The sequence below is a fragment of the Bradyrhizobium manausense genome (assembly GCF_018130615.1).
GTDB lineage: Bacteria > Pseudomonadota > Alphaproteobacteria > Rhizobiales > Xanthobacteraceae > Bradyrhizobium > Bradyrhizobium manausense_A.
This window is the reverse complement of the sequence record NZ_JAFCKB010000016.1, coordinates 57,405-115,075: the sequence shown is the minus strand read 5'-3', so window position 1 is coordinate 115,075 and position 57,671 is coordinate 57,405. Positions and strand designations below refer to the sequence as shown.

Below are 57,671 nucleotides of genomic sequence, written 5' to 3'. Positions count from 1 at the left end.
TTCGCCTTCAGGCTGTGGGCGCCCCGCGCCCCCTCTTTACGCAAGAGGCCTGCGCGCTGATCGGGGCCGCCAGCGGCGGCATCCCCCGGATGATCAACGTCCTCTGCGACACCGCACTGGTGTACGGATTTGCCAACAACCAGAGGGTCATCGGCGACCAATTGGTCCGGGACGTTATTGCAGACAAGCAACAGTACAGCATTTTTCCCGTCAAGCAGCTCTCCCGGGTTCCTTAAGTACCTCAAACCCAGTAATTTCCGAGTGTTGCCCGCTTCAGCGGGCATGTCTTGGCTCGAGTTGATCAGCAAAGATTAGGATTAAAACTTTACTTCGCGCATCTGCGCCCTTCGCGAAGAGGAAACAAGCATGCGGACGGTTTTGCTGGCAGTGTTGATGGCCATTTTCGCCACCTCTGCCTTTTCACAGACGCTCAAGCCTGGCGATACCCTGTCAATCACCGTGTTGCAGGATCCAAAGCTCGACCGGACTGTGGTGGTTGATCCGCTGGGCGAGATTGCCTTTCCGCTCGCCGGACATATCCGGGCTCGCGGGCTGACCCCCCTCGCACTCGAGAACGTCCTCAGAGCGAAGTTGAAGCCCAATTACAAGGACGACGCCCTGGACGTAACGGTCGCACTCGCCAATGCGCCGAAGGATGTTCCGGAAGAAGACTTGAAGCCGAAGGTCTTCGTCACGGGCGAAGTTTTGAGGCCTGGGCCTTACGTCGTCCGGCAGCCGACCACCCTGATGCAGGCGATATCGCTTGCCGGTGGCCTTGGTCCCTTCGCCGCGAAGAAGCGGATTCAGGTGCGTCGACGGGCCCCCGGCGGCGACGAAACGATCTATGTGTTCAACTATAGGGCTTATGAGGCCGGCGCGGATCTCGAAGGCAATATCGTCCTGCGAGCGGGCGACGTGATCATGGTCCCGGAACGAGGATTCTTCGACTAAGACGCAAGTTTAAGTGCACCCGGGGGCGGGACCAACTGTGAAGAGGATTGCGATTGCGGTCTCGATGTCGCTCGGGCTTGCTCCGGCGGCCGCATTCGCGTGGGATTGGTCGCTCAAGACCTCCGAGAGCGAGACGGTCGAGCTCAACAGCAACCAATTTCTGAGGTCGTCCCCGGCGGGATCGGTCGGTTCCTACTCGACGATCACCGGGACGGCCGAGGCTCTCACACCGACGTCCAAGCTCACTTTCGATGGTGATGGCACTTACAGGAAATATTGGGGTCCTGGCGTCGAAGGAGCCTCGACCGAATCTCTTTCCTACGGCGCGAAAGCGCACTACGAGCAGCACGAGAAGAACAAGTTCGACCGCGAATTCGTCGAAGCCGCATGGAGACAGCAGAGTACGGCACTGGCGCTGTTGAACGACCTCGGCGTCATCTCCCCGGCCACAGGCTTTATCGATCGGGTCACTGCAACCGGCGGAATTGATCGTGCTCTGAGCGCGCGTGATACCGTCAGCCTCTTTGCGACCTCGACACGAACCTATTATGAGCCATCGAGTGGCGGCACCGCCTTTACCGACACGCTGGCACGCGGATCGTGGCGACACGGCGTCTCTTCCACGACTGGCGTCAGCCTGTCGTCGGAGGCCGAGCTGCTCGCCTACGACAATGCATTCAGCACGCAAGTCGACATCTATCGCAATCAAGTCGGTATCGACACCGCCCTGTCGTCCGTACTGTCCTTTAGGGGCAATATCGGCGCTGCGTATCTCGTGACGGACCGCGGCGTTTCGACATCCGCGATCGGCGGCGTCACCTCGGCCGTCCCGATTGGGAGCACCGCGCTGGATTGGATCGGCGATGCTGTTCTCACCTACAAATTCATGAAGACAGCGACGCTGTCGGTCATTGCCAGTCAGTCTGTTGGACCGAGCATCGTAGGTTCGCTGATCAAGCGAGACACCGTCAGTGCCAGTGTGAATTATCTCATCAACAGCCGCGAGAACCTGACTATCTCGGCAAGCGGCAACCGGCAGATCACCACGACCACGACCGACTACGCTTCGATTTCCGCAACCTACGGATACAATCCGATCCGCGACGTATCTTTGCAGTTCACCTATCGCTATCAGCACCGCTTTGCGAGCACAGGGACGACGATCTTCGATCCTCTCACCGGCACGCCGACCGTTTCTGGCACCGGCCCCGCAGACTCACACAGCCTGATGTTCGTTGCTACCCACAATTTCCTCGTGCTCCCGCACGGCAACTAGTCAGGCGCAGAACGAGCACCGCAGTCGGGCGAAAGCCTCACAAAGCGCGACGATGATGGATCATCATTGCGCGCTGAGCGGAGCATGTTCCTTGCAAAATGCGGCCTCGCACTTTCCGGACTGTGCTTTGAACTAGGGCTGCTGCTTGAGCGCGTCCTGGATGCTCTTCTTGAGTTCGGTCCCGTCGGGCTCGGCCTTCGCGGCTGCCGCCAACTCCTCTTTCGCCTTTTGCGCCTGACCGTCTGCTGCGTAGGCAAGACCAAGATGATAATGGACGGCCGCAAAATTAGGCGACTTGGCCGCGGCCGTCTCCAGGATCGCAATCGCGGATTTGATGTCGCCGTGCTTGAAACGTGCCCAGCCTATCGTGTCCTGAAATTGCGGCACGTTCGCCGCCTTGAGGCTCTCAGCCAATGCCGCAGCGCGATCAAGGCTCTCCTTGTCAGTGCGCGTGTCGAGCAGCAGACTTGCCAGATTGTTGATAGCGATGAGAGACTGAGCCTGCGGCTGGTCCTTCAAGATCGCCTCATACTGAGCGATGGCACCCGCGCTGTTGTTCTTCAGAATTTGTAAGCTCGCCGAAGACATCTTCAGATTCAGATTCTGCGGATTTTCCTTCATGGCGCTCTGCAAGACACGCTCGGCAGCGTCATAATTCTTGCCGCGAATGTAGAAGTCAGCCAGCGCGCCATATCCGGACGGATCCTTCGGCTGCTGCTTGATCGCTTCCTCAAAGTTGGCAACCGCCTCAGCATCCTTCTTCTGCGCCAGTTTCGTCTGCCCAAGGACGACCAGGAGTTCCGCATTACCCGGATAGCGCTTGTTCATGTCCTGCAGAAGGTTCACCGCGTCGTCGCTGCGTTCGGACCGAATGTAGGCGGACGCCAATGCAACAGCCGGCTGGATCGCTTCCGGAAGCGCCTTGTGCGCATCTTCCAGCGCCACGATGCTCTCCGCAAACCGCTGCTGGCCCGCATAGGCCGCGGCTTTGATCTGGTCCGCAACTACGCGACCGTCCTTGATCGTCGTGATGGTGTCCGCAAGCGTCAGCGCTCCAGGCCAGTTCTGACGGGTGAGCTTGATCTGCGCCAGCGACGAGAGAACTTGCAAATTGCCGGGATTACGACCTGCTACTTCCGTCAGCACGTCATCGGCACGCCCGGCATCGTTCCTGCGCTGCAGAAACGCAACGTATCTCAGCGCCACTTCAATATTGAGATTGGAGTTCTTTAGGGCGTCCGCGTATTGGCGATCTGCGAGTTCGGGCTTACCGCCCTGCTCGTATGCAAGGGCGAGCGCGAGCAGCAATTCCGGCGATTTCGGTTGGTCGTTGAGCGCCTCGCGCAGGTCGGCGATCGCACTATCCGTCTGCCCCTTGTCCAGGCTGAGCGCAGCGCGAAGACGAAGGCCGCCGGAATTTCTACGGTCTTTTGCGAGCACTTCAGAGATCAGCGGCTCTGCCGCCGCCTTGTCGCCCTTGGCGACCAGCATCTCAGCAAGCCTGACCTGGGTCTTCAGCTTGCGATCGGCGTTGTCCAACTCTGAAACCAGCTTCTGGAGCGATGAGATAGCCTCGCTCTGGTGATTGCTCACAAAATCCAGCTCTGCGAGCGCGAACTTGTAGTCGAACGTGTCCCCGCCGGCCTTGATCCGCGACTCGAGTTCGGCGTGTGCAGCCGCCGGGCTCTTGAAGGTATTGAGGAATCGAACAAGGTCGAGACCGACTTTGGTGTCGGTGGGACTGGCGGCGACCCGCGCGCGCAACTCCTGCTCCGCCTCGTCATATTTGCGCTCGGCCGTGAGAAGCTGGATCAGCCCCAGACGATACGAGGCTTCCTGCGGAAAGTCGGTCACCAATTGCCGGGCCAGTTTTTCCGCGCCAGCCAAGTCGCCCTTCAGCCTGAGGATCTCGATCCGCAACTGCGCGGTGCTGGCACGGTCTGTCGCCCGCGACAGCGGCGGCAACGCATCGAGCATTCGCAGTGCGCCGTCGATGTCTCTGTCGGCAACTTTCTTCGACACCAGCAGGTTCACGGCCTCGATGTTCGCGGGATCGATCTCGTAGGCCCGCTGCGCCTCTCGAAGGGCGGCCGCTGGATCGCCTGTTCTGATGAGAGCCAGGGCTCGAACGGCATGAAGCATCGCGTTCGGCTTGTCGCCTTCATTAGCGGCATCCAGGATCTTGATGGCAGGTTCGGCCGCCCCGCCAGCCACCATGATCCTGGCGAGCTTCACTCTGGCATCGAGGTCCTTGGGGTCGAGCTCGACGATGCGCCGCAGATCGAGAAACAGGGAATTGGCTTTGGTGCGCTCATCGATGCCAGCCAGCGCTTTCCAGACTTCGACCTTGTCGCTCTTGTATTTGACGGCCTTGAGAAGCTCGAGCCGCGCGCCGAGATCATCATTCTTGGCGATCAGCGCCATCCCGCTTTCGTAATATTGCTGGGAACGCTGCTCAGGCGAGCCGCAACCGCCGAGCAACGCGGCGGTCAGCGCAAAGCCGAATGTCTTCACAACCACCTGGCGGGCAAAGCGAGGTTCCAAATCGAGCCTGGTCTTCATTTTGGGTATCCAAACTTTGCGTGCTCGCATCGCACGGAGGTCGTCTTTTGCCGACGCAGGATTACCGATCGGACAGAAGAAATTCAAACCTGTTCAGCCGGAAAATTCGCCGCAGACGCGGAGAAAGACCAACGATGGTCAACGACAGATTTTGTCGCGCAAGCTGCCGCTTCACGCCGATTAATACACCGAAGAACCGGCCGTCCATATAATCGACGCCGGCAAGATTAATTTCGATCGACTTGTGGTCCCTCACGGCCTGCGTCGCGAATGGGAGCAGGGAATTGGCTTTATCGGCCGCGGCTGCGCCTGTGAGGCTGATCGTCATGCTCTCGTCGCGTTGGATGGAGCGGATCGCAAATTCGGCCTGTTGCCGGGAGACCCTGGCGGCGATCGCGAGCGGAAGGACGCAGGTGCAGAGGACCTGTAGCAGCGCTTTGCCATCGGCCCAGTAGCGCCGCCACAGATAAGGCTCCTCCTTGATCCTCCACAGCCATTCGAACCCCGTGCTCCGCATCAAGGGCGGGGCGCGGCGAATTGTGCCCGCCTCGAAATTGATGGTCGCGCCGAACTGCGCGCGGATTGGAACCGACAGGCGATGATGGTTGCGCAAGAGCCAGGCCTGCGCCTTTTCGGCATTCAGGAACACTGCGAGCAGATCCGCCCCGCTGGCGTTGATCTGCGCGATGATGTCGGGCGAGCTCAGTTCCTCGACGGAACCGAAGCCCGGATTGAGCACGCCCACGCATTCGAGCCCGCATTTTTCGGCATTCAGCTGCAGACCGACCTTCTCGGCGAGGTCACCCGTCCCGCCGAACAGAAAGACCCGCAAGCGGTTTTCCGTTCTGGATTTCAGCCGGCCGAACAGATCGGAACCTGCCACCCGTTCGTGGATCGGAACGCGGAGCAGCTTCGCGATCCAGATCAGGGGCATGCCGTCGGCGAGGCAGACGTCGCTCAGCAGCATGCTGTCGCGGAACGCCACGTCCTGATGGCTCTTGATGAGGAAGTTGACGTTTGGCGTCGAGATGAGGAACGGCTCGCGCTTCGCGGCGGCGGCGTCCATGGCCTGGATCAGCGAGCGGAAATCGACGGCATCGACGGGCAGCCCGAGCAGGCCGTACAGATCCCGCGTGGCCTCGCCCTTCTCGCCATCGTCGAGGTTTTTTGGCGCCGGGCGCGCGACAGGAGGGGCCGGCTGGCCGAGACGGGCAGTCTGGAACGTGCTCAAAATCGAGGTCTCGCGAACTGATGCAGTGTGAACGGCCGGGCAAACTGCCCAAAAAACCATTTTTTAAAGATCGCCCCTAAATAACACACGTGAGGCGACGGCTGGAAGCCGATTTAATGGCGGTGATTAATTTCGCGACGAAAGTAGGTGTCCGGCGACAATTTACCTTGCTGCAGCATCGCAGGGCCCTTGGGCCCTTCGTTCGGGGGTTAATCTTGCGCATAATCAGCCCGGCACGGTAGGCTGCAAAGCTGGCAATGGACCGGACAGGCGGTCTCGAGACCATTTATTTCTGGCTGGCTTCATTCATGTTCGAAAACGTCAGGGCCGACTATGCCGCGCATGGCCGCGACTGCGGGGCCCAGGGCTTCTGGGTCATGCTGGTCTACCGGTTCGGGCGCTGGCGCTATGGCATCCGGCCGGCGCTGCTGCGCAAGCCGGTCTCGTTTCTCTACAAGGTCCTCTACAAGCTGGTTCAGATCCTGACCGGGATCGAGCTGCCGTGCGAAGCCGTGGTCGGGCGCAATTTCGTGATTGACCATTTCGGCGGCATCATCGTCAGCGGCTATGCCCGCTTTGGCGACAATTGCCGGATCCGCAACGGCGTCGTGGTCGGATTGCGCCGGGTCGACGAGCCCTGCGCGCCGGAGATCGGCGACAATGTCGATATCGGCGCCGGCGCCAAGGTGCTGGGGCCGATCAAGATCGGTGACAACGTCGTGATCGGGGCCAACGCGGTGGTGCTGTCGGATGTGCCGGCGAACTCGATCGCGATCGGCGTGCCTGCCGTGATCAAGCCGCGCCGGCCCGAGGCGCTGCGGGACGTGGCGCTGTGAGCGCGGACAACAGCAAGGCGCCGCCGGCGGCCTGCGGCGTCGTGGCGATCGGCCGCAACGAGGGCGACCGGCTCAAGCGGTGCCTCGCCTCGGCGGCGCCGGCGGCGCGGGTCGTCTATGTCGATTCCGGATCGAGCGACGGCTCGGTCGCCTTCGCGCATGCGCAGGGGATCGACGTGGTCGAGCTCGACACGCGCGACGGCTTCACCGCCGCGCGCGCCCGCAATGCGGGGTTTCGGCGGCTGATGCAATTGGCACCCGAGCTGCAGCTCGTGCAATTCGTCGACGGCGATTGCGAGCTCGCCGCGGGCTGGCTCGCGGCGGCCGGCGCGTTTCTCGATCAGCGGGCGGATGCGGCTGCGGTGTTCGGCCGGCGGCGGGAGCGGCATCCGGAGCGGTCGATCTACAACCGGATCTGCGATGCCGAATGGAACGTGCCGCTCGGCCAGGCGCGCGCCTGCGGCGGCGACGTCATGATGCGCGTTGCGGCGCTGGAGCGGGTCGGCGGCTATCGCGACGATTTCATTGCCGGCGAGGAGCCGGAGCTGTGCGCGCGCCTGCGCGCCGCCGGCTGGACGATCTGGCGGATCGAGGCCGAGATGACGCGGCACGACGCCGCGATGACGCGGTTCGGCCAATGGTGGCGCCGCAACGTGCGGAGCGGCTACGCCTTTGCGCTGGGGCGGTCCGCGCACGGCGCCCCGCCCGAACGGCTCTGGGTGTGGGAGAGCCGAAGAGCCTGGCTGTGGGGCATCTGGCTGCCGCTCGCCTGTGCGCTCGCCGTGATCGCCTTCGGCGCGCCCGGCCTCGCCTTGCTGCTGATCTACCCCCTGCAGCTCGTGCGCCGCATCCCGCGGCAGCCGGGGGCCTTGCGGGACCGGATCGGCTTTGCCGGCCTGGAGCTGCTCGGACGATTTGCCGAAGGCCTCGGCCAGCTCCGCTTTGCGGCCGACCGGCTGCTCAAGGGGCGGAGCCAGATCATTGAATACAAGTGATGCGCCGCGCTGCGCGGACCGCCTCGAACATGAAATGTGAAAACAACCCCATGCACAGTAGCTAAGCAACTGAAAATCCGAAAACATTCTGTTTTCGTCGGCCTCGTCGGCCCCGATTGGTGAATCTTCAAAAAAACTCATGAATCTCAAAATCTTCTACGCCGCCGGCCCCGGCAATATCATCGCAGCGCACAGGCACTGGCGTGACGGTGCAGACGATCCGACCCAGATGTCGCTGACCTACTCCGGACAGTTCGCGGACGCCTGCCGCGACCTGGATGCGACGGCCTATATGGTCTCATCCAACGAGGAGCGAGACGTTCTGCACGACGGGCCGTTCACGTTGGAGCACCGCCCGAAGCGGATGCTGGGCGGAGGGATGCTCTATCATCTCTCCGAGATCATGTACGGGCTGAGCCTGCTCGTGACCGCCGTACGCTTCAAGGCAGACGTTGCCGTCATATCCTCGGGAACGACGCACTATTTCGTTCTCGCGCTATTCCGTCTCTTCGGCATCCGGGTGGTCACCGTGCTCCACAATACGCTCTGGCCGAAAGGACATCCGCCAACGCGACTGGGACAACGCATGGTCATGAAGCTCGACGGATGGTTCTTCCACTTCATGAGCAATGGGGTGATCGGCGTATCGCCCGAGTGCACACGGCAGGTATCCGAGCTGGCCGAGGGCGGGGGCGGCCCTCTTCATGTGATGTATCCCCAGTTTCGCCGGCAGAATTTCGAAGGAATCCGGCCTGCTCCGAACCCTTCAGATCGTCCCTTCAGAATCATCTTCGCGGGCCGCGTCGAGCGCAATAAGGGCGTCTTCGATATTCTCGAGATGGCGCGCCGGATTGAAGATGCGCATCCAGGCTTGATCCGGTGGGACATCTGCGGCGAAGGCACCGACCTGGAGGGGTTGAAGACGAGACATCAAGAGCTGCGATTGGCGGACATCGTCACGATCCACTGCTGGACGGCCCCCGCCGACCTTCGCCGCCTTCAGGGTGACAGTCATTTGTCGATCGTCCCAACCAGAAGCGACTTCGCGGAAGGCATGGCAAAAACGGCGTTGGAAGCCGTGCTTGCCGGCAGGCCCGTCTTGGCCAGCTCAGTGACGCCTGCGGTTGAGATCATAGGGCCTGCGGCGATCGCTGTTGAGGCAAACGACATCGACAAATACGTCGAAACCATCGTCGAACTGGTGAATGGTCAGCAGCGCTACAATCGGTTGGTTCTGGCCTGCGAGAGCGTGCAGAAAAATCTCTACGATGACCGGAACAGCTTTTCATCGACACTGGAGCGGGTGATCACTGGCGACGCCCCGTTCAGACAAACCGCGACGCATTAAGGACTTCGTTTTTCGGGTGCATCCACAGGAAGTCCCCATGGGCGTCTGGGTCAACCTCTCCCGGGATCAATCTAAGGCCCTTCTTTGCAGATAGGCTCAGCCGATACGACCGATATCCTTTTTCGTTCATCATTCCGACGAGCTCTGTCACGCTGCTTTGCGCTTTTTGAAGGTGCGCTGACACAATCTCCGTAACGATCGCGGGGTGGCATTCTTCAATGACTTCCCCCAAACCCCGAATGACATTGCATTCGAATCCTTCGACATCAATCTTTACGAGCCTTGGACGAATGCGACGCAGCACATCGTCTCCTACCCGAACCTCGCAATCGACCACGTCAACCAACTCGGCTGGATAATCCGGTCTACCGAAAGACCCTTCGCCGCTATTGATTTTCGGCACTGTCAGCGGGAGCACACTTGCTTCCGCCCCCAACGCGAAATTTAGCAAGCGAACGTTCGCGATTTCATTTCTTGTGATCGCGGCCTGAAATCTCGCACGGGGTTGCGGATTGGGTTCGAAAGCAATGACTTGCCCGCTGCGGCCAACCAAACGCGAGGCCAGGAGCGAAATCATGCCCTCATTGGCTCCGACATCGACAAAAGTATCGTTCGGACGGAGAATGGCGCCCAAGGCAAGTTGGGTCGGCAAATCATAGAATCTTCCGAGGAAATAGGTCGCTCGATTTGACCAACGACCAAGATCCAGCAGCATCTCATAGCCGTGGAGTTTGCCGCGCACCCAGCGTTCCGAGTGCCCCCGCCACTCCGGATCGCGATCGTAGTTACCTACGAACCTTTCGTACAATCGCCCCCAGCCCGGCAATTCACGATAGATATACGGACGCAAGAAGATCATCACAAAACGCTGTTTCAACATGAACGCGAGACCACCCGAGTAAAGATTGAGCCTACAACGCTAGTGGCATGCACTGTCGGTTCCGATAACGACTAACAGCAGCTTCGCGATTCATTTATAGCTTCGTTTCCGGGCTGGAGCGAAGTTAAGTCTAAGCTAAGAATGCAATTTACAGATTAAGCTTATTGTGCGAGGGATTTTCGCGCCGGTTTTTCGACATCAAACGGGCCTCTATGTGGTCGGCCATGCAGAAACCGAAAGAAGTTCGGTTCTCTATGGTCAAGAAAACGCCAGTCAGGATCTCTTGAGGGCGGCCGAACGAACGACGCAACTGCGTCAGCCATTGCTTCCAATTGATAGACGACTGAGAACTATCTTGCCAGACGATCATTTGAGCTTCGTCACGATCGGCGCGCTGCTATCTTGGCCCTTGGTAACGTTCGCCATCTTTGCGTGCTCCAGTACGATCGGGCGCGCGTTGATCATCAGCTTTGTCTCGGCACAGCTCTTCCTGCCCGTCGGAGCCGCGATCAAGATTTCCATGCTTCCGGCCATCGACAAGGCCTCCGTCACGAGCCTTAGTGCCTTGGCAGCCTGCTTTGTGTATTCGAAACGATGGACCTCGGCAGCGTGGCCAAAATTCGGCTTAGTCGAACTTCTTCTCCTGATGAGCCTCGTGGGACCGATAGTCACGTCGATCCTGAATGGGGATAACATCATAATCGGCGTTCGCTTCTTGCCGGGAGTCGGCCTGTACGATGCGCTTTCCGCAGCAGAGGCAGCCTTTATTTCTCTAGTGCCGTTTATTCTTGCTCGCCGGGTGTTGAACTCTGAGGAAGAGATCGGAGCTTTCCTTCAGGTTGTCGCCATATCAGGTGCCTTTTACTCCATCCTCCTGCTCTTCGAGGTTCGCTTCAGCCCTCAGCTACACTTCTGGGTCTATGGTTATTATCCGTCTGACTTTGTACAAACAGTTAGAGACGGCGGATTTCGTCCCATGGCGTTCATGGGACATGGATTGCTCGCGGCCTTTTTCCTTATGGCAAGCTTGTTGGCTGCAGTTTCGATGTGGCGAACACGCCCTCCCGGTAAGACACCCTGGTCAGCCATCGCTTGGTACTTGGGCATCGTCCTACTTATCTGCAAAAGCCTTGCTTCTTTAATATACGGCACGCTTGCTTCAGCCCTGATCATTTTTGTCCGCCCAAAGAGTGTTGTATCGATCGCCTGTATTCTCACTGCGTTGTCTTTGAGTTATCCAGTGTTGCGCGCACTTGGTCTCGTACCAACCACCAGCTTAGTGGAGATTGCACGGACCATCGACACCGAACGCGCTGGGTCCCTTCAGTTTAGGTTAGACAATGAAGATCGCCTCCTCGAGCGCGCGCTCGAGCGGCCGATATTTGGTTGGGGGAGATTCGGAAGAAGCCGCATTTACGATCCACAGACTGGAAAAGACCTCAGCATTACCGACGGTCGCTGGATCATCGATATAGGGCAATTCGGATTTGTCGGCCTATTCGCAGAGTTCGGACTGCTTGGGCTATGTGTATTTCGAAGTGCACGAACCTTCAGGTCAGTCGAGCCAGCAGCTCGAACCTACGTAGCAGCACTTACCTTGCTTCTAGCCATCAATGTTATCGATCTCTTACCAAATTCAAGCATCTTGCCCCTGACTTGGCTAATTGCAGGAGCACTCCTCGGCGCCTCTGAACGCACTGCTCGTCAACAGAAAATAGCCCGCAGACACGCCCCCAGACGGCGCGAGGCGGGGCCTACTCTCATCGGACAACCCATCGGGGGATAATAACGTGCGGCAGCTCCAAAAACTTACAGTTGGTGATGCCTGCTTGATATGCAGTCCCCTTTTCTCAATCGGACGATAACGACTATGCATCTTCGACGCATGACGCTTCGTGACCGGATTATTCGCGCCGGAACCTGGACCGTCGCGTCGTATGCGGCCGAAATCATCGCCAAATTCTTCTCAAGTCTGATCATGACGCGGCTGCTGGTTCCAGATGCGTTCGGATTGGTCGCTGCAGCCATGACCCTGATCGTCGGGCTTCAACTGGTGAGTGATTTTGGAGTCCGAGCGGTGATCGTTCGAAGCCCACGTGGCGAGGAACAACAGTTTTTGCGATCCACATGGTCGTTTCAAGCCACCCGCGGGACGATGCTCTGGATAGTGCTGTGTGCGGGCTGCGCCTTACTGCTTATTCCAAGCGTCCGACTCTCATTGCCGCAGGGAAGCATTTACGCGAGCCCTCTATTTCCTCCCGTTGCAATCGCCCTAGGCTGCGTCATCGTACTTGGAGGAGTAGAGTCCGCAACTATTTCACTCAACATCCGTCGCCTGAATTTTCGTCCCATATTTACGATAGACCTCATTTCAAAATTCATACCGATCCCAGCGATGATACTATGGGCATATCTGAGCCCAAGTGTTTGGGCGATTGTCGGCGGAACACTTCTGGGAAGCTTACTAAGAACGATACTGTCACATATCGTGGTACCGGGACCGCGTATGTCATTTTCATATGAGCGCGACCACATTCGCGAGATCGTTTCGTTTGGCAAATGGATCAACCTTTCTTCGTTCGCCACATTTATTGGCTTGCAAAGCGACTTCCTCATTCTGGGATTCCTCATCCCGGGCCCAATGTTGGGGTTGTACTATATTGCTAGAACGCTCAAGGACAGCGCCGAAAATCTGCTCGAACGCCTCAATAGTATGATGACCCTATCGGTCCTTGGAGAAGTCGCACGACGCGAACCGGCGAGTGTTTCCGATCGGTACTATCAATTCCGACTTCCGATCGAGCTTGCCGCCGCGCTATCTGGAGGTTTTCTTTTCACTGCTTCGGACTCAATTATCCATTTTCTTTACGATCCTCGCTACCATGACGCAGGCTCGATGCTCCGAGCTCTCAGCCTAAGCTTGGTCCTCTACCCATTCCTCCTGATCAGAGGAGCTTTTGCAGCGGTCGATGAGGCACACGTAACCGCCTGGATTTCAGTAACGCAGGCGGCCTCTTTGGTTGTCGGTATGATAGTTGGTTATTGGTGGGCGGGTCCGATTGGCGCAATATTCGGCGGCGTGCTCAGCAAGATCATTCCTTCAGTCGCGATACTCGTCTTGGCTCATCGTAAGCGCTGGACCGTAATCTCGAAAGAGTGCCGCTGGCTTCCAGCTTACTTAATTGGACTCGTGATGGGGCAGTGCGCAACTTACGCCATCGGGACGCTCACGCTTCTGGATTTGCGTCGTTTGTTGTGGTCGTGAAATTATGAGAATTGCTATCGTAGTTCCATCGTGGCCTCCAGGGCGCACAGCAAATGGAATAATAACCTACGCATCGCAGATAGTGCCTGCCTTACGTCGACTTGGTCACGAAGTATATGTTCTCACGCCTCAGGCCAGCGTTTCGTCGAACGATCCATTCACGATTGACCTCTCGCAATTCAGCCCAACCGGGTTTTCCGGTCTATGGTCGAGACTTCGTCGCCAATCTGCAATCGAACTGATTGGACACCAACTAAGAGCAGCACTTCAAACCCTCAAGAGCAGAGTCGGCATTGACGTTCTGGAGATCGAAGAGTCATTCGGATGGAGCGCAGTCCTTTCCGAGGCAAAGATTGTTCCTATCATCGTGAGATTGCATGGACCCTGGTTTCTAACGGGGGTCTTCGATTCGAATTCGCAAGATGCCTTCGAAGGGCGTATTCGAAAGGAAGGGGAAGGCATAGCTCGCGCCGCCATTGTAACATCACCTTCCAAGGCCGGCCTTGAAGCAGTTCGCCGCCGCTACGGAATCCCCTTGGATAGAGCCAAGATCATCCCGAACCCGATCCAACCGCTCCTACGAGGAACGGGGTGGAAGCGCGACATATGCGAAATGGATCGCATTTTGTTTGTTGGGCGCTTCGATTTGTTAAAGGGAGCAGACGTGGTACTGCGAGCATTTCAGATACTTGCCCGCAAATACCCCAACCTCCGATTGACATTTGCAGGCCCGGACAAAGGCATCTCAGAGAGAGGGGAGAAGCTCTCCATAACACAGTTCATCCGTAGGCATCTGCCAGAATCCGAGCCTCGAATCGACTATTTGGGATTGGTCCAACCGGATCAACTGCTTCAACTGAGGCCACAACACGCGTTCACGATAGTCGCTTCTCGATTCGAGATGTTCTCATATGCAGTCGCGGAGGCGATGGCACTTGGATCTCCAATTGTCGCGTCCTCCGCCGGCGCGATGTCTGAGTTGATCGAAGACGGCGCAACTGGATTGCTTTTTGAATCTGAAGATGTCGACTCCCTGGTTCGGAATTGTGAGCGCTTTCTAAATGATCCAGCTTTGTTGGAAAAATGCGCCCAAGCAGCGCGGACGTTTAGTGAAGATCGGCTGCATCCTGATGTCCTAGCGAAAGAGACAGAGGCTGCATACCTTTCGGCCCTCAGCAGTAACTAACGAGGTCGATCGCCACCTTCACCAGAAACGAGTGCCAGTGCCATTGCGCAGCAGTGAATTTGCTCTAAAGCAAACAAACAGTTGAACGAAAGTAGCTCCAAGCGCGAGAGGCAGCATTGTTAGCTTCGATCGCCACTTCCTTCCCCTGAGGGCACGGAGCCTTTTGAAAACGAAATCTCCTGGAATAAGCCAGAACCGCTTCGAACGAGCTGCTACCAGTTGCTCCAACCAATTTGGATCATCTTCGTTGGCTCGCCTAATAAATTCGCCGACGTGCCCCGACTTACCGCGCTCCCAAAGAACCCCAAACAGCCACGCGTTGATTGTACTACCAAGGACGATGCGACACTCGTGTCGTATAAATTGACGTATTGTCTCGTGCGTGTCGTAGTAGTGAAAAACGCCCGGCACCTGAGCGATCAAACCGCTCCTCTCTGCGGTGCTGAAGCCGTCAGTCAAAATCATTGCAGCAATAAACCCATCCTCTACAGGCAGAGAAACTGGCATCCAAATTCGTCTCAGTTCGTCCGCGCGACCGCAGTAGAACTGTCCTGACAATCTCCCATCGGTCACGACTTGGTTTGAAGCCGCTATCGACAATCTGTCCTGAAGAGATAATCGAGATTTGCTGGCGACTAACTTTACCGGCCTATCTGTACTGGCGACTACGTGCGGATGCTCTTCCATATAGAGCAACACCCGCTCCAATACTTCGTCGGAGCCGAACTCGATATCGGCGTCGACAAGGATCAAATATTTGGCGGTGTTCGTAGAGAACAAATGGACGAACGCATTCCAAGCTCTACTCTTCCCTGGTTCTGCAATCTCGCAACACTTCAGGGAAGTTTCACCGTCTTGACCGAGTTCATCTGCGAACCGACCTATTTGCGCAGCAGTCTGATCGGTGCAACCATTCGGTACACAGATCACTTCAATCCCAGTTACGCCAAGTCGCTGGCGGCATTCCGTTCCAAAAATGCTCTGGTGGAAAAGAGACCCAAGGGTTTTTGCAATTCGCCTTTCTTCATTATGGGCAAGCAACCCGATAGCGATTTCCATCGAACGATTTTCACTCTAATGTAACGCAAGTATCACCTGTGGAGTGCCTACTATCCTCCACTTGCTTACCAAGTCAATTGAGCGTCGAATTCCGCTGCTGTTGCTGTTGCCAGAGGGTATCGAGATCACTCCATTCCGTTTTTCCGAAGCCATACGCGGTCGGAAGCGTATGACCCCAGCGTATGTTACTCTGAACGTAATCCGCTGGCATGCCCGAGCCTAGGCCAAACTGATTGAAATAAGTCAGCATCGCGCTCGCCCATGACGAACTCCGTTTAACAGCGAGCAAGAACATCTGCTGCGGAGCAAATGCAACGAATTGAGCAAAGGCCAGAGTGACGGTTGGGTTTGCGGATAGAACGATCGATGTTCCCGACGCAGATACGACCCTTGTTCCCGCTGGAATTCCGTATCCAACAATGAAGTATCCGGGCTGTAGCGCCGCAACGTAGGTCGAACTCATTCCCGAAATCATATTGGAGGCGGCCTGAGTGGCTCCCCACGCGTAAGGGATAGTTGCTGTCACCGTGCTCCCAGCGCTAATAGGCTGGATGTCGTGATCCCACCCTCCCTCGTACATAATTACGGCCTTACCGTAAGTCTTCATCTTTGAGATGTACGCAGGAAGCAGCGCCAAACGATAGCGATCGACCGTCTCATTTCCTCCGAGCGTGGGATCAACGATTCCTTTGACGTACGCTGAACAGATCGCCTCCTGTGCAGCAGCGTTTCCTAGATTAGCGACCCAGCTGTCTGCGTATTTTGCAAGATAGGCAGCGTCAAAGGAAGGACTCGCCACGAAGTAGCCCGCATATGCAAAGTAGTCGTGATGCGTCATCGGAGCCGCGGCCGCTCCCCACACATTCAGCGGGTCCTTCAAAAAGTAGGCTGTGCCATCAATCCGGTATTGGTTGAGACCAGATACACCGAGCGTCCCTTGGCCCGAGAGGACAAATCGCAACCGGGAACTGCTGTATGCCGAACTCTTAATGTCCTCAACGTTGATAACCGAACGAAGAGCGACCATGCTGGAGTAGTCGGCCGTGCCAGATGCCGGCCAACGCAAATAACCACGATAAGCCAGGTAATAGGTCTGCGCGAACGCTGACCCACCCGAATTCCATGTTTCGTTACTGAACTCGACAAACAACTGGCCTGTCGTAAGACCAGAACGACCATTGGCGCCGTTCAAGATCGTGTTGACAGCTTGGATGCCCCAACTCGACTGACCCGAGAAATCTGGGTCCATTGAGCATAGTCCGAGATGAGGAATATTAGTCCACATGCCGACAGTTCGCGCCGGCTTCATCGCGTTCACTTCGTTGACCAACGCGGTGCAGATTTCGAGCGGGACGCCACCGGCATGACCATTATTCGCGCCAGCATCATTGAACATCCATACGCCGTAGACGTAGTTCCCAGCCGTGTCTCTCTGCGCTGCAATTGTCTTGTCGAAGATGAACGTCTTGTAATCGCCCTTGGCGATGTATCCGTCGCCATAGTGGGAGGCAAAAGTGGTCGGAATCGGAAATGTGACGGGATATGCGCCCCTGCCACCGACATTCAGAGTGATGAATTGGTTGGCCTTAGCAGAACCCGAAAAGCTACCAAAGGTCGTCGTGTCGACTCCGATCGCATAGTTGTCCGGATCGATCACTGTGATCTTGCAAGGAAGGAGATGAAGCTTCGGCATTACACCGGATGCGAACTGGTGAACGATGACATCTCCAGTTACGTAACCGTGGCCCGTTGCGGTGACTCGGCCCGGGTTGGAATTACTCACAGCCGTGATCGTCTTTGCACCAGTCCGCGTCATGCCAGAACCAATACGACAGGTGACGATCTCACCGTGAAGCGGCGTGGAAGGAGTTCCCGCGACCGCAGCCAGCGCGTACTGATTGGCCCCTGTCGTTTCTCCATAGGGTGGCGACGCAACCCAATTCGAATTACCACCATAGGCAGCGTATGTTGGAAGGGTTCGGCTTTCAAATCTGGTCAGCTTCGAGTTATTGCCTCCAACCCAATCCATGAAGCGGATGGCGCTCGGACAGAGAGACACGATAGACTGCTTGTATGCAGTACGAAAAACCTTGCCAGCGAGCAGATCGGCTTCATCATCCAGTCGGTAGAATTGTAGATTGGACAGACGCGCCCCCGTCTTTGCCGGGTCGGTCGCGAACACGATGAGAGGAAACAGCTGCGCAGGACCCGTAAAGTTCAATACAATATAAGTGTCCGAGCCCGAGGTCGTCTTCCAGCGGTCTCCCGAGACCACCGTCGCGTTCTTGCTCTTGCTCGCCTGATATGTCCAGGAGCCAGCTTGAAGCATCAATCTGACATCGCCGTTGCCTTTCCAGCGAAGAACATAGAATTGATTGCTGCCGACCTCTCCGTACTGGAATGATGCCGGAATACGAATCCCACCGCCGAAGGTCCTGTTATCGGCGGATGTCAGGCTGATCTTGGGATAACCGTCAGCCGCAATCGATTGAGTCCAAAGCGCACCGCTGCTCCAAGACGATCCAGAAGGACCGTACTGTTCAGCGATCAGAAAGTGATCGATAAACCGGTACTCATTTCCACCGCCTGATGAGAATCCAACATTAAGGATAGACCGTAGGGAGGGAGCAGTACCGCTCGACGTGTTTGTCGTTGGGACCACATTGCCTTGCGCAGCCAGAGGTGCTGGCGCGGCCAAACTTCGGCTCGTCGCTGTGAGGGCCGCTGCGGAAGCTGCTGCGAGAAAGTACCGTCGGCTGAATTGCATCAATCAGATCCCGGAAGCGTTAACACACGATAATGGTGAGCGCCGCGATTGTGGTTCGCAGTTCTCACCAAATGGTTCACGGGTTCCCCGAATCCGAAGGATCGTCAATTCTAGGTAATAAACGCCTGAAGCATCCTACTGATTATCCGTATTTCTACGCCCCAGGATAGGAGAAATTCAGACATCTAGCATGTTCGATTAACCACCACACCGGACGCTATCCGCCGACAAGTTTTTTGATTTTCCGACGAGCCTGGCGGATTGCTGAACCGACACCGCGCTTGAGCGACTCTGCCGGCATCAGCACCAAGCCGCGGAGCTTCTCTTCAGGCCGGGCCTTGAAGATGGTGCTGTGCGCAACCCCGGTCCAGTGAGCCGGAGCCTCCTTGGTATAGTAATACGTGGCGAAAGAAATCCTTGGGCCGGGCGCTGCCGCAGAAATGGGCATCACACCATGATAGCTGATGTCGCTCGTTTCAAAAATGACGCATCGATTGAATTTCGGGAGAAACGAAGCCTCACAGTTCTTCACTTCCTTGTCCCAAAGCTGAATCTGGCCGCCCCAATCCTCCTTCCATTCTGGATTCAGATAGACCAGCAAATTGAGCCGGCGATGGAGCTGCCGATCCTTCATGTAGTTGAAGTCGAGATGAACATCCAAGCGACCGCCCGGTCCGGTCATATGCATGCCGCCCCCAACGAGTTGCGGGTCAGCCAGGAGATTCGGAATGCCCGTGATGTAGGAAAGATCCGAAAGGAATTCAGCGGATGCAATTGCGTCGTTCAACTGCGCGATGGGCGCAGGAAACTTGGTCGCATCAGTGATTTGCACTTTCTTGCGTTCGTTCACGGCCTGAAAGGACACGCCCTTGGCCAAAGCTTCCTCGAAGGAGGGATAGGCCGCCGAAATCGCGGCGGCCGCGGAAGGCTCGAGAAAGTTTTCGATCGCCACGAATGGAAAAGGCTTGGCCGACCTAAATTGAGCTCGAAGAGCTTCACGGTCAAAGGGATTCACAATCATTTGGTTGCCTCACAGGATCAGCCGAATGCCGGCTGGACATTAAATCGACCTTGCCGTTTTAGGTCGAAAAGTTCAATTGGTTAATTCTAATATGGTCAAAACGGAGGTTCGGGTTTCTACTTTAAATCTAAACTTGACGCCCGTCATTAGTCGCGATCTGCAACGCCTCCCGCCGGATTTCTCAAAAAGCACCTCCTTCATGCGCTTACTGATCGTCATCGTTAACTTCCGCGTCGCCGGGCTCACCATCGACTGCCTGCGGTCGCTCCGGGACGAGATCGCCGCCGTGCCCGGCACGCGCGTTTCGGTGTGCGAGAACGGGAGCGGCGGCGACGATGCGCCGCGCATCGGTGAGGCGATCGAGGCGAACGGCTGGGGCGCCTGGTGCTCGCTGCTGGTGAGCGAGACCAATCTCGGCTTCTGCGGCGGCAACAACGTGCTGATCCGGCCGGCGCTGGCCGCGGCCGAGCCGCCGGATTACGTGCTGCTGCTCAACCCCGACACCGTGGTCCGGCCGGGGGCGATCAAGGCGCTGGCCGACTTCATGGCCGAGCATCCGGACATCGGCATCGCCGGCAGCCGCCTGGAGGATCCCGACGGCACGCCGCAGCGTTCGGCCTTCCGCTTCCAGTCGGCGTTCAGCGAGTTCGAGGGCGCGGTGCGGCTCGGCCCCGTCAGCCGGCTCCTGAGCCGCTGGATCGTCGCGCCGCCCGTGGTGGACGCACCGGCCGCGACCGATTGGGTCGCCGGCGCGAGCATGATGGTGCGGCGGCAGGTGTTCGCCGACATCGGCCTCCTGGACGAGGGCTACTTCACCTATTTCGACGACATCGATTTCTGCTTCAACGCCGGCCGGAAGGGCTGGCCCACCTGGTACGTGCCGGCGAGCCGCGTCGTCCACCTGGTCGGGCAATCGACCGGCGTGAACCACACGCCGCGGCGCCTGCCGGCCTACATGCTCGAGGCGCGGCGGCGCTATTTCCTGAAGAACCACGGCGCGCTCTATGCGGCGCTGGCCGATTTCGGCAAGCTCGCCGGGCTCGCCCTGTTCGCCTTGCGCAACCTCGCGAGCGGCGGCAAGCACAAGACGGCGCCGCACGTGCTCGCCGACTGCTTCCGCCACAGCGTGTTCGCGCGCGGCTTTCGCATTCCGGTCGTCCAGGCGCCTGCGAGCCGGCCGCCGCGCGGTTGATTTTTCGGCCGCGGCACAACAAGCTGAACCACCATGCCGTCGATCTCACAGCCGTTCATCAAGAGGCCCGTCGGCACCACGCTGCTCTCGGTCGGGCTGATGCTGCTCGGCATCGTGGCCTACCGCTTCCTGCCGGTCGCCTCGGTGCCGAACGTCGACTTCCCGGTCATCTACGTCTACGCGTTCCGCCCGGGCGCCGATCCCTCGATCATGGCGGCAACCGTGGCGGCGCCGCTGGAGCGGCGGCTCGGCGAGATCGCCGGCGTCAACCAGATCACCTCGACCAGCACGCTCGGGCTGAGCAGCGTGCTCTTGCAATTCGACATCGGCCGCAGCCTCGATCGCGCCGCCAGGGACGTCCAGGCCGCCATCAACGCCGCGCTGCCCGACCTGCCGGGCGACCTGCCCTCGCTGCCGCGCTTCGGCAAGGCCAACACCTCCGGCGCGCCGGTCTACGTGCTCGCCCTCACCTCCAAGACGCTCTCGACCGCGGCGCTCTACGATGTCGCCGACACCGTGCTGCTGCAGCGCATCGCGCAGGTGCCGGGCGTCGGCAACGTCACGGTCTCCGGCGCCGACCAGCCGGCGGTGCGGATCCAGCTCAACCCGGTGGCGCTGTCGAATGCGGGGATCTCGACCGACGCGGTGCGGACCGCCATCATCAACGCCAACCCGCTCGGCCCGGTCGGCATCTTCAACGGCGAGCGCCAGAGCGAGACGCTGTCGCTGAACCGCCAGATGCGCACGGCAAGAGAGTTTCGCGACATCCTCATCAAGAGCTCCAAGGGCAATTTCGTGCGGCTGTCCGATGTCGCCGACATCGAGGATTCCGTGAAGAACGTGCGCTCGGTCGCCTGGTTCAACAAGCAGCCCGCGGTGCTGATCGAGATCCGCAAGCAGGGCGATGCCAACGTCATCGACACCGTCGACGGCGTCAAGGCGCTGATCCCCGAACTGAAGCAGTGGATCCCCGCCGGCGTCGACATCTCCACGCTGGTCGACCGCACCGGCACCATCCGCGCCAGCGTCACCGACATGCAGTGGACGCTGCTCGCAACCGCGTTCCTCGTCATGCTCGTCGTGTTCGTGTTCCTGCGCCGGGCGACGCCGACCATCGCCGCCGGCATCTCGGTGCCGCTGGCGCTGGCCGGGACCTGCGCCGGGATGTGGGTCGCCGGCTTCTCGATCGACAATCTGTCGCTGATGGCGCTCGCCATCTCGGTCGGCTTCGTGGTCGACGACGCCATCGTCATGATCGAGAACATGTACCGCAATCTCGAGCGCGGCATGCCGCCGTTCCAGGCGGCCGAGCTGGGCGCGCGGCAGATCGGCTTCACCGTGGTCTCGATCAGCCTGTCGCTGATCGCCGCCTTCACGCCGCTGATCTTCATGGACGGCATCGTCGGCCGCCTGCTGCGCGAATTCTCGCTGACGCTGACCTTCGCGATCGTGGTCTCGACCCTGGTGTCGCTGACGGTGACGCCGATGATCTGCGCCCATTACGTCCGCCAGGCCACGTCGGGATCCGCCACGCTGTTCGACCGCCTGATCGAAGGCTCGCTGTCGCGCATCGTTGCGTTCTATGCGAGCACCTTGCGCGCCGCGCTGGAATTCCCGCTGCTGACGCTGCTGGTGTTCTTCGCGACCATTGCGCTCACCGTCACGCTCTACATCAAGGTGCCGAAGGGCTATTTCCCGACGGATGATTCCGGCTTCGTCATCGGCGCCACCCGCGCCTCCGCCGACACCTCGTTCCAGTCGATGCTGGGCCTGCAGCAACGCCTCGCCGACATCGTTCTCGCCGATCCCGCGGTGGCCGGCCTCGGCTCGGTCGTCGGAAGCGGCGGCGGCGTCGGCGGACAGGGCGCCAACCGCGGCGTCATGTTCATCAACCTGAAGCCGCCGGAGCAGCGCGGCCACGTCTCGACCGAGATCGTCATCGACCGCCTGCGCCGCGCGCTCTATCCGGTTGCGGGCATCCGCCTGTTCATGTTCGCCGCGCAGGACGTCCGCGCCGGCGGCCGGCAGAGCGATTCCAACTACCAATACACGCTCACCAGCGCCGATCTCGGCCTGCTGCAGCAATGGGCGCCGATCGTCGCCAAGCGCATGGAGACGGTCGAGGGCATCACCGACGTCTCCAGCGACCGCGATCCGAACGGATTGCAGCTGACGCTCTCGATCGACCGCCAGAAGGCCTCGATCCTCGGCGTCCGCGTCCAGGACATCGACAACGCGCTGAACAACGCGTTCTCGCAGCGGCAGATCTCGATCATCTACACCCAGCGCAACCAATACATGATCGTGCTGGAGATCGATCCGAAATTCCAGGTCGATCCGTCCAATCTCGACCGCGTCTTCGTCCGCGGGGCGAACGATACGCAGGTGCCGCTGTCGGCCGTGGTGCACGCGAGTCGCGGGCTGGCCGCGCTCGCGGTCTATCACTCGCAGTCGTTTCCCTCGACCACGGTGTCGTTCAACCTGCTGCCCGACGTGCAGCTGCAGACCGGTACACAGAACATCCAGCGCGCGGTCGACGAATTGCACATGCCCGAAGGCATCCGCGGCAGCTTCGACGGCAATGCCGGCGATTTCGCCCGGACCAACAGCCGCCAGCCGCTCTTGATCCTTGGCGCGCTGGTGGCGATGTATATCGTGCTGGGCGTTCTCTACGAGAGCCTCGCTCACCCCCTCACCATCATCTCGACGCTGCCCTCGGCCGGGCTAGGTGCGCTGCTCGCGCTGCAGATCACCAACACGCCGCTGACCGTGATCGCCTTCGTCGGCATCATCCTGCTGATCGGCATCGTCAAGAAGAACGGCATCATGATGGTCGACTTCGCGCTCGATGCCGAGCGCCAGCGGGGCCTGTCCTCGGCCGAAGCCATTTTCGAGGCCTGCCAGGCGCGCTTCCGCCCGATCCTGATGACGACGATGGCCGCCTTGTTTGCCGGCATTCCCCTGGTCATCGCGACCGGCCCGGGCACGGAGCTGCGCCGCCCGCTCGGTATCACCATCATCGGCGGCCTGTTCGTCTCGCAAATCCTGACGCTCTACACCACGCCCGTGATCTATCTGCTGATCGACCGCCTGCGCCGGTCGCGCGCACCGGAGGCGAACGTTGTCCCGGCGGAATGACCCGGCGCGGCGGACCTAGGCTGCGTCGTCGGGCCGGCCGATGATCTGCAACTTCCATTTCATCTGCGGCTGGCTCTGCCTGACGCAGAATCGTCCATCGATGACGGGGAGCTTGAGGACCGAGCTCGGCTGGTTGCGGCAGCAGCTCTGGGTGCTGTCGGGAAATCCCGGCTGGTAGACGTAAAGCCGCGTGTAGAACGGTTCGACCGAAATCAGCAAATCGATCGTCTTGATGGCACGAGGGATCTTGCCGCTGAGATCGATCAGCCGATCTCCGGGATTGCAGGCGAGCGCTACGAGTGCGAGGGCCCAGTACACCATCTGAAATTAGCCAAACGATTGGAGGACGTCAGCGAGAAAGCGCGGCTTGTCCTGACCGCCGATTTGACCAGAGCGCGCGGTAAGGTTGACCGGTTAGGTTAAATTCCAAGTCCAGTTGCCCGCGCTGCGAACCTCACTATTGGTTCCTTATGGGCAAGAAGCAATCCAAGCCTTCAACGAGTTTATCGCCAACGGCGGCGCTCAGTCGCATGCGCGAAGAAGTGCTCAGGCTGAGGCGGGAGCTAGAACTCGAACAAGCACGAGCCGATGCCATCGCAGCTCAGCGACACGATCATTTGAAACAGACCAAATAGGCCGGCACTCAACGTCAGCATGAATGCCGATCAGTCCTGCTCGCGAGTCTTTTTGTCGTCGCCCCTTCGCATCGCACAGACAACTCTCTGGGCCAAGACCGCATGATCGCCCCCGCTCCGGTCGCCCGTAGTCCCATCGCTTGCCGGCGCCCGCAATCGCGAAAGTTCGGAAAGAGACTTGAGGGTCAGCTTCGGCTTGAGGCGCACACCACCAGAACGCAAAAAGGACATGGGTGTAATCTCATGTAAAAAGCCAAGTCTAACGACTGCGCGGCAGCCGTCAATTCAGCCGGGCATCGGAAGAAAGACTATCGTGAACTCCGGTCGCAGCGAACCGAGGAGCGTCGGCTCAACTCCGTCGTTTCACCCGTTGTCTGCCCAGGCGCGGTTCGCGTTCGCTGCGGAGGTCGGCTTCTTCGCCCCCCTGCCGGTCGGCCCGAGCGAGTAGACATTGTATTCGCCCTGCTCCGAGACGGAGTACTGATACGGCCGTCCCCACGGATCGAGCAAAGTCTTCGCGTTCTTCAAATAGGGGCCGTTCCAGCGAGGCGCTTCCGGCGTCGCTTCGACCAGAGCCCTCAGTCCAGCGCTCGAGCTCGGATAGGAGCCATTCTCGACATAGTACATCTCGAGCGCCGTGTTGATGTTCTCGATCTGAAGCTGAGCGGATTGCGTCTTCGCCTTTCCGAAATAGCCCATCACTTGCGGCGTCGCCATGGCGGTCAGCGCGGCGAGGATGCCCATCACGACGAGCAACTCAAGCAACGTATACCCGGCCATCCCTGGCCGACGCTTGCTAAGACGAAGCTTCCCGACGCGCTGCGGCGCCGAAGATCTTTCTCTGTCGACGGTCATGAAGCCCCCAAACGAGTATCCTTGTATTTCGGGGTATCCTCATCACGGCTCGTGTTTACGGGGTTAATGGAACCGGCGACTTCGAGCCAGTCTGAATATGGGGGTAGCAAAACGGCAAGAATGCATAGCCGCATGAGAGCCAGGCATTAAGCTTTTCGGCAAGTTAACGCACGCATGGGCGCAACGAATCGGCCGTCAAGCTTAACCGGCGAGTTTGTTTGTACCGAAATCCGCCCGCTCCTATAGCTGCGCGCCATAGATCGAAAAACCAGCAGTTCGTTAGACGTTTGCGGGAGAATCCAACTTGCAGCGCATCAATGTATCCAAGAACATTGCACGCGACCCGATCGAGCAATCGTTGATCTTGCGCTACGCCGAGGTTCTTGCGCTTCGCGAAGCCGTGCGGAAGGAAAGCTCCACCGCGCGAACGAGGAGGCCCAGGCGCAGCGGCAGCAAGAGGGCGCGCGCGAACGGCAAGTGAGATTGCTCACGCACGCCTTTGACCGAGTCCGGAGACGCTTCTCCTTGCGATCTTCGGCCAAAGCGCAGACCGCCCCCAATCCTTCGGCGCAGAGACCTGGCTTCAGGAAGAGACCTGGCTTCAGTAAAAGACTTGGCGTCAGTAAAAGACTTGGCGTCAGTAGCAGCGATTGAGGCTGCGCCATCGCGAACCGTCGAGCCAAACCAGGCGACAGCGCGTCACATCCGGGCGGCCATAGGCATCGCGCGCCCATCTTCCATAAATCGCATACTCGCCGTAGCCGAACGGATATTCGTAACTGTCATCCAGCCTGCTGAAAACGTAACCCGGGACGGGATAGGAGAGGTCCGGCGTCACCACGGTCGCCACAGGGGGTGCAATCCGATCATAACCGTACGCGCTGCGCCAGTGCGGCCTGCGATAGAGTCTCGCCCCGTCGCTTGCTTCAACAAGGGAAGGAGCGAGCATCGCGACAATCGCGACAGCGGCTCCAGTAAACGTCGTGGCTTTCATCGATCTCCTCGCTCCGTTCGCCCTCCCCTTTGGCGCGACAATAACCAGTCTATCCTACTCTCGGCCGCAGCGAGTACTGCTCGCCCGAGACGTGGTTAAGCTTTCGAGCGCGCCGAGATCAATTGAGGCTGGTTAACGCTGGGAGCATTGCCTTCGGAAGGGATCTCACCACGAAAATGATGGACGCTTCGCGCTTTGCTCTGCATAAGCGGGGAATGAATAGATCGACTGTCACAACCGCGTTTGCCATTGCCGCCTGGGCCGCGGTGTCTCTGATTGGTTATGCCACGCTGACAAAGGTGGAATTCATCTATTTCATCTACAGCAGGATCAAACCGTTCCTTTTCGGGGTGGACGTCTCGACGTGGGGGCATCTGGAGCACGCCGTCGCCTTCCTGACACTCGGTAGCCTGTTTGCATTGGCCTACCCTCGGCGCACGCTTATGGTGTGCGCGATCGTGATCGGAAGCGCCGTCATCTTCGAGTTTCTTCAGACGCTGACCCCCGATCGCCACGGCACCGTGTTCGACGCATCCGAGAAGATCGTCGCCGGCTGCGTGGGCATTGCCGCGGTCAGGCTCGCCCAGTTCATTCTAGCGACCAGGAAGGACGCGTGAGGCTGGAGCACGCGTCCGACGATTGCGCGCCTATCCCAGCACGAAGCTCATCGGATCGAACACCCACGCCAGCCACAGCCCGACAGCGAGATGAGGGCCGAACGGAATGGCATGCCGGCCATCGACCTCATAGCGCGCCGACTTGAGCAGAAAGGCACTGGCGAGCGCCGAGACGACTGCGATCAGAAGCAAGGCTGGAAGCGAGCGAAGGCCGATCCAGAACGTAGCGGCTGCAAGAAATTTCACGTCACCAAAGCCAAGCCCATCATAGCCGCGAACCCAACGATAGATCGCACGAAAAGCGGCCATCGCGATTCCCACGATGACGACTTCCGCGATGCGGTACGTGAGCTCGTCCGGCTCCAGAAGCCAGACCGCCAGCAGGCCGCTTGCAGCCGTCGCGGCGACAAGCTTGTCAGGAATGATGCCGAACCGCGCGTCAATTGCGCAGATTGCCGCCAGGAGGGTGGCGAGCGCAACGCTCAGCGAGAAATAGGCGATCCACCTCTGGTCGATTTGGCCGCTCAGTAGGATCCAGAACAATCCGAAGACCAGGAGCCAGACAACAAACACCTGGTCCCGGTAGGGCTCGCGGCAAACCAGAGAGCGCGTCAGGTAGTGGCCGGTGCGCGTCGCCGTTTTGCGCAGCTCCGCGATCATTTCAGGACGGTCAGCGGCAGGGTCTGCCGTTCACCGTCGGCCTCGAGCACGACCTCGTTCGGCCTCACCTCGGAGAGCCGCCACCCCGACCATTGCTCATTCATTGCGATCCAGACCCCTACCGGGTGGTCCGATGAGGTCAGGAACGCCTTGGCTCGCCCGCCATTCATGAAGACGCCCCTGAGCGCGACGCTGGGGTCGAGCATCGCCCGTGCCGATGACGCTGGCGCATCGACAACGACGGGAGGCGCGGCAACAGCCAGGAGCTGGCGGTTCCGGGAAAACAACGGATGCTGCAGGATATTCTCGTAGCTCCCGGCACCTCGGCTCTCCCGACCCATTGGGGCTCGACTGCCACCTCCCGACGCGGACTGGCTGGCGATCGCGAGCTCCAATGACACGATGGCCACGATGGGAGTGATGACCGCGAGCGCCGTCAGCGCGGCAAGACCAAGCAACAAACCCCGCTTGAGAGGCGCCACGGACTTCAGCTCTCGCCGGCTGGGAATTTGGCTGCGCACGAGCGAGCGAAAGCCCGCGGTCGTAAGCTCGATACGCGACCTTTGGATGGCCTGCCGCCACCGATCGTGTTGGGATGCCAACTCGGTCATCGGTTGGTTGCCTTCGCATCGCCGCCGGGCCGGTTCTCGCTCAACAACGGTCCGGCAGACGACGCAGGCGGGCTGCGCAGTGCTCCTTCGACCGTCAGGCTCGCGCGCATACGACTATCGTCTCCGTCGGCGAGTGTTCGCAGCGACAAGTCTGTGATGAACAGGAACGGCGTCTGGGTCTCGATCGCGGCGACCAGCTCCCGCACAGCAGCGGCCGCCCCCTCGACCTCCAGCCCGACCGGGACGGCTCGCCATTGTCCCGCCTGGCGGCCCGGCAGACCGCGAACGGCCTGGACCGCCAATCCCTTGGCGCCAGCCAGGGCTTGGAGGTTGGCCTGAAGGTCGGCGCTCGCAACGCGCTCCTCGGCTCCCGGCAGATACGGGTCAATATCCGATGTCGAAGTCTTGGCGAGCTTGGCCGCGTCTTCCGTGATGCGCCGGATCTGCGCCAGCTGCGCTGCGCTATCCAATATGTCGTCATTGCGCTCGGCGAAGTGAGCAGCGATTGGCGCGAGGATCGCAAGGCAGACCGCCAGCGCGATCGCGCCATTCAGCCCGAAGAAGATCAGCCGCCGCCGGAGAAGCGCGCCCGTCATGATTCAGGCCTTTCCGCCGGCTTGGAAACACGGCCTGCACCACCCTTCCGCAGTTTCAGGCTCATGCGAAACCGGTCCCGCCGCTCGGTCGCGTCAGGTGTGATCGGCCCCACCAGGGTTGCACCTGTGAAAAGGCGGGAGCCATCCAGAGTTCGCACGAGTCGGGCGGCATCGGACGACACACCCGACAACGTGATGGTTCCCGCGGCAATCCGGACCTCGATCAGGAACGTATGGTCCGGAATGACGCGAGACAACTCGTCCCAAGCCGCCAGGCTGCCCGGCACGGCCTTGAGCGCCACAAGGCGAGCGGGCGATCCCGCTTCCTGTTGTCCCAGTTGAACGCCCTGCTTTGCTTCGAAGAGTTCGTCCTCGAGTCCCGCCGCTCGACTTGACTGCCACCACTCGAATCCGAGCAATCCAGCCATCGTGGCAATCAACAGAGCGACTGCAAGGATGCGGGTTGTCCGCAATACCCAGGGCGGATCATCCTGCCGGCTTTCCCCCAGCGTCACCACAGCGATGGGCGCACCAGTCGCCGGCGTGACCGCAATGAAATCGATCTCCGGCACTTGCAAGCCCAACCGGGCGATCTCGGTCGCGGCCCGATCCTTCGGAATGATCCAGTGCCGAAAGCCCGCTACACCGTCATTCGACGGCGCGTCCGGCGTTACACCATGCCAGATGTCGGCGAGCTGGAAAGGCGTGCGATGAACGACCTCTTGCGCGAGAATCCGATTCAGCGCGTCGAGCTCTGATCGCGGCAGCCTGAACCCGCGCTGAAAGAAGAGACAGGATTCCAAGGCGACGCCGACCCGCACGGCATCGCGCTCGCATCCGCATTCCGCAAGCCAATCATCGACCAGCGCACGGTTCAGATGCCCCGCTAGAAAGCGGCGTTCCCGATCGCCCGACGCAGCAACCAAATGACAGACGACGGCATCGCGGTCCGCCCAGATGAATAGCCGCGTTTCGACCCGAGCCTGCAAGACGCGATGCCAGGTCTTTGGCGAACACTCACGCAGCTCATTCATCCACCAGCGCGTGAACTTTTGCCACCCCTCCGCAAGTGCACGCGGGGCCTGCAGTCTTGTCACCGAGACGTCGGTCATCGGTCCATTTTCCCTGCAAATCCGAACATCGATCCGACCAATATATTTACCAATTGTTTACGAGGCGTAACCCCGGCCGTGGCTTAGGAGCCGCCGGGCGCCCCTTCATTGCGAAGCGCCACGACGACCGCGGGACCATTGCGCTCCGCCTCCCTGAAATTGAAGCCAATCTCGATCAGCGCAGGCAATCGCCCCGCCTTGATCCAGTCATCGCGCCAGACCGCCTCGCCCTTCGAGCCGGCCACTCCAAAATAGCGGAAGCGTATGTCGCGCAAGCCCATCACAATGGTAGTCGAGGAAACCGGCGATTTGCGAGCTTCGCTTTCTCGCAACGATCCGAAGACTTCGACAACCAACTCATCATTCCGCCGACGAATACGGATCTCCTGCGGGCCACCTCGCAAGGTGCGCCCCTCGCTCAAAGCCACGAAGCGTAGTTCTTCACGTTGCCCATCAAACAACAAGCTGCCAGCCTGCAGCGCATTGGCCGCGGGCACGGCCGAGGCGATCAAGCTGCGGAGGCTCTCCCCGGCGGCATTGGTCGCCGCTTCGACGCTGTTGCGGCGATCTGCACCAAATGCGCGGATCGCGGTGGACAATCCGCCGACGATAAAGCTCGTCAGAACCGTCAAGATTGCGAGAGACACCAGAAGCTCGATCAAGGTGAGCCCGCGCTCGGACTCGCGACGACAGATCCTGTGAAGCCTCCGAGGCTGCCCATATCCCCTCATTGTGCAGCTCCCGGGGCAAGCTTGAGCGCAGCCAGCTTCGTCTCCAACCCGGCCTCGTCCTGCACGACGATCTCGACCCACGACGGCACGACCATGTTGCCCGGAGAAGCCGCTCCATCCTGCGTCGTGGCTTTTCCGAACTGGACAGTGGTCACGACCTCGCGCCAGCGATATCGCCCGATGCGTCCTTCGCGGCGACCGCTCTTCAACGGGCCGCTCCGGCCGGCCGCCTCGAGCCTGGATTCAGCAATCTGGTCGAGAATATGCTTGTTGTGCACCTTGGCATCGGTTCGCAAAGCGGTCGTAATTCCAACCGCGAGGGTGCCGAGGCCGATGGCAAGCACGACGAAGGCGATCAGCACCTCGATCAAGGTGAAGCCGCGTTGGGCCGTGAGACGGCTGCCAACAGCCGACGATCTGCATCTCGAAGCGCGAGCCGGCATCACTCGATCCTCGCATCGCCGGTAAACCAGTTGACGACGACACGCTCCGTGCGTCCCCGATAGGTGAGCAAGATTTCTCCGCCGCTCGAACCACCATCCGGATAGAACCGCACGCCGCCGACTGCGCCATGCCGCTCAGTTGCCGCGACAGTCAAGGACACTTCCATGCCGACAGGCAACCGACGCATGGCGTCCACGGTTCCGAAGCGCCTGTTCTGGGTATCGACGCCGACGACGATTTCAGCATTGCGGGCTCGGGCCCGGCTGCGAGCGAGTTGGAGGCTCGCCGCTATCGAGCGGGCTTCGGCATTGATCCGTGCGGCCGCCGTTCTCGGCTTGGCCGCCAGGACCGCGGCCGAGACCAGCGCCATGATCGAAAGAACGACGAGCGTCTCGATCAGCGAGAAGCCCCCGGACGTTGAAACGATCCGCCTCATTGATAGGCCAGATTGTTGATGGACAGGACGGCGCTCATCACCTGCAGGATCAAGGTGCCGACAAGGCCGCCGATCCCGACGGTCAGCAACGGGGTAAGCAGCCCGACGAGCTGCTCGATCTTGCTCTGAACCTCGGTTTCCAGGTTGGAAGCGACGCGGACAAGCATCTTTGCGAGCTGTCCCGTCTCTTCGCCGACCGCGATGAGGCGTATCATTGCGGGAGGAATCAACCCCAGGCCTTCGAGCACTTGATTCAGCGCCCTGCCCTCGGGGACCCGGCTGATGGCCTCGCTGTAGCGAGCACTCAAATATCGATTGCTCACCAACGAGCGGGCCGTCTGCAATGCGCTCATGAGCGGCACCCGGGCCTCGAGAAGGCTGCCGGCCGAGCGCGCAAACTGGCTCGCCTCACGCCGCTGAACCAGAGCGCCGATGACGGGCAGGCGACATTTGAGATGATCGAGCCGCTTCATCATCGTTTCGTCGCTGACCATTCTGCGATAGGCCATCCTACCGACGACAATTCCAAGCGCGCTCCAAAGCAGAAGCTTGGGCCAATTGTCCGGCAGGTCGGCAAGCACCGCCAGGATGCCGGGCAGAGGCAGGCCCGCATCGGAAAAGATGGGCGTGAGATTCGGAATCAGCACGAAGACGATCACGGCAATCGACATCAACGACATCATCAGCAGAATCGCGGGATAGACCAGAGATCCGCGAATCTTGTTTCTGATCTCGACCCGCCGGGCCAGCATCTCGCCCAGCAGAGTGAGCGCCTGCGCCGTTTGGCCACCAGCTTCGCCGCCGGCCAGGATCGCAACGTAATCAGGCGGAAAAACCTCAGGCCTTCGCCCCATGGCCTCGGACAGTTGCAGACCGGCCAGAATATCCTTGAGCAGTCCGTTCGCGAGTGCGATCCGCCTGGGTGATGCGCCGGCGCCAGCGAGCACTCGAAAGGACGCATCGACGGGAACGCCGGAGCTCACGAGTGACGCAAGCTCGGTCGTGAATGACGACAATTCCTTTAGTCCGACGCGCCCGGACCCCTGCCCGCGCAGGCCAAGAGCACTCCGTTCGATCGGGCGAGCGGACGACGGTGGATCATGATCGGCGCAAAGCACCGTCTCCACCGGCGTCAGGCCAGAGCCATAGAGCGCCTCGACGGCCGCGTCGAGTTCTTCGGCGACGATCGTGCCCGACGTAACGATGCCTTGCCTGGTATAAGCGCGGTACTGGAACGTGGACACGCGATGCTCTCCTAACCAGATCGCGAAACCCTGAGCACTTCCTCAATCGTGGTCTCGCCCCGTGAGACTTTGATGAGGCCGGCCTCATAGAGGGTGTGGAAGCCTGCATGTCGCGCGAGGGCGATCATGGTCCGTCGATCATCATTCCGCCTGCCGACGGCCTCCCGCATCTCGTCATCGATGACAAGGAGCTCTGCAACGCTGGTTCGCCCGAGATAGCCGGTGCCATGACAAGCGTCACAGCCAACGGCTTCACGCGCACCCGCCCAGTCGATCGCAAGACCTTCCGGAACAGGCCATTTCAAGCGTGACGTGGCCTCGGCGCGATAGGCGGCCGGGCGCGCGCAGTGCGGACATAGTCTGCGCACGAGACGCTGAGCCATCACGCCGGTGAGCGTCGACGCCAGCAGATAGCGTTCGATGCCGATGTCCATCAGGCGTGTGATGGCAGCGATGGCGCTGTTGGTGTGAAGCGTCGAGAAGACCAGGTGTCCTGTCAGCGACGCCTGGACGGCGATCCGCGCCGTCTCCAGGTCACGAATTTCGCCAACCATGATGATATCCGGATCCTGGCGCAGGATCGAGCGGAGCGCTGCCGGGAAGTCCAGACCAATCTGCGGCTGAACCTGGATCTGGTTGATACCAGCGAGCTGATATTCGATCGGATCCTCGACGGTGAAGAGCTTCAATTCCGGACGATTGAGCTCCTTCAACGCCGTATAGAGCGTCGTCGTCTTGCCACTTCCCGTCGGGCCCGTCACCAGGATGATGCCGCTCGGCAACGACATGAGCTGGTGCAATCCGGCCTGAATGTCCTGATCGAGGCCGAGCTTGGAAAAGTCGAGCTCGACCCTGGTGCGGTCGAGAATTCGCAGGACAAGGCTCTCGCCGAACGCCGTCGGCAAAGTTGACACGCGCACGTCTATCTCGGTCCCGCGGACGGCGGTCTTGATGCGCCCGTCCTGCGGCAGACGACGCTCGGCAATGTCGAGCTTGGCCATGATCTTGATGCGTGTCGTCAGCGCGGCCTTGAGCGTCGAGGGCACGACGCGTTCCTGCTGGAGAAATCCATCAAGCCTGAACCGGACCAGAACCGTGTCTCGCCCCGGCTCGATGTGAACGTCGGACGCGCCGCGCTCGACTGCGCCTGCGATAATCTGATTCACCAGGCGAATGATCGGCGCTTCATTGGCGATGTCGCGCAGGCGCTCGACGTCCATCTCGTTCCCGTCGGTCGCGCCGACGGCGATCATTCCCTGATCGTCACCGGTCGACGGGACGCCCGTATCTTGGTAGAGCTTGCGAAATGCACGTTCGATGTCCGCGGGGGCAATCACCGCGAGTTCGACCTTGCAGCCGAGCATGTAGCCGATCGCTCTGTGGGCCTCTTCGTCGAACGGATCGACTGTCGCGAGCAGCAGCACGCCGGCGGACGCCGATATCGGCAAGGTGCGGCTCGCTTTGAGGAACGGCAGCTTCAGCCGCTCGGGCAACACCGGTTGCGACGGAACGTCGGACGATCGTACGACCTTGAGCCCGCAATAGGCGGCATACGCGCCGCAGAGATCCGCCTCCGAGAGCAGACCCAGCTTCACCATGACGATGTCCAGACGTTCGGACGCGGCTTCCGAAGCACGCCTGGCCCTCGCAACTGCGCCGGCGTCGACGAGACCCTCGCGCACCAGAAGCCCGGCGAACGCGTCGGCGTATCCGTCCTCCTTCGGCGACAGCACCTTGACCACGCCCGCCGCCGGCGGATCCTCGCGTGTCAACGTCTGTAGATCGGCGGGCATCGGCTCTCGAAAATCCTGGCATCAAAATATGGACTTTCACGCTAGAACGATTTTGTTAATTAAGGCTTTTCATACTTTATTTGCCATTTTCATTTACGAACTCGCAATCGATGCGCGAACGAGGCCGATCCTTTGCGAGCACAATCCATGTCGGTTGCGCCTGCACGTCACCGCATGCGGCATCATCGCGGCGTTCCGAACAGGCCTCCACCGGGCCTTCGTAAGCGTCACGGCTTCGCGTTGATTACGGTGATCTGGGGTCTCGGTCTGCTCACGCTGCTCGGCGCAGCCGTGATCGTTGGCGCTCGCTATCGAGCCCGGGCCGCTTCGGCCGACGGCTCGGTGCTTTCGTCGGCGGCGGCCGCGGAAAGTGCCGTGAATTTTACCATCGCCAGCATTCTCTCGCCGACGCCAAACGCCAGCTTTCCAAAGAAATGCCGGATGCCCGGAGGCGAACAGGCCGAAATCGTGGTCGAAGAGGAGGTCGGCAAGATCGACATCAATGCCGCCAGCCTGACGACGCTCGAGCGTTTTTTCGCAGCAGCCGCGCAAGACAAGGCGCTCGGAAGCAGGATCGCGCAGAACATCGTCGCTTTCCGGAAGCCGCTTCCGCGCAGAGAGACAGCCAATCAGACGGCATCCTCCGGCAATCAGACCGCACCGACGAACGCTGCGAACGAGGTCAAGAGCTCCGGCTTTTCGACCATCCTCGAGCTGGATCAGGTCGACGGCATGTCGCCCGCATTGCTCCGTTCCGCCCTGCGCTACACGACGACGCTCTCAGGCCGGGTCGAGCCAGCACCGGAAGCAATGACGCCAGCCCTGCGTTTGCTGATGGGTCTCGATCAAGGCCGGCCGGAGCCCAGGCGCCCGACGCTGCCCGGACATTTCACGATTCGAGCCGACGTTCGCGCGAGCGATGGGTCCAGGTTCATACGGGAAGCTCTCGTATCATTCGGAGCATCCTCCGCCCAGCCCTATACCATCCGCGAATGGCGCCGCGGCGACATCATGGGTGGCTCGGCGAGCCCGCTGCCGGCCGGCGAGCCAGCGCAGGCTTGCATCAAGCTCTAGATTCTAGTCTTGACGCGTTTTCTTGACGCGAACCGGTATCCACCTCGCTCGAAAACGCTCCAGCCGCCGAAGGGCAGGACCGGTCAGCCCTTTGACCGAAGCACGGCCTGAGGCCTGGAATTTCTCGCCGACTCTTCCAATCGCTCCCTCTCCTCTGCGACGGCAGGACCAGGCTCGATCACCGTGCATCCCTTCGTGCGCTGGAGATCCGTCAAGGCATCCAGCCGCCGGCGCTCGTCCATCAGCTGCTTGGGCGCATCAAGCGGAAATCTGTCGGAATCGTAACCGGCCAGGGATCCGGCGGCGAGCCAGTATTCCAAGCGCGCCGCGCGCCTGACCGAAAAGCGGAACGAGCCCGCGATCGCGTTGCAGGACATCGACTCGTCGACAGGCAGCAGCATATAGGGCGGTGGTGGCTCCATCACCATGGGCTGGTCGGTCACGCAGCCGGCCAACAGAAGTGGCAAAGCGCAAACCCTGCCGAGCCGGGAGACCGTGAGAGCGGCGCGTGTCACGGCGTCACCAAGCGCTGCGCCGTATTGAAAGGTGCCCGCTGGCGCGTCGTCGCGTGCGGCATGTAGACGTTCATCTTGCGCCGGTATTCCTCGGTGACCAGCCGGCTTTCCGTGCCATCGCGAACCACCTTCGGCGTGATCAGGATGACCAGCTCGGTCTTCTGGACCGAGTCCTTCCGATTTGCGAACACCGCGCCGATGCCGGGGATGTCCCCGAGGATCGGCAGCTGGTTGCTGCTCTTGTTCGCGCTGTCCTGGATCATGCCGCCGAGCGCCAGGACCTCACCATCGCTCACGACAACCGTCGTCTTGACGCGCCGCTGCTGGATGGTCGGAGAATCGATGTTGGACGTCGTGGTCTTCACGACACTGCTGACTTCCTGCTCGATGTCGAGCTGGACACGCCCGCTCTCGTTGATCCGCGGCGTCACCGAGAGAATCACGCCGGTATCCTGCATCGTGATGGAATTCACGATCGCCGTCTGGGCGGTCACCGTGCTCGTCGCCGTCTGCGTCGTGATCGGAACCTGATCGCCGATCTGGAGGCGCGCGGTCTTGTTGTCGAGCACCATCAGCGACGGCGTCGAGATGATGTTGACGTGCGTTAGCGCGTTCAGCGCGCTCAGGGTCGCGGCAATGTTCGCCGTGTTGACCGCATAATTGAAGCCGGGGAAGGAGGCCGCGACGCCGCCTGTGAGGGCGTTGGAGAATGTCGCAGTCGGAGTGCCGTTCTTGGCGAACTGCCATTGCAGCCCGAACTGCAGGTCGTCGTTGAGGGACACCTCGGCGATGACGGCCTCGATCAGGACCTGGCTGGCGACCACGTCGAGCCCCTGCACGACGCGCAACACGCGCTGGTAATCGCGATCATTCGCCATGATCAGCAGCGAGTTCTTGGTTTCATCGGCGACGATCTTCATGACCGGCTCGGGAGCGCCGTTCGATGCAGAGCTGTTGTCGGCGATATCGGTGACCTGGCCGTCGGGGTCCGTGTTGAAAGCACGCGACGTTCCCTGCAGATCCGACGTCTTGCCCAACCCGGCCTGCATCGTGGGATCCGAAACACCCGCGCCGCCCGCCGAAGCTTTCGACGTGTCGCTTGCGAAGGAGACCTGCTTGGATTTCGGTGAGACGTTACGGCTCGTTGGGCGCACGACCTTCATCTCTTGCGAGAACATGGACTGAAGAATTCCGGCGAGCTCGGCCGCTGTCCGGTTCTGGACCTGATAGACGTGCAGCTGCGGTTCTGTGCCGCTGGCGCGGGCGTCAAGACGCTTGATCCAGGATTGCGCACGCGGCAGGTAGCTTGGATTGGAGGTCACGACGAGGATCGCACCGAGCCTCGTATTAGCAATGAACCGCACCCTCCCCTTCAGGGGGCCTTCCTTATCCGAGGCAAACACCGCCTTCAGCTCGTCGACCATCTTTTCCGGCTGGGCGGCCTTGACGGGCACGACGGCGAAAGACATGCCCTTCATCACGTCGACATCGAAGATCGACACCGAGTCGAGCATGCTGTCGATCTCGGCTTGTGAGCCCTTCAACGCGATGATGTTGCGTGCGTCGTCGGCCTGAACGATGGCGCCCTTCGGTACCATCGGCTCAAGCACCCGCGCCACCTCGGTGGCGGCGACGTATTTCAGCTGCACGATGCGGACGCCACTGCCCGTGACCGCACTGTTGGTGGCATCGCGGACGGTGCTCACGGCCCCGGTCGCGGCCTGGTCGGCCGGAGCGATCCGGTAGATGCCGCGGTTCTGGACCAGGACCGCGCCGATCGGCGCGATGGCCGTCTGGAAGAGCTCAAGAGCGTCCGCCTTGGAGACCGGGCTACTGGTCTGGACCGAAACAACCCCATCGACCCGGGGGTCGACCACGTAATTGACGCCGATCAGATCGCCCAGCACCGTCTTGGCGGCCTGCTGCAGGGGAACGTTGGCGAGATTGAGCACCACGTTGCCGTTGGCTGCCGCAGCGCTCGACTTGCCGGCGGTCGAGCCGATCATTCGGCCGTCGCCTCCCTCTACGCTGGCAACCGCTTTGGACGAGGGGGTTGGAAGCGCAATGGCGCCCGTCGGCATCAAATCCTGAGCGTTCGCCTCGAGAGACACCGGCTGGCCGGAGAGCCTCGGCTGAGTGTTCAGGGTCGGACTGACGATTCCCGGGGCGCCACAGCCAGCGACGAGGCTCGCGAGCAAGCAAACCGCAGAACCCGTAATTGGGCCACGAGACATCGGCAAAAGGGGCTCCGAACATCGATAAAAGGACGCACGCGCGGGAATTCGAGCGTAAAGAATGGGTAAATCATCATGGTTAACCCAACGTAAAAGGTTCCATGAGCCCGGGATCGCACGGACGGTGGCCTGTTACCTATGGAACCAACGAGCCCTCCCGCCCCCGGATACAACCCAGAGGTACGAACACACCGAGTTGCATCCGATGCCATGAGGACGCGTAAAATCTCCCGCCTTGGCGCAGGCGCTGTCTGCAGTGATCAATGATCGGGGAGTTCGGCGGGGCCGTTACCTGGATTGGGATTGGCATCCCTGGCGACAGACCTGAGCCTGGCTGTCGCAGGAGGACATGCAGGGCGCGCCGAGGGTCGTGGGGCAAACCCGCTTACATGCCGCATTTTGATTGTCACAATTGGACAAGCAAGCGTCGGTGGCGGCGTCAGCCAGCCGCAGCTTCGCTCGGCTGAAGTTCTCAGCCCAGGCGCTCCCGAACGGAGACCCCGCGATGCAGACAAGAAGGACCAGAGCTACTCTCATGAGAACCTCCTGCTTTGGGTGCAGCGTTCCGCCTCAGCGTACCGCCACTTCGCGGCGGCCAGGACAACTATCCGTTCGAGATGAGGAAATCCTCGATCGAGTGGCCGGTCCGCAGAGCGGCGGCAAGCCATTTCGGCTGTTTGCCTCGACCCGACCAGGTCTCGTGCGGAAGGTTGGGGTTACGGTATTTCGGGTGAACTCTGGGATAGGGACGCTTCGGGCGCGGTGCCGGCTCCGAAGGAGCTTTCGCCGCCTCATTCTCCCGGCGAAGCTGGGCCAAGCGGGTCTCAAGCGCGCGCTTTTCGGCGGTCAGCCGAACCGACAACAATCGGTTGAGCTCCTCGTGAAGTTGCCAGAGCTCATCTAACGAAAGGCTGTCGAGGTTCGGTTTCTTCATTAGTTCGTCATAACCCAGATGTTTCCGGCTGCCCAATCCAGACCCCTGATTCGATCTGCCAATAATGTTGCTATTTTCTCGCTTTTTCCAATCGCCAATTATTTTGGTCATAGCATGGCGGAAGCGGAAAACCGGGCGGTACCCCTAAATATCTACAAACTCAGCAACTTATCAGGCTGGATGGGCGCGGTGATCTGGTGGGCAATTTGATAAACGGCAGAATGCCCGACTAATATGCGTTTCGCTTCCGCGCGACCTCAAAGAAGGTCTTGATCAGGATCTGAATATCGAGCCAGAGACTCCAATTGTTGACATACCAGAGGTCGAGCCTCACGCGCTCGGCGATGGCTTCGACCGTCGGCGTCGCGCCCCGCGAGCCGTTGCACTGGGCCCATCCCGTAAGGCCAGGCTTCACATGGTGCCGAAACGCGTAGTCCTCCAGGATCTTTTCGAAATAGCTGTCGTGAGCCAAGGCATGCGGGCGGGGGCCGATCAAGGACATCTCCCCCTTCAGGACATTGAAGAGCTGCGGCAGCTCATCGATGCTGGCGCCGCGCAGGAAGCGTCCGATTGACGTCACGCGCGGATCCTGGCGCGTCGCCTGGACGACGACGGCACCATCTTCCTGCACCTTCATGGTGCGGAATTTCAGCATTACAAATTCCTTGCCATTGAAGCCCTTGCGACGCTGGCGGAAAATGACGGGCCCAGCGCTGTCCAGCTTGATGGCGATCCCGGTCAGAATAAGAATTGGAAACAGCAGGCTCAAGGCGACGCCGGCGACCAGGACATCCATGGCCCGCTTGACGAAACGCTCCGCCCCACTGAGCGGGGCGCGCTGCACCTCGACCGCAAGCACGCGTTGGCGGGCGGACGACACGAAGTTGGACAATGATCGGATGTGCATGTCCGGCAGCAATCGCGCCGAGACCGGAAGACTTTTGAGGTGTTCACGCACGAAGTCGATCCGCACGTCGTCATTCCACGGCAGCACCAACAGCACTTCACGGCAATTGGTGCGGCGAATGAAATCTCCAACCGCTCCGAACATATTCTTGTCTGCGACCAGCCGCTCTGCGGGATCAGGATCTCCGCTCAGGCGGAATTCCTTGACATCCGTCGCCCCGAAGAGGGCGAGACGATCACGAGGGCCAAGGGCAGCCAGCTCGCGATGGTCTCCGACGAGAACAGCGTCCAAACGCCTGATGCCCCCCCTGGTCACCGCCGAAGCCAGGTTCGCTTTCGTGAACCTGCGCACCGCCAGCAAACCCACCGGGGCAATGAAATAAAACGTAACGAACGCGCCTCGGGAATAATTGCCGCCGATCTTGAGCAGGAATGCGAAGAACGCCAGCAAGATGCCGGTGCTGAACCAGCAGACCAAGATCTGCGTAATCTCGGTCCCCGGCTTGGCGCTGTCGGGAAGGTCATAGTAACCGATCCCGCTCATCCTCAAGATGTAGATGAAGCTGGCCATGAGGCCGACCGCACAGCACGGAAGAAGGTTCGGAATCGGGCTGCCGGTGACGAGGTGATACCCTACGCCTCCTCCGACGCACGCAAGGATGATGACCAGCGCATCCAGGGTGGAAAGCACATAGGGAATGAGGTCGAGGGACCACAACGTCCCCTTGCTCTTCCCCTGGTCGACCTTATGCGACTCTTCACGGAAATCCGATCCGATCGACATCGAACGTCACCTAATCCCAACGACCTGATACTCAGGAAATAACCACAGAACCCAAGTTTTCTGATAACTCTTTGTTAATATGGTTTAAAGTAGACTTAATAGGGGTCGGAAGCAACGGGATAGTTCCCGTCGACATCGATCTTTTCACGAGACAAAGCCCCTTTTTTCCTGCCTGAATATTTGGCAGCTGCTTCGGCTCCCAGATCAGATGCGCCCATTCTGGGAGGGCGACGCGCAGCAGCGGCAGCGTCAATCATGTTCGCTCACGCTGGAACCGGAAACGAGCTCAGGTTGCCGCACGAACTGGGGTCTCGGCGCCCAGTCCTCGCCCTGAGCGGCGCGCTTTCGCCATCGATTTCACAATGCCACGCGAGGGTAACCAGCATTGTCCTGTTGAGAGGTCTTGCGGGTTTGCCGTTCGCAAGAATTGCGCGCCACATCGCTGGCGGATTATAAGTTTCGGAGTTTTCCCGCCCGTTGCGCCGTCAGTGGCCTTGGAGATGATTAAGTGGTTCATCGCGAAGCTCCGAAATCGTTCCTTGTGAGTATTCTTTTCACGGTGAGGCGATTGCTCGGAATTGCAACTTTCGTCCTTATCCTCGTCCTGCTGATCCCGAAGCTCTTTCTGCTCTTCGACAATCCCAAGAACGCCAGCTTTTCGGCTACCTTGCTCGAGGCGCGCGACGTTGTCCTGAAGAAATCGGCTCCGCTCCTGCATCATTACATTCCCACCAACATCGCGGGTGCGGACCGCTCGGACTGGATCTTGATCGGGCTTGCCATGATGGTCACGTTCATCGTCGGCTCGCTCGCGCAACGAAGCCAGCAATCGCTCAATCGGCGATTGCTCCGAAAGTCAGCGGCGGCCTGGCGCAAGAGCGAAGGCGTCAAACCGGGATCCGCGCTGGACAATGAGCTGGAAAGCACCTTGAGGGTCGCGGAGGCCGGAAACACCGTCAATCGGCAAGAGCTTCTGCGTGTTTTCGCCGAGACCAAGAAGAAGCTCGACTCCTTCGGCCGCGAAGTTGCCTTTCTGGCGATCGACGTCGTCGGATCAGCTGCAATGAAGGCGGGCGAAGATCCGGCATCCGTTCAGTACGACTTCGCCGAATATCGAAAGTTGGTGGAGCGCATATTCCGCGCGCGGGGAGTGCTGAAGACCGCCTGGACACCCGACGGAGTCATGGCTTGCTTTGCACATGTGGAGGATGCGTGCCAGGCTGGAAAGGACGTGATCAAGAGCCTGAAGGCGTTCAATAGCGAGGTGAAGATTTCCAAGGCCGATTTTTCGGTGCGCTGCGGGGTCAATGCCGGTCTGGTGTATTTTGACGACTCGACCCAGCTGGAGACCATCTCTGACCGGGTCATCGACATCGCCGGGCACATGCAGAAGCACGCCGAGCCCAACACCGTGCTCATCGCAAGAAAGGTGATCGAGCCGCTGCGGCAATTGCAGGAATTCACGCACACGAACCAGATCATCGATGGTTACGAGGCAAGCGTGTGGCGCGAGCGGCCGGAGGGCTAGCTCGCAAATTCCGGACATTTGCGGTGTAGGTGGGATCGGGGCGGTCTTCCGGTCCCATTTCTGCGCCCGACCGGACCGACAATATTTACCCTCTCCGGTCAATCCTTTGAAATCAGGCCGAAAACTCAGAAACATCAATTGTCTGGCGCAGCCGCTCAGTTTAAACTGGTTTTGGATTAAACCTTGAGACATCAAACCCGGCCTTGCGCAGCACAAATTCGGCGGCGCTAGCACGTCGATTTTTGGGGCTTATGCATGCATCACCCGCCTCAGGTTCAATTTTCGCGTTCTATTCCTTTTCGGACCTTTCTCTTCGTCATCGGCACCCGTCCGGAAGTCATCAAGGTTGCGCCGATCATTCGTCGCTTGCGCGAGGCGAGCTGGGCCAGCGTGAAGATCGTCGCCAGCGGCCAGCAGAGCGACCTGCTTGACCAAACGCTGGCCGAGTTCGGCTTGACGCCCGACATTACGATCCGCCATCGCGATGCGTCATCCGGCCCGGCGCAGGTCGCCAGCCGCTTGATCAATCGGCTGGACCGCATCTTCGGCGAGGAAAAACCGGACTGCGTCCTCGCCCAGGGGGACACCACGACGGCCTACGCAGCTTCGGTCGCCGCCTTCTACCGGAAGATCGACTTCGCCCACATCGAGGCCGGATTGCGCACGTCCGACCTCGATTCGCCGTTTCCCGAAGAGTTTCATCGGCGGGCCATCGCGGTTTCCGCAACTCTGCACTTCGCACCGACCTCGGCCGCGGCCCGCAACCTGATCGGCGAGAACGTGCCGAAGGACAGGGTGCATGTCTCGGGCAATACGGTGATCGATTCGCTGCTGGAAGTGGCGGCGACGAGGCCCCCGCCCCCGCCCGAGTTCGGATCTCGCCGGATGATCCTGCTGACCGCGCATCGCAGGGAGAACTTCGGTACGAAATTGCGGGATGCGCTGACGGGCGTTCGCGCCTTCGTCGATCTGACGCCGGACGTCGGTGTGTATTTCCCGGTTCACCCCAACCCGAATGCACGCGACGCCGCTCACGAGATTCTCTCCGGCAATCCGAGAATTCATCTCGTCGAACCGCTCGGATATCGCGAGATGGTCGCGGCGATCCAGAATGCATGGTGCGTCGTCACTGACAGCGGGGGCCTGCAAGAGGAGGCCCCGGCGCTCGCCAAGCCCGTCCTCGTGCTTCGCGATCTCACGGAGCGCCCCGAGGCTGTCGCGTCTGGTGTCGTCGAGCTGGTCGGCACCTCTCGCGAGGGCGTCTTCAAATCGCTCTACGCGCTGCACAAATCCCCGGCGAAATATACCCAAATGGCGCGTCCGGTGTTTCCCTATGGCGACGGACATGCCAGCCGAAGGATAGTCGACGCGCTCTATCGGCATTTCTCGACCGCTCAGGAGCGGCAGGATGCGACGGTCGTTCCTCTTCAATATGCATCGTAGTCCATGGCAAATCTGACTGGCTTCCTGCCCCAATATCTCTACGTGATCGAAATCATGATGCTCACCGCGGGCATCATCATCGCCATTTCCAGCCTCGACGATCTCCTGGTGGATCTGCTGTACTGGAGCGGCAGACTGTTCGGTATGGCGAAGGCCAAGTCGAGCGAATTGCCCGACGTCGAGGTTCTCGAGCAACTGCCGGAGCGGCCACTCGCGATCATGATCCCGTGCTGGAAGGAGCACGACGTGATCTTCTCGATGCTGTCGTCCAACTCGCGGCTTCTTCGTTATCGCCAGGCCCACTACTTCGTCGGCGTCTATCTCAACGATCCCCTGACCCAGGACGAGATCCGGAAGGCACAGAGCCTCTATCCGAATATCCACATGGTGCTGGTCCCTCGCGATGGTCCGACCAGCAAGGCGGATTGCCTCAATCAGATCACGTCGGACATCTTCATGTTCGAGGCTGAGCACGGTATCCAATTTGCCGGCATGGTCATGCATGACTCCGAGGATCTGATCCATCCGCTGGAATTGAAGCTCTTCAACAAGCTCGTCGACATCTACGACTTCGTCCAGCTGCCGGTCTATTCGTTCTCACGTCCCATTCTGTCCCTGATCGGCGGAATCTACATGGACGAGTTTGCGGAAATGCACACCAAGGACCTCGAAGTCCGGCAACGCATTTCAGGCGTCATTCCCTGCGCCGGCGTTTCCGCCTGCTTCAGCCGCGAGGCCATCCTGCACCTCGTCGACAAGAACCAGGGCGAAGCGTTCCGCGTCGCATCCTTCACTGAAGACTACGACATCGCTTTCCGCGTCTCCGAGCTTGGCTTCAAGTCGGCTTTCGTCGCCTATCCCGCGAGCTACTCCATCGACATCGACATCGATGCGGGCGCCCCGGGTATCCTGCATCGGAGCCTCCCGATTGCGACTCGCGAGTTCTTTCCCACCGGGCTGGAGGCCGCCTACCGGCAGCGCGCGCGGTGGTTGTTGGGGATCGTCTTTCAAGGCTCCGAGGAAATCGGCTGGAAGGGCGCATTCGGAACGAAGTACTTCCTGGCGCGCGATCGAAAGGGCGTGATCACCAGCCCGGCCGTGATGCTCGCTTATTTTGCGATGGCCAATCTGATTGCCTTCGAGATGTTTCGATGGTTTTTCGACCCCAACCTCGAACTGACCTATACCCTGTTGTCGGCCGAGTGGGTCCGGACGCTGTTTTGGGTGACCTTCTCGTTCCTGATCTGGCGCCTGCTAAATCGCATGATCTTCACGGGGATGATCTACAATTTGCGGCACGCGTTGATGTCGGCGCCCCGGCTCATCGTCGGCAACTTCGTCAATTTCTTTGCGACGTGGCGTGCGGTTCGCATCTACACCAGTCATCGCCTGTCCGGGAAACCGCTGGTTTGGGACAAGACGTCTCACTCTTATCCGATCCAGATGGGCGAGCTTCAACTCCCGATCCCGGCCGATCCGGCCCCGAACGCTCCAGGCGCCTCCTAATCGAGTTCAGGAAGCTCTTCTGACCGAATTGGATCGGCTTTACAGGTACGACGGCTCTCGCGCGCCGAATGCGCTGCGAAAAGCCGTGCGCACGACCATGAAGCCGGCGCAGACACCGATGGCAGCGAGCTGCAGCTCCGGGTGCAGCACAACCGAAACAAGCACGGCCCAGCCGCAGATGATGGCGAGGATATCGAGCGATTTCTGTCCGCGCGAATGAGGCGCAGCATCCAGGCCCTGGTCGAGCGCCGCAGCGATCGCGGCAAGGCCGTCCACGGCATCCCTGCCCGGAGGCACGGCGAAATCGCTCAAAATGCGGTAGTTGCTAGTAGACATTAACGCCCCCGTCGCAAGCCTCTTGCGGGCTCCACGAGGGCATTTGACTTCGGGGCCTATTTCCTCCGGCTCAAACCGATTGCTACAGTTTTACCGACTCCCGCATTTTCGACGGCGAAGGCGGCGCTTGAGCGGAGATGGATAAAGGCTGCTTAACGGATTCCTTTCAATGCTCACGTCCTGCATCGAGAAGGGACATGATGCAGTCTCGAACGCGTGAGGGGCGCATTCGTTCCGAGGCAGAAGATGCAATGGCGCATCCCCGGATACCGCCGGCCGCAGCCTCCATCCTCTCGAACGCGGCGGTGCATGAGTGGTCGCGAAGGCCAGCGACGCACGCCAATCCAACCAACAAGGACAAATTTTGCCGGATTGTTTAAACCAGCGTTAGACGCGCCGGCGTAGCTTCGTAGGGACATTTGGAGTCTCCACGTGACGATGCTCGCCGCCTACACCGTATTGATAGGGCTCATGCTCGGCCTTCGGTATCGCGTCGTCGTACTGCCGCCGGTCATTCTTGCTGGCTGGCTCGTCATCGCTGCGATCTCGTCACAACCTTGGTCATCGGCCCTGATCTTCGCCGTCCTGCTGCAGATGAGCTATTTGACCGGAATGGTTCTCAGGAGTTCCAGCAGAGCAACCATCGCTCGGCCGGTGGATGTCGCTTCCGGCTCCAGCGCGCATTGAGCTCGCCTGCGCGGCGCAGCGAAGGCGCCCGATTTGAATCTCAACGAACGAACCCGCGTTCTCGTTCTCGCGGCACTAGCCTGAGCGCGCCTCGACATGCCTTTACGGTGTGTGCTTTGGGTCACAGCAGAATCGGGCGCCATTGCCTAGAAGGGCTGGGCATGGCCGCAAACAAGGTAACGGCGGTACGCATGAGGCTGCGGAGGCGATCAACAGCTACGGACTTTTCGAAGCCGCTGGGGTGAAGAACCCGGCGGCTTTTTTTCTGATCGGAAGTTCCATTCCCTGACGGACCAAGTCGGTTCGCCGCCCATTGCCAGGTCGTGTCCACCTCGACGATCACGACCCTCGTCTTCAGGCCCTCAGCCGTATTGCAGGTGCATGGCACGCTTTCACCGCATTGGCATCCGCCCGCCTCTTCAGTCCAGGCCCTAGCCTGCGATGCCACAACGATGCGATTAGCGCGATGCCGACAAAGGCAAGCCTATGTCCGCCCAATCAGCTGGGCGATCTCCCAGACATGACCTGAAGGGTCGGCGAAGGATGCGGTTCGGCGGCCCCATGGACGGTCGATCGGGCCGTTGAGCAGATTGACACCGACCGCCCGAAGGGCGGCACACACTTCATCGACGTCAGCGACCCTGATTGTCAGGAGGGCGCGAGCCCCAGCGGAAGACGGGCCGACCGGCAACGGCTCGACCAGCGGAGGCGCCCGCGACGCGTCGAGAAGATTGATCAGGAGCCCGCCGAATCTCAAGACAGACGAGACGGCATCCTCCCAGACTGTCTCCGACGCGAAAACCTTGGCGTAGAACGCCTTCGAAGACGCAATGTCATCGACGAACAGCGTGATGACTTCAACTTCGCTCGGCAGACCATTGACCATGTCGTCCCACTCCCCATCGCCACGGCAGCGCCGTCCAAATATACGCGGGAATTGCGGTTCCGGTGCATTATTGAAGTGCCTTTTCTCGGATTCTCCACTGAACTGGGACAAGCAATCGAAGCGTCCGGCGCGAACGCCTCGCTGGCGCCAGTGCTCCCGTGACGATCGGAACGAGAACCGTTACCGCGCAAGAAGCTCATTGGTATAGAATGACGCGGGCGGTCTTGGCGCGCCGATGTCCTCAACGGCCGCGATGAGACGAACGGCATCCGAGATCGCGCTGTCCTCGATCCAACCGAGGGGCTTTGCCGCCGCAGCTGGAATTGATCGTGAAGTTGCTTCAACCTGCTCCCGGACGATGGCGTCGGATGGTCCGACTTGCCAGACCGTCTTGAGCGCAGCGGTGGCGGCATCGGGCTCGCGCCGCGCCATCTCGATTGCCTTGTCCGTTGCGACAAAAAACCTCCGAAGCACGGCGGCGTTCTTTTCCACGGCGTCGACCCTTGCGACAACCGCCAGACCAGGGACGACCAGTCCGAACTCGGGCAGGTCGAGCACTGCAAAGTTGCTGCCCGTTTTCTCCTTGAGCAACGGCAGGTCGCTGGTGCGATAGACACCAACCACGTCGACCTTTCCTTGCATGAACTGCGAAATTCGAATTTGGCTATCCATGTTGATCTTTTTTATCTTGCTGCAGTCGATCCTGTTTCGACTGCAGAACACATCGAGATACGCAGTTGACGTTTCGCCGACCGCACTCGCGATCGACTTTCCCTCAAGATCCGCGGGCTTCTCAACCGGGCTCTCCTGGTGCGAGAGAAGCACCACCGGAGCCGCCGGCTGATACAGGGCCACGATCTTCACCGGCATCCCTTTCTGAATTGCGGTAATCGCAAATATTCCGGGAACAACAGCCAAATCCTCTCGCCCCTGCACGACGGCCGCGAGCGCCGACTGGGCTCCAGCGCCCTCGCCAAGGTTTACATCGATTCCAGCATCCCGATAGATGCCCTTGTTTTTCCCGAGATAGAAGAATGCGTACTCGCCTTTCAGCTTCCAGCTGAAACGAAGATTCACGGTCTCCGCGAATGCGCTTTGAGATAGCAGGACGACGGCACTCCCCGTGCTCAGCACCGCCATGCTAACCAGATTTCTGATATACGACACTTTCTCCTCCGCAGCGGACGCTTCGTTTCCTGCTCTAGCTTGACGCGTGGCAGAACGAACTAAAATCGAACAGCGCTTATCGAATACAATCAGGATCGCGGATGCTCACCCTCAATGAGGGCGGACGGCGTTTGGTCGCGATCTACAGCCTTAGCGCTAACTAACGAGCTCATTTGACTACATCCGATCGGCATCGAGCTTTCACGCCTGAGGGCAGGCCCGCTCCCACGCTGGAGGTCATCAGCGTTGGAAGCGGGCCATTGTGGTTCCGAGCCGGCTGGTCAGCGGTGTCGGAACCAGATGATCGACGACCTCAACGGCTTCGGTGATCGTCCAACGAGAACAACCGCCCGAACTTGGCAAAACGCCTAGATGACACCGTGGAGTCGATCATCGCGCCACCGTTCTTGCTTCGGCCCTTACAAGGCTAGAACTTCACCGAGACACCCGCGCTGGCTGATTTTTCAGTGCAGCTGTTGGTGCTGGCACCAGTTGCCGCGACGGTGCAAGTTCCGGGAGCGGCGTTGCTATCGAGGCCATACTTGTTTTGCCAGTAACGATAGGCGACCCACAGGTCGACAAAGTGACTGTATTTGGGGCCGATGAAGGCTTTGCCAGCATCAAAGGTCAGGCGGATCGGTTCGCTGTTCAATTCGATCTTGCTGGCGTTGCTGAAACGTCCGACGCCAGACAGCGCAGGGAGGGTGTTCATATCGCCCTTCGTTCCCGTCACCGACACACGCCCGCTGATCGCGAAGTACCTTATGCTCTCAGGAAGGAAGCCCAGATCCATGTAGTAGTTGGTCTCGACCTTCCAGGTAGGCGGAAACCTCCTGTTTCCGTCTAAAAGGCAGGTTACGTCGGGAGTCCCCGGGTTGAAGAGACCGCACTGAAGAAACGATTTGTGGCTCGCCAACCCTGCGACGACCAAGGGCGCGACATTGAAATAGCCTTTATAAGGCAGGTCGAAAGCGAATTGCAGACCACCGACGACGTTGTTCGTCGTTGGTGCGTAGTAGCTATTTGCCGTACCAAGATCGACGCCAACCTCGAACGAAATATTGCGCAGTGGTCCGATCTTGAAGGCCTGAGTATTAAAGATCTCGTTCCAGCCGAACGTACTGCGCTCGATGGCGTAAAACTCCGTCGCGCCAGCGCAAGATCCTGTCACGCCAAATGGCAGGGCACCCGTGGGCTGGCAAGGTGAGGCAGGATCATTATGGGTGGATTTCAACATATCGACGTTGAAGAAGTTCGTGCCATAAGCCCACACGTCGAAATGGGTGAACGAATAGACCTGCTTTGCGGTCTTGCCGTTGATGCTCCCATCTGGCTGGATGCTGTAAGCACCGGGATCCGTGGCCGTAAATTGATAGGAGTAGGTCAGCCTGTTGTCGTTCACCAAGAAAAATGGAGCATCCGGAGCCGGATTTGCCTTGACCGGCACCGTAGCCACGTCGGCCGCCTTGGCGAGGTCGGTCGGCGCGACCGCGAGAAGTGCCGCGACCGACAGCATAGCTGCTGTGATTGTTCTATTGCGGTAGAGCATAGTAAAGTCCCCCAAGTTGATGATCACTCATTCGCATCGAAAAGAGCGCGCCCGAACCGGGCGCACGACACCGGTCCCGTTCCCCGTCGGGATACAGGCTCGAATGACTTTGTGTTGAGGAAGCCGAGAGCGCTCGAGCTAATCAGTGAGCGACGAGGACGCCTCTGGCCTCGAATATGTCGCGGATCTGCCGGACATACCCATGAAACTCCTTGTTCTCATGGATTGCGCTCCACTGGCGTGGACGCGGCATGTCGATCTTGAGATCGAGATCGATCCTTCCGGGACGTGGAGACATCACGAGAACGCGGTCGGCGAGAAAGACGGCTTCGTCGATCCCGTGGGTGATGAACACCACCGTGTTCTGCACCCTTAGCCACATCGCCTGCATATCCATGATCATCTGCTCACGGGTCAGGGCATCGAGAGCTCCGAACGGCTCGTCCATCAGCAGCAAGCCGGGCTCCTGGATCAACGCACGGCAGATCGCCACGCGCTGACGCATGCCGCCCGAGAGTTCTGACGGGTACTTGTTGCCGAAGCCCTCGAGCCCGACTTGCGCGAGCAACTCCTCGGCACGCAAGCGGAATCTGGCAAGGTCGAGCTTCTTGATCTCGATCGGCAGCAGGACGTTGTCCAGGACCGTGCGCCAGTAGAGCAGAAGGTCGGACTGGAAGACGACGCCGATCTTGGGATGCGGCTTCCTGATGACGTCGCCGTCGATTGCGATGTCGCCTGTCGAGGCCGACGTAAGGCCGGCCAGCAGCGAAAGCATGGTGCTCTTGCCGCATCCACTCGGCCCCACCACGGCAACGAAAGTGCCAGGCTCAAACCTGAGGTCCACCTTCTCGATGGCCACGACTTCATCATTTTCGCGCGTCTCGTAGACCTTCGAAAGTCGCGAAATCTCAACCGCTGCGCCCGTGGACCGAATAGGGACGTTCATTGCGCTACCTCGCTGTAGCCGTGTGGGTTGTTGCCGATTGCCTGTCGATTCACTTGCCGGCGTCGCGCTTGTAGGAGACGCGGGCCTCGATCACGTCGATGATGAAGTAGAGGATCACACCCAATGCCGAGATCGTGACGACGGTCGCGAAGTTCAGTGTGGTGTCGAACTGGGAGTTTGCCTGAAGCTGCAGGTACCCTAGGCCTCGCTCCGCGGCGACGTACTCGCCGATCACCGCACCGATGACGGCAAGAGAGACCGCGACCTTGAAGCCGCCGAAGATATTTGGCAGCGCCGCAGGCAGGCGTAGCTTGAAGAAGGTCTGCCACTCATTCGCTCCCATGGAGCGGACCAGGTTGACGAGATTCTTGTCCAGGGATTGCAGGCCAACCACCGTCGAGATCACGATCGGAAAGAACGAGATCAGGAAGGCCAGCACGATCTTAGGCGCCCATCCATAGCCGAGATAGAGCACCAGGATCGGCGCCAGCGATATCTTGGGAACGGTCTGGAGTCCGACGAGGATCGGATAGATGGCTCGCTCGAAGGCCTTGGAATAGAAGATGAAGAGGGCCAGCGGGACACCCATCAGGACGCCGATGGCGAAACCGAAGACGACTTCCAACAGCGTCACGTAGGTATGGGCCATGAGCAACGATGCGTCGCTGACGATGCGCTTGCCGATCGCCAACGGCGTCGGCAGGACAAACTCCGAAAGTCCTGACAACGGCACGAGGATCTGCCAGGCTCCGACGAGCACGACACCGACGAGAAGCGCCGAGTAGCGATCCAGCCAGCCGCGCCGAGTTCTTTTTTTGCCGCTCATGCTCTGGCCCCGCGTTCGCTGCGCCTCACCGACATTCGCAATATCCGTACTCGCCACCGTAGCCTCACCACTTTAGAAGATTACAGTTGTTGTTGAGCAGAATTGCTGCCGTCGGCCTTCGAAGCTCCGACAGCGGCGTGGTTGCACCGATATCATCGGCCGTTCATGACGGGCTCCGTCACGCGAAGGCTGCACGACATCCTTGGTCCCCTTTCAGCGCCGCGATGACGTGAGCGTGACGCCGGCGCCGCTGTCTTAAATTTGATCTCAGGATGTGATCACATTTTTGTCTTGTCAAGCGCTTAGTCTCGGCGCTGCCCGCTCGTTTTTCGTGCAGGTATCGGCTGAACCGAAGATCAGCGAGCGCCAGACAACCATCGGAAATTGCGATGTATTCCATCCAAGCAGCCGATGCGCGGCATGTCCTCTTATTGCGGTGCATAAAAAATGCGCGCGAGGCGCGTCAGTGCGGCTGACGATTTCTGATTTTTAGTATCGAGTCGTAAGCAAACTGCGCAGGGAATTTTCGATTGCCGCACGCGTCAGGTTGCGCGCGATGAACACCAGCCAGCCGCGTGGAGAGCCTTCCGGCCATCGTGGCAGGTATTCCGGCGGATAGACGACGTGCTGGACGCCGTGAATGACGACTGGCCGCTCATCGCCCTTGACCGGCAACAGGCCCTTGACGCGGAGAATGGATTGGCCGCGCGCCGCCAGCAACAATTCCAGCCATTCGACAAAAGCCGGCCATTCCACCTCTCCTGGCACTTCGACCGTGAAGGTCTTGATGCCGTGGCTGTGCACTCCCTGTACGGAGCCGCTTCCGAGATGCTTGGGGTTTTGCTTGGGGCTTTGCCCATGGTCGAAGACGTCGCGCGCGGACGCCATCGCGCCCTTCCCCGACGTCAGCGACCGCACTGAAGGATTGACCCGGGCAATTTCGACCTTGAGCGCGTCAACCTGCCAAGGCTGGACAAGCTCCGTCTTGGTGATGACGACGCAATCCGCCAGCGCGATCTGCTGGATCGCTTCCGCGAAATTCTGGATGCTGTTTGATCCGCTCACACCATCCACCGTCGTGACGACGGCTCCGGCGCGACAACGATGCAGCAACTCGGGAGCACTCAATATGGCATGGATGATAGGCGCAGGATCGGCGAGGCCCGTCGTTTCAATCACGACCTGGCGAAACGGCGCGACCCTGCCGGAGCGGGCCATCTCCAGAAGATCGGCCAGGGTCGATATCAGGTCGTCGCGCACTGCGCAGCACAGGCAGCCCGACGACAGCAGAACCACATCCTCGGAGACTTCCCGCACCAGGAGGTGGTCGAGCCCGACCTCGCCGAACTCGTTGATGATGACCGCAGTTTCGGCGAGGCTCGGCTCGTCGAGCAGATGCCGAAGAAAGGTCGTCTTGCCGCTCCCCAGGAATCCCGTCAGCACATGAACCGGGATCCGCGCATCGAGGGAGGGAGCGGCAGGCAGCATGGTTCAGCTAACCTCGAAGATCGCGTCGACTTCGACGGGAACGTTGCGTGGCAATGAGCTGCATCCGACGGCAGCACGGGCGTGACGTCCTGCCTCGCCAAACACCTCCACCATCAAGTCCGAGGCCCCGTTGATAACCTTGGGATGATCCCTGAATTCGGGCACCGCGTTGACGAAGCCGCCGAGCCTGATGACGCCAACCACCCTCTCGAGGTTTCCGTCGAGCGCCTGCTTGACCTGGGCGAGGATGTTGATCGCGCAGAGACGGGCGGCGGCCTGCCCCTCCTCCACCGAGAAGTCCGAACCGAGCTTGCCGGTATACTTGTCTTTACCGCCTTCGCTAGGGACTTGCCCGGAGATGTACAATTGGCTGCCTACCTTGCGCGCCGGAACGTAGTTGGCGCTGGGGGACGCGGTTGTAGGCAGACTGATGCCCAATCGAGCCAGATTCTGTTCGAACGTTCCTGCCATGACGTGGGGCTCCTCATTGCTATTTCTCTAGTCCTCGAACTGCAGCTCCATGCCTTGCGCGAACGGCAGCTCGATTCCTTGCGATCCGGCGATACTAAGCAAAGCCTTGCAGGTCGTGCGGATGTCCTGGATGGTTCCGCGCTTGACGGCGGTGGCATTGCCTTCCTTCAACCCGGCCAGGATGTCCGCGTGGTACGACGCGCTCCAAGGCATCGAGGGGATCAGCAGCGACATGTACATGGTGGGTCCGAACTGCAACCAAAGTGACTCGATCAGCAGCGTCAGCGTCTCCGACTCCCCAGCCTGGTAAAGTGTGAAGTGGAACTTCTGATTGGAGGACAGGCAGTTCAGGATGTCGCGTTTGGCGATCGCCTGGAGCAATTGCTTGTTGATGGACGTCAGCTCGTTGACCAGGGCAGGCGTCGCCTTCTTGGCGGCGAGTTCGGCCGCCGAACCTTCCAAAAGCTCCCTTACCGAAAAGATGTCGCTGAGCTTTTCCGGGCTGAGCCGCGGCACGCGCACCGAGCCGCCCTTGGTCTCCTCCAATGCATTGGCTGCGACGAGCTGGCTCAGAACTTCGCGAACGGGCATCGGGCTCGTGCCGAGCCCTGCCGCCAGCTTGCGCAGGCTCATGACCTGGCCGGGAACAAAGGCTCCCACCATGAGGCCTCGGCGCATATAGTTCAGAACGCGCTCGTAGATGTGACCGCGCTGCCGCTTACGTTCTTCGGTGCCGCCTGCGCCAGCTTCTGTTTTTTCAGTCCGCATCTCCCCGTCTCTCTTTCTTGAATGCACGCTGCACGTCGCCGATCTGCGGTCTTCGGACATCGAGCTGGCCCGTCCCGAGAGGAAGACGTTTGATTGCTGCATCCTTGTGATCTGATCTTGTGATCAATAGCGGAATTGGAGTTGAGCGGCAACCGCACCGGTCGTAAGGACTGTTTGTCGGCAAGCCTGGGTTGTTCAGGCCTGCCTGCCGAGCAGACTGGCGAAGCCTTTCCGTGCGAAGGCAGCAAGATCAGGCGGTCGCCCCCACCTGGTAAAGCTCCACCTTCGTCCCATCGGGATCTGCGATGTAGATGGTCAACCCGTAAGGCCCATCGTGCAGTTGATCATAGTAACGCACCCCCGCGTTCTTCAGCTTTGCGTCGAGCGCCCGCACGTCGTTCACCTCAAAGGCGATGTGATCGAGCTGGCGATGATCTTTGGTTTTGCCGTTGATCAGCGCGATGCCCTGGTGGAATGCGACGAAGGGCCGCCCGTCCGCGAGCGGCTTGGCCGGCCGGATCGTGAATCCCAGTTGATTGGTGTAGAAGTCGACCGACTTGTCGATGTCATTGACCATGATCAACTGATGTCCGTAGTTGGTGACCCGCGGCTTCACCTGTTCGCCGAGCCAGTCGATAACCTCGGACGATGGCGCAACTTCGCAAAAGTATTGCTTCCAGACCTGCTTAGCGGTCGCTTCCCAGTCTGCATTGACGCCTGACACGCAATCGTCGACCGCGATCACGTCGAAATCGCGGAGGTAAGCTTCGCGAATGGTCGTTTCAACGCAGGCGTTGGTGGTTGCTCCGGTGACGAAGAGATGCTGTGTACCCAGCATCTTCAGCATCATCTCGAGCCGGGTTTCGTAGAATGCACCGAAGCGGTGCTTGCGGATCACGAAGGACGGATTGAACTCGGACAGCGGCTTCAACTCGTCGATGATCTCCTCATCCCAACTGCCCGCGAGCGCGGATACTTGCTTGCGCCGGGCGGTATGGCCGAGCAGCTTTTTCTTTGCGCGGTTCTTGTCGACGGCAAAGTGTTCCTGCATCGTCCAGATGACGGGGATGCCGGTCTCCTGGCACCGCTTGATCAGCTTGGCCAGCGGAGAGACGATCGTGGATAGCCGTTTGGTATCCACGCCGGAGATACCCAGCGTGCCTTTTTCATGGATGAAGGCGTTCTGGAGATCGATGACCAACAGTGCCGACTTGCGATAATCGAGGGCTTCGAGGCTCATTTCCTGTCCTCCACCATGTCAATCCCGAGCACGCCGGCGCGGCCCCAGCTATCCTTCGGTGTTTCGTGGATCACGACATGCAAATGGTCGGGCTTGCACGCGGCCTCCTCGACCATGGCCGTGGTGATGGCCTTCACGAGCCTTCGCTTCTGCTCGACCGTGCGGCCTTCCCACATTTCGACGATCACAAATGGCATTATGTCTCTCCTCTTGTTTCGGCTGGCGGGCCGCCGGAGGCCCAGGCGGGCGCGGCAAGCGAGAAGCCCGTAACCAGATCGTTGTTTGCCCGATCGACACCGCTGAGCAGCCACAATGGGCGGTTGGCATAGTTGATCAGGACCTGCTCTTCCATGCATGCGCGGTGCGCTGGATGCAGCGGATTTCGATCGAAATGGCTGGTGCCCGGCAACAGTCTGATGACGTAGATCGGATCCAACGGATCTCGCCTGTCGAGCAAGCTCTCCTGCATGTCGTTCAGACTGATGGCCTCGGGTCGCGGGCCGGCCCCGCCGATACCGAGCACGACGATCGCTCCGGCAAGTGGCCTGACGGGCCAATAGCGGCCTTCCCTGCCCTCCCGCAAGAACTGCGCATATTTGCGCGCTTCCGGGAACAGCTCACTGTCCCACAGGATGATGTCCGGTCCCAGGATGCTGCGCGCTTCATCCACGACAGCCTGGCTCTCGCAGATGCCCAAGAACGTCCACGGATCGGTCAAGCCGATGGCATGCCCCCAGGGATTGTGGATTCCCGACAGTCTCTCCTGACGGATCGTCGCCTTCTGCGCCACGATCCTGGCGACCGCTTCGCTCACCGATAGTTGGCCGGGCATAAGCGGCTCCCGCCCCGCCAACTCCAGCCGGTGAAAGGCGATGTCCGTCATGACGGTCGGGTCACACATCGGCCACGACCGAAGCCGCTTTCCGCAACAATTCCGTTCTCGTAGACAACGTCACCGCGCGCGACCGTCAGCACGGGCCAGCCCTTGAGCTTCCACCCCTCGTAGATGCAGGTGCCCTTCCCGGTATGCTTGACCGTGCGCTCCTCGTCGAGATCGACAAGCACGAGATCAGCGTCGAAGCCGACGTCAATGTGACCCTTGCGTGGCCACAGGCCGAAGCGACGAGCGGGGTTGAAGGAGTTGAGCTCGACAAGCCTGCTCAATGGCAAGCCGCGCTGATGGACGCCGAAATGGAGCATCAGCGACAGCTCCCACGGGAAGCTCACGACACCCGGGAATTCGGTCCATAGGTTCTCCAGCTTCTTGGGCAGGAACGGCACGTGGTCCGTTCCAAGGCTGTACACTGAGCCGTTCAGCATCCCATGCCAAAGCCCCTCGAGTTCGTTACGATCGCGGAGCGGCGGCGATATCTTGGCCCGCATGTCGAGGTCTTCGTCGTAGCAGGTACGGGTGAGATAGTGCGGGCAAGTCTCTACCGTGACATGCACGCCGCGCGCCCGCGCCTCGGCGGCGAGCACGGGACCCATGCCCACGGAGGTGTGGACCAGGTGAAGCGAGCAGCCGGTTTTCTCCGCAAGGAAGATCATGCGACGAATCGTTTCCACCTCGCAGAAGGCCGGGCGGGACTCGGTGTATGCACCAAGATCCTGACGGCCGGTGGCGGCGATCTCCTTCTTGATCCATGAGGCGATCTGCGTGTTCTCGCAATGGACGTTGATGACCCCGCCCGGGACTTTTGCCAGGATCCGCATCGCCGCATAAACCCAGCCGTCCGTCGCAGGCACGATGCCGATCGGATTGTCCGGCTCGTACCCGAAATAGCATTTGAAGGATTTGACGCCGGTCTTTGCGATGACCTCGGGAATCTCGGCGATATGCTCTTCGCGCTGGATGCCGAAATGAAAACCGAAATCGATGAGCGAGTTCTCTTCGCCGATCGCCCTGCGCTCCTCGTAAAACGGCAGATAGGATTCCTTGAGATTGCGA

General features: G+C 59.9%; 52 protein-coding genes (2 of these 52 cut by a window edge). 17 read left to right on the top strand and 35 right to left on the bottom strand.

Annotated elements, in window-relative coordinates; genetic code table 11:
• The 3 genes from JQ587_RS26095 to JQ587_RS26085 all read left to right on the top strand — a co-directional run.
• On the top strand, positions 1 to 236 hold the final stretch of the coding sequence (locus tag JQ587_RS26095) for an ExeA family protein (protein ID WP_212427211.1). It extends 601 nt beyond the left edge of the window; 236 of the gene's 837 nt are visible here — the last part of the coding sequence; the start codon falls outside the window, past its left edge; the stop codon is at positions 234 to 236.
• 130 nt (positions 237 to 366) lie between these two features.
• Positions 367 to 951 (top strand): polysaccharide biosynthesis/export family protein, encoded by a 585-nt coding sequence (locus JQ587_RS26090; RefSeq protein WP_212427210.1) that lies wholly within the window; start codon positions 367 to 369, stop codon positions 949 to 951.
• Between the two features lie 64 nt (positions 952 to 1,015).
• On the top strand, positions 1,016 to 2,227 hold the full coding sequence (locus JQ587_RS26085) for a hypothetical protein (RefSeq protein ID WP_212427209.1): 1,212 nt from the start codon (positions 1,016 to 1,018) through the stop codon (positions 2,225 to 2,227).
• A gap of 132 nt (positions 2,228 to 2,359) precedes the next feature.
• On the opposite strand, the gene JQ587_RS26080 is transcribed toward JQ587_RS26085, so the two are convergent.
• Positions 2,360 to 4,789: a tetratricopeptide repeat protein gene (locus JQ587_RS26080; protein ID WP_212427208.1), complete on the bottom strand. Its 2,430-nt coding sequence runs from the start codon at positions 4,787 to 4,789 to the stop codon at positions 2,360 to 2,362.
• A 61-nt stretch (positions 4,790 to 4,850) separates the two neighbouring features.
• On the bottom strand, positions 4,851 to 6,020 hold the full coding sequence (locus JQ587_RS26075) for a WecB/TagA/CpsF family glycosyltransferase (RefSeq protein WP_212427207.1): 1,170 nt from the start codon (positions 6,018 to 6,020) through the stop codon (positions 4,851 to 4,853).
• A 257-nt stretch (positions 6,021 to 6,277) separates the two neighbouring features.
• On the opposite strand from JQ587_RS26075, the gene JQ587_RS26070 reads away from it, so the two are divergent.
• The 3 genes from JQ587_RS26070 to JQ587_RS26060 all read left to right on the top strand — a co-directional run bounded on the left by JQ587_RS26070 (position 6,278) and on the right by JQ587_RS26060 (position 9,199).
• On the top strand, positions 6,278 to 6,856 hold the full coding sequence (locus JQ587_RS26070) for a serine O-acetyltransferase (RefSeq protein WP_249154523.1): 579 nt from the start codon (positions 6,278 to 6,280) through the stop codon (positions 6,854 to 6,856).
• A complete protein-coding gene (locus JQ587_RS26065) occupies positions 6,853 to 7,851 on the top strand; it encodes a glycosyltransferase family 2 protein (RefSeq protein ID WP_212427206.1) in 999 nt (332 codons plus the stop codon). Before JQ587_RS26070 ends, JQ587_RS26065 begins: the two co-directional genes overlap by 4 nt.
• A gap of 139 nt (positions 7,852 to 7,990) precedes the next feature.
• The gene (locus JQ587_RS26060; protein WP_212427205.1) at positions 7,991 to 9,199 is read left to right on the top strand and encodes a glycosyltransferase family 4 protein; all 1,209 of its coding nucleotides are present in this window, start codon (positions 7,991 to 7,993) and stop codon (positions 9,197 to 9,199) included.
• Here the strand turns inward: JQ587_RS26060 and JQ587_RS26055 are convergent.
• Complete coding sequence (locus tag JQ587_RS26055) at positions 9,177 to 10,079, bottom strand: FkbM family methyltransferase (protein ID WP_212427204.1); 903 nt, start codon at positions 10,077 to 10,079, stop codon at positions 9,177 to 9,179. The two genes, JQ587_RS26060 and JQ587_RS26055, sit on opposite strands and share 23 nt — an antisense overlap.
• A gap of 355 nt (positions 10,080 to 10,434) precedes the next feature.
• On the opposite strand from JQ587_RS26055, the gene JQ587_RS26050 reads away from it, so the two are divergent.
• From JQ587_RS26050 to JQ587_RS26040, 3 genes are all read left to right on the top strand, one after another.
• Positions 10,435 to 11,865, top strand: a complete 1,431-nt coding sequence (locus JQ587_RS26050) for a hypothetical protein (RefSeq protein ID WP_212427203.1) — start codon at positions 10,435 to 10,437, stop codon at positions 11,863 to 11,865.
• Between the two features lie 99 nt (positions 11,866 to 11,964).
• Positions 11,965 to 13,344 (top strand): oligosaccharide flippase family protein, encoded by a 1,380-nt coding sequence (locus JQ587_RS26045; RefSeq protein WP_212427202.1) that lies wholly within the window; start codon positions 11,965 to 11,967, stop codon positions 13,342 to 13,344.
• A 4-nt stretch (positions 13,345 to 13,348) separates the two neighbouring features.
• Positions 13,349 to 14,530 carry a glycosyltransferase family 4 protein gene (locus tag JQ587_RS26040; RefSeq protein ID WP_212427201.1) on the top strand — a complete coding sequence of 394 codons (1,182 nt, stop codon included), beginning with the start codon at positions 13,349 to 13,351 and terminating at the stop codon, positions 14,528 to 14,530.
• 18 nt (positions 14,531 to 14,548) lie between these two features.
• Here the strand turns inward: JQ587_RS26040 and JQ587_RS26035 are convergent, their stop codons facing one another.
• From JQ587_RS26035 to JQ587_RS26025, 3 genes are all read right to left on the bottom strand, one after another.
• Complete coding sequence (locus JQ587_RS26035) at positions 14,549 to 15,589, bottom strand: glycosyltransferase family 2 protein (protein ID WP_212427200.1); 1,041 nt, start codon at positions 15,587 to 15,589, stop codon at positions 14,549 to 14,551.
• 73 nt (positions 15,590 to 15,662) lie between these two features.
• Positions 15,663 to 18,356: a hypothetical protein gene (locus JQ587_RS26030; protein ID WP_212427199.1), complete on the bottom strand. Its 2,694-nt coding sequence runs from the start codon at positions 18,354 to 18,356 to the stop codon at positions 15,663 to 15,665.
• 217 nt (positions 18,357 to 18,573) lie between these two features.
• Complete coding sequence (locus JQ587_RS26025) at positions 18,574 to 19,377, bottom strand: 2OG-Fe(II) oxygenase (RefSeq protein WP_249154522.1); 804 nt, start codon at positions 19,375 to 19,377, stop codon at positions 18,574 to 18,576.
• 199 nt (positions 19,378 to 19,576) lie between these two features.
• Between JQ587_RS26025 and JQ587_RS26020 the strand changes: the two genes are divergently transcribed.
• Together JQ587_RS26020 and JQ587_RS26015 are read left to right on the top strand one after the other, a co-directional pair.
• Entirely contained in the window at positions 19,577 to 20,569 is a 993-nt protein-coding gene (locus JQ587_RS26020; protein WP_212427198.1) for a glycosyltransferase family 2 protein, read from the top strand.
• A gap of 33 nt (positions 20,570 to 20,602) precedes the next feature.
• Positions 20,603 to 23,707 carry an efflux RND transporter permease subunit gene (locus JQ587_RS26015; RefSeq protein WP_212427197.1) on the top strand — a complete coding sequence of 1,035 codons (3,105 nt, stop codon included), beginning with the start codon at positions 20,603 to 20,605 and terminating at the stop codon, positions 23,705 to 23,707.
• Between the two features lie 15 nt (positions 23,708 to 23,722).
• On the opposite strand, the gene JQ587_RS26010 is transcribed toward JQ587_RS26015, so the two are convergent.
• The 3 genes from JQ587_RS26010 to JQ587_RS26000 all read right to left on the bottom strand — a co-directional run bounded on the left by JQ587_RS26010 (position 23,723) and on the right by JQ587_RS26000 (position 26,191).
• Positions 23,723 to 24,028, bottom strand: a complete 306-nt coding sequence (locus JQ587_RS26010) for a hypothetical protein (RefSeq protein ID WP_212298109.1) — start codon at positions 24,026 to 24,028, stop codon at positions 23,723 to 23,725.
• A gap of 677 nt (positions 24,029 to 24,705) precedes the next feature.
• Positions 24,706 to 25,122, bottom strand: coding sequence for a type II secretion system major pseudopilin GspG (gene gspG, locus JQ587_RS26005; RefSeq protein WP_283815692.1), 417 nt, complete (start codon positions 25,120 to 25,122; stop codon positions 24,706 to 24,708).
• Positions 25,123 to 25,834: 712 nt separating this feature from the next.
• Positions 25,835 to 26,191, bottom strand: coding sequence for a hypothetical protein (locus JQ587_RS26000; RefSeq protein WP_212427196.1), 357 nt, complete (start codon positions 26,189 to 26,191; stop codon positions 25,835 to 25,837).
• Between the two features lie 176 nt (positions 26,192 to 26,367).
• Between JQ587_RS26000 and JQ587_RS25995 the strand changes: the two genes are divergently transcribed.
• Complete coding sequence (locus tag JQ587_RS25995) at positions 26,368 to 26,808, top strand: VanZ family protein (protein WP_249154521.1); 441 nt, start codon at positions 26,368 to 26,370, stop codon at positions 26,806 to 26,808.
• Between the two features lie 30 nt (positions 26,809 to 26,838).
• Here the strand turns inward: JQ587_RS25995 and JQ587_RS25990 are convergent, their stop codons facing one another.
• From JQ587_RS25990 to JQ587_RS25950, 9 genes are all read right to left on the bottom strand, one after another.
• On the bottom strand, positions 26,839 to 27,468 hold the full coding sequence (locus JQ587_RS25990) for a prepilin peptidase (RefSeq protein WP_212427195.1): 630 nt from the start codon (positions 27,466 to 27,468) through the stop codon (positions 26,839 to 26,841).
• Complete coding sequence (locus JQ587_RS25985) at positions 27,465 to 28,079, bottom strand: hypothetical protein (RefSeq protein WP_212427194.1); 615 nt, start codon at positions 28,077 to 28,079, stop codon at positions 27,465 to 27,467. Before JQ587_RS25985 ends, JQ587_RS25990 begins: the two co-directional genes overlap by 4 nt.
• Positions 28,076 to 28,675: a type II secretion system protein GspM gene (gspM, locus tag JQ587_RS25980; RefSeq protein ID WP_212427193.1), complete on the bottom strand. Its 600-nt coding sequence runs from the start codon at positions 28,673 to 28,675 to the stop codon at positions 28,076 to 28,078. The genes JQ587_RS25985 and gspM overlap by 4 nt, the downstream gene beginning before the upstream one ends.
• Positions 28,672 to 29,787, bottom strand: coding sequence for a PilN domain-containing protein (locus tag JQ587_RS25975; protein ID WP_212427192.1), 1,116 nt, complete (start codon positions 29,785 to 29,787; stop codon positions 28,672 to 28,674). The genes gspM and JQ587_RS25975 overlap by 4 nt, the downstream gene beginning before the upstream one ends.
• Positions 29,788 to 29,870: 83 nt before the next feature.
• Complete coding sequence (locus tag JQ587_RS25970; protein WP_283815691.1) at positions 29,871 to 30,518, bottom strand: prepilin-type N-terminal cleavage/methylation domain-containing protein; 648 nt, start codon at positions 30,516 to 30,518, stop codon at positions 29,871 to 29,873.
• A complete protein-coding gene (locus JQ587_RS25965; RefSeq protein ID WP_283815690.1) occupies positions 30,515 to 30,961 on the bottom strand; it encodes a type IV pilus modification PilV family protein in 447 nt (148 codons plus the stop codon). The genes JQ587_RS25970 and JQ587_RS25965 overlap by 4 nt, the downstream gene beginning before the upstream one ends.
• The gene (locus JQ587_RS25960) at positions 30,961 to 31,398 is read right to left on the bottom strand and encodes a GspH/FimT family pseudopilin (RefSeq protein ID WP_212427189.1); all 438 of its coding nucleotides are present in this window, start codon (positions 31,396 to 31,398) and stop codon (positions 30,961 to 30,963) included. Before JQ587_RS25960 ends, JQ587_RS25965 begins: the two co-directional genes overlap by 1 nt.
• A complete protein-coding gene (locus tag JQ587_RS25955; RefSeq protein ID WP_212427188.1) occupies positions 31,395 to 32,642 on the bottom strand; it encodes a type II secretion system F family protein in 1,248 nt (415 codons plus the stop codon). Before JQ587_RS25955 ends, JQ587_RS25960 begins: the two co-directional genes overlap by 4 nt.
• A gap of 11 nt (positions 32,643 to 32,653) precedes the next feature.
• Positions 32,654 to 34,435 carry a GspE/PulE family protein gene (locus JQ587_RS25950; protein WP_212427187.1) on the bottom strand — a complete coding sequence of 594 codons (1,782 nt, stop codon included), beginning with the start codon at positions 34,433 to 34,435 and terminating at the stop codon, positions 32,654 to 32,656.
• A 147-nt stretch (positions 34,436 to 34,582) separates the two neighbouring features.
• On the opposite strand from JQ587_RS25950, the gene JQ587_RS25945 reads away from it, so the two are divergent.
• On the top strand, positions 34,583 to 35,509 hold the full coding sequence (locus tag JQ587_RS25945; protein WP_212427186.1) for a helix-hairpin-helix domain-containing protein: 927 nt from the start codon (positions 34,583 to 34,585) through the stop codon (positions 35,507 to 35,509).
• Between the two features lie 83 nt (positions 35,510 to 35,592).
• Here the strand turns inward: JQ587_RS25945 and JQ587_RS25940 are convergent, their stop codons facing one another.
• The 4 genes from JQ587_RS25940 to JQ587_RS25925 form a co-directional block, all read right to left on the bottom strand.
• Positions 35,593 to 35,952 (bottom strand): hypothetical protein, encoded by a 360-nt coding sequence (locus tag JQ587_RS25940; RefSeq protein WP_212298122.1) that lies wholly within the window; start codon positions 35,950 to 35,952, stop codon positions 35,593 to 35,595.
• Positions 35,953 to 36,020: 68 nt separating this feature from the next.
• The gene (gspD, locus tag JQ587_RS25935) at positions 36,021 to 38,030 is read right to left on the bottom strand and encodes a type II secretion system secretin GspD (RefSeq protein WP_212427185.1); all 2,010 of its coding nucleotides are present in this window, start codon (positions 38,028 to 38,030) and stop codon (positions 36,021 to 36,023) included.
• 832 nt (positions 38,031 to 38,862) lie between these two features.
• On the bottom strand, positions 38,863 to 39,192 hold the full coding sequence (locus JQ587_RS25930; protein ID WP_212298124.1) for an H-NS histone family protein: 330 nt from the start codon (positions 39,190 to 39,192) through the stop codon (positions 38,863 to 38,865).
• 229 nt (positions 39,193 to 39,421) lie between these two features.
• Positions 39,422 to 40,882: an undecaprenyl-phosphate glucose phosphotransferase gene (locus tag JQ587_RS25925; protein WP_212298125.1), complete on the bottom strand. Its 1,461-nt coding sequence runs from the start codon at positions 40,880 to 40,882 to the stop codon at positions 39,422 to 39,424.
• A 508-nt stretch (positions 40,883 to 41,390) separates the two neighbouring features.
• Between JQ587_RS25925 and JQ587_RS36955 the strand changes: the two genes are divergently transcribed.
• From JQ587_RS36955 to JQ587_RS25910, 3 genes are all read left to right on the top strand, one after another.
• Entirely contained in the window at positions 41,391 to 42,410 is a 1,020-nt protein-coding gene (locus JQ587_RS36955) for an adenylate/guanylate cyclase domain-containing protein (RefSeq protein WP_212427184.1), read from the top strand.
• Positions 42,411 to 42,665: 255 nt separating this feature from the next.
• Complete coding sequence (gene wecB, locus JQ587_RS25915; RefSeq protein ID WP_212298128.1) at positions 42,666 to 43,853, top strand: non-hydrolyzing UDP-N-acetylglucosamine 2-epimerase; 1,188 nt, start codon at positions 42,666 to 42,668, stop codon at positions 43,851 to 43,853.
• 3 nt (positions 43,854 to 43,856) lie between these two features.
• Positions 43,857 to 45,359, top strand: a complete 1,503-nt coding sequence (locus tag JQ587_RS25910) for a glycosyl transferase family protein (protein ID WP_212298129.1) — start codon at positions 43,857 to 43,859, stop codon at positions 45,357 to 45,359.
• Positions 45,360 to 45,398: 39 nt separating this feature from the next.
• On the opposite strand, the gene JQ587_RS25905 is transcribed toward JQ587_RS25910, so the two are convergent.
• Complete coding sequence (locus JQ587_RS25905; protein ID WP_212298130.1) at positions 45,399 to 45,695, bottom strand: hypothetical protein; 297 nt, start codon at positions 45,693 to 45,695, stop codon at positions 45,399 to 45,401.
• A 432-nt stretch (positions 45,696 to 46,127) separates the two neighbouring features.
• Here JQ587_RS25905 and JQ587_RS25900 point away from each other — a divergent pair, with 432 nt between their 5' ends.
• Entirely contained in the window at positions 46,128 to 46,382 is a 255-nt protein-coding gene (locus JQ587_RS25900) for a hypothetical protein (RefSeq protein ID WP_212427183.1), read from the top strand.
• Positions 46,383 to 46,866: 484 nt separating this feature from the next.
• Here the strand turns inward: JQ587_RS25900 and JQ587_RS25895 are convergent, their stop codons facing one another.
• From JQ587_RS25895 to JQ587_RS25840, 12 genes are all read right to left on the bottom strand, one after another.
• A complete protein-coding gene (locus tag JQ587_RS25895) occupies positions 46,867 to 47,268 on the bottom strand; it encodes a VOC family protein (protein ID WP_212427182.1) in 402 nt (133 codons plus the stop codon).
• Between the two features lie 180 nt (positions 47,269 to 47,448).
• Entirely contained in the window at positions 47,449 to 48,435 is a 987-nt protein-coding gene (locus tag JQ587_RS25890) for an ABC transporter substrate-binding protein (protein ID WP_349629533.1), read from the bottom strand.
• 427 nt (positions 48,436 to 48,862) lie between these two features.
• Positions 48,863 to 49,984, bottom strand: coding sequence for a hypothetical protein (locus JQ587_RS25885; RefSeq protein WP_212427181.1), 1,122 nt, complete (start codon positions 49,982 to 49,984; stop codon positions 48,863 to 48,865).
• A 142-nt stretch (positions 49,985 to 50,126) separates the two neighbouring features.
• A complete protein-coding gene (locus JQ587_RS25880) occupies positions 50,127 to 50,930 on the bottom strand; it encodes an ABC transporter ATP-binding protein (protein WP_212427180.1) in 804 nt (267 codons plus the stop codon).
• A 49-nt stretch (positions 50,931 to 50,979) separates the two neighbouring features.
• The gene (locus JQ587_RS25875) at positions 50,980 to 51,756 is read right to left on the bottom strand and encodes an ABC transporter permease (protein WP_212427179.1); all 777 of its coding nucleotides are present in this window, start codon (positions 51,754 to 51,756) and stop codon (positions 50,980 to 50,982) included.
• Between the two features lie 489 nt (positions 51,757 to 52,245).
• Positions 52,246 to 53,244 carry a CobW family GTP-binding protein gene (locus tag JQ587_RS25870; RefSeq protein WP_212427178.1) on the bottom strand — a complete coding sequence of 333 codons (999 nt, stop codon included), beginning with the start codon at positions 53,242 to 53,244 and terminating at the stop codon, positions 52,246 to 52,248.
• Between the two features lie 3 nt (positions 53,245 to 53,247).
• Positions 53,248 to 53,715: a RidA family protein gene (locus JQ587_RS25865; protein ID WP_212427177.1), complete on the bottom strand. Its 468-nt coding sequence runs from the start codon at positions 53,713 to 53,715 to the stop codon at positions 53,248 to 53,250.
• A gap of 27 nt (positions 53,716 to 53,742) precedes the next feature.
• Positions 53,743 to 54,483, bottom strand: coding sequence for a GntR family transcriptional regulator (locus JQ587_RS25860; protein ID WP_212427176.1), 741 nt, complete (start codon positions 54,481 to 54,483; stop codon positions 53,743 to 53,745).
• Between the two features lie 250 nt (positions 54,484 to 54,733).
• Positions 54,734 to 55,723 carry an isochorismatase family protein gene (locus JQ587_RS25855; protein ID WP_212427175.1) on the bottom strand — a complete coding sequence of 330 codons (990 nt, stop codon included), beginning with the start codon at positions 55,721 to 55,723 and terminating at the stop codon, positions 54,734 to 54,736.
• A complete protein-coding gene (gene thmT / locus JQ587_RS25850; RefSeq protein WP_212427174.1) occupies positions 55,720 to 55,920 on the bottom strand; it encodes a 2-hydroxymuconate tautomerase in 201 nt (66 codons plus the stop codon). The genes JQ587_RS25855 and thmT overlap by 4 nt, the downstream gene beginning before the upstream one ends.
• Positions 55,920 to 56,606, bottom strand: a complete 687-nt coding sequence (locus tag JQ587_RS25845) for a resolvase (RefSeq protein WP_212427173.1) — start codon at positions 56,604 to 56,606, stop codon at positions 55,920 to 55,922. Before JQ587_RS25845 ends, thmT begins: the two co-directional genes overlap by 1 nt.
• Positions 56,603 to 57,671, bottom strand: partial view of a dihydroorotase gene (locus tag JQ587_RS25840; protein ID WP_212427172.1) — the 3' portion only. It continues 278 nt past the right edge of the window; only the last 1,069 of its 1,347 coding nucleotides appear in the window; its start codon lies off the right edge, out of view; it ends in the stop codon at positions 56,603 to 56,605. The genes JQ587_RS25845 and JQ587_RS25840 overlap by 4 nt, the downstream gene beginning before the upstream one ends.

Coding starts and splice junctions, on each gene's coding strand:
- JQ587_RS26090 (WP_212427210.1), top strand. CDS start 367: ATGCGGACGGTTTTGCTGGCAGTGTTGATGGCCATTTTCGCCACCTCT.
- JQ587_RS26085 (WP_212427209.1), top strand. CDS start 1,016: ATGTCGCTCGGGCTTGCTCCGGCGGCCGCATTCGCGTGGGATTGGTCG.
- JQ587_RS26080 (WP_212427208.1), bottom strand. CDS start 4,789: ATGAAGACCAGGCTCGATTTGGAACCTCGCTTTGCCCGCCAGGTGGTT.
- JQ587_RS26070 (WP_249154523.1), top strand. CDS start 6,278: ATGGACCGGACAGGCGGTCTCGAGACCATTTATTTCTGGCTGGCTTCA.
- JQ587_RS26060 (WP_212427205.1), top strand. CDS start 7,991: ATGAATCTCAAAATCTTCTACGCCGCCGGCCCCGGCAATATCATCGCA.
- JQ587_RS26055 (WP_212427204.1), bottom strand. CDS start 10,079: ATGTTGAAACAGCGTTTTGTGATGATCTTCTTGCGTCCGTATATCTAT.
- JQ587_RS26045 (WP_212427202.1), top strand. CDS start 11,965: ATGACGCTTCGTGACCGGATTATTCGCGCCGGAACCTGGACCGTCGCG.
- JQ587_RS26040 (WP_212427201.1), top strand. CDS start 13,349: ATGAGAATTGCTATCGTAGTTCCATCGTGGCCTCCAGGGCGCACAGCA.
- JQ587_RS26035 (WP_212427200.1), bottom strand. CDS start 15,589: ATGGAAATCGCTATCGGGTTGCTTGCCCATAATGAAGAAAGGCGAATT.
- JQ587_RS26030 (WP_212427199.1), bottom strand. CDS start 18,356: ATGCAATTCAGCCGACGGTACTTTCTCGCAGCAGCTTCCGCAGCGGCC.
- JQ587_RS26025 (WP_249154522.1), bottom strand. CDS start 19,377: ATGATTGTGAATCCCTTTGACCGTGAAGCTCTTCGAGCTCAATTTAGG.
- JQ587_RS26020 (WP_212427198.1), top strand. CDS start 19,577: ATGCGCTTACTGATCGTCATCGTTAACTTCCGCGTCGCCGGGCTCACC.
- JQ587_RS26015 (WP_212427197.1), top strand. CDS start 20,603: ATGCCGTCGATCTCACAGCCGTTCATCAAGAGGCCCGTCGGCACCACG.
- JQ587_RS26010 (WP_212298109.1), bottom strand. CDS start 24,028: ATGGTGTACTGGGCCCTCGCACTCGTAGCGCTCGCCTGCAATCCCGGA.
- gspG (WP_283815692.1), bottom strand. CDS start 25,122: ATGGCCGGGTATACGTTGCTTGAGTTGCTCGTCGTGATGGGCATCCTC.
- JQ587_RS26000 (WP_212427196.1), bottom strand. CDS start 26,191: ATGAAAGCCACGACGTTTACTGGAGCCGCTGTCGCGATTGTCGCGATG.
- JQ587_RS25995 (WP_249154521.1), top strand. CDS start 26,368: ATGATGGACGCTTCGCGCTTTGCTCTGCATAAGCGGGGAATGAATAGA.
- JQ587_RS25990 (WP_212427195.1), bottom strand. CDS start 27,468: ATGATCGCGGAGCTGCGCAAAACGGCGACGCGCACCGGCCACTACCTG.
- JQ587_RS25985 (WP_212427194.1), bottom strand. CDS start 28,079: ATGACCGAGTTGGCATCCCAACACGATCGGTGGCGGCAGGCCATCCAA.
- gspM (WP_212427193.1), bottom strand. CDS start 28,675: ATGACGGGCGCGCTTCTCCGGCGGCGGCTGATCTTCTTCGGGCTGAAT.
- JQ587_RS25975 (WP_212427192.1), bottom strand. CDS start 29,787: ATGACCGACGTCTCGGTGACAAGACTGCAGGCCCCGCGTGCACTTGCG.
- JQ587_RS25970 (WP_283815691.1), bottom strand. CDS start 30,518: ATGAGGGGATATGGGCAGCCTCGGAGGCTTCACAGGATCTGTCGTCGC.
- JQ587_RS25965 (WP_283815690.1), bottom strand. CDS start 30,961: ATGCCGGCTCGCGCTTCGAGATGCAGATCGTCGGCTGTTGGCAGCCGT.
- JQ587_RS25960 (WP_212427189.1), bottom strand. CDS start 31,398: ATGAGGCGGATCGTTTCAACGTCCGGGGGCTTCTCGCTGATCGAGACG.
- JQ587_RS25950 (WP_212427187.1), bottom strand. CDS start 34,435: ATGCCCGCCGATCTACAGACGTTGACACGCGAGGATCCGCCGGCGGCG.
- JQ587_RS25945 (WP_212427186.1), top strand. CDS start 34,583: ATGTCGGTTGCGCCTGCACGTCACCGCATGCGGCATCATCGCGGCGTT.
- gspD (WP_212427185.1), bottom strand. CDS start 38,030: ATGATCGGCTCGACCGCCGGCAAGTCGAGCGCTGCGGCAGCCAACGGC.
- JQ587_RS25930 (WP_212298124.1), bottom strand. CDS start 39,192: ATGAAGAAACCGAACCTCGACAGCCTTTCGTTAGATGAGCTCTGGCAA.
- JQ587_RS25925 (WP_212298125.1), bottom strand. CDS start 40,882: ATGTCGATCGGATCGGATTTCCGTGAAGAGTCGCATAAGGTCGACCAG.
- wecB (WP_212298128.1), top strand. CDS start 42,666: ATGCATCACCCGCCTCAGGTTCAATTTTCGCGTTCTATTCCTTTTCGG.
- JQ587_RS25910 (WP_212298129.1), top strand. CDS start 43,857: ATGGCAAATCTGACTGGCTTCCTGCCCCAATATCTCTACGTGATCGAA.
- JQ587_RS25905 (WP_212298130.1), bottom strand. CDS start 45,695: ATGTCTACTAGCAACTACCGCATTTTGAGCGATTTCGCCGTGCCTCCG.
- JQ587_RS25895 (WP_212427182.1), bottom strand. CDS start 47,268: ATGGTCAATGGTCTGCCGAGCGAAGTTGAAGTCATCACGCTGTTCGTC.
- JQ587_RS25885 (WP_212427181.1), bottom strand. CDS start 49,984: ATGCTCTACCGCAATAGAACAATCACAGCAGCTATGCTGTCGGTCGCG.
- JQ587_RS25880 (WP_212427180.1), bottom strand. CDS start 50,930: ATGAACGTCCCTATTCGGTCCACGGGCGCAGCGGTTGAGATTTCGCGA.
- JQ587_RS25875 (WP_212427179.1), bottom strand. CDS start 51,756: ATGAGCGGCAAAAAAAGAACTCGGCGCGGCTGGCTGGATCGCTACTCG.
- JQ587_RS25870 (WP_212427178.1), bottom strand. CDS start 53,244: ATGCTGCCTGCCGCTCCCTCCCTCGATGCGCGGATCCCGGTTCATGTG.
- JQ587_RS25865 (WP_212427177.1), bottom strand. CDS start 53,715: ATGGCAGGAACGTTCGAACAGAATCTGGCTCGATTGGGCATCAGTCTG.
- JQ587_RS25860 (WP_212427176.1), bottom strand. CDS start 54,483: ATGCGGACTGAAAAAACAGAAGCTGGCGCAGGCGGCACCGAAGAACGT.
- JQ587_RS25855 (WP_212427175.1), bottom strand. CDS start 55,723: ATGAGCCTCGAAGCCCTCGATTATCGCAAGTCGGCACTGTTGGTCATC.
- thmT (WP_212427174.1), bottom strand. CDS start 55,920: ATGCCATTTGTGATCGTCGAAATGTGGGAAGGCCGCACGGTCGAGCAG.
- JQ587_RS25845 (WP_212427173.1), bottom strand. CDS start 56,606: ATGACGGACATCGCCTTTCACCGGCTGGAGTTGGCGGGGCGGGAGCCG.